55 protein-coding genes and 2 pseudogenes (2 of these 57 only partly in view) are annotated in these 56,176 nt (G+C 73.0%); 34 read left to right on the forward strand and 23 right to left on the reverse strand.

Annotated elements, in window-relative coordinates; all coding sequences use genetic code 11:
* Window positions 1-147, forward strand: partial view of an NAD-dependent epimerase/dehydratase family protein gene (locus tag OP18_RS16030; protein ID WP_033359705.1) — the end only. Its footprint begins 840 nt before the window's first position; 147 of the gene's 987 nt are visible here — the last part of the coding sequence; its start codon lies beyond the left edge, outside the window; the stop codon is at window positions 145-147.
* A gap of 322 nt (window positions 148-469) precedes the next feature.
* On the opposite strand, the gene OP18_RS16035 is transcribed toward OP18_RS16030, so the two are convergent.
* Complete coding sequence (locus OP18_RS16035) at window positions 470-1,414, reverse strand: class I SAM-dependent methyltransferase (protein WP_033359706.1); 945 nt, start codon at window positions 1,412-1,414, stop codon at window positions 470-472.
* Between the two features lie 95 nt (window positions 1,415-1,509).
* Here OP18_RS16035 and OP18_RS16040 point away from each other — a divergent pair, with 95 nt between their 5' ends.
* Window positions 1,510-2,511, forward strand: coding sequence for a LacI family DNA-binding transcriptional regulator (locus tag OP18_RS16040; protein ID WP_033359707.1), 1,002 nt, complete (start codon window positions 1,510-1,512; stop codon window positions 2,509-2,511).
* 71 nt (window positions 2,512-2,582) lie between these two features.
* Window positions 2,583-3,503 carry an NHL repeat-containing protein gene (locus OP18_RS16045; RefSeq protein WP_033359789.1) on the forward strand — a complete coding sequence of 307 codons (921 nt, stop codon included), beginning with the start codon at window positions 2,583-2,585 and terminating at the stop codon, window positions 3,501-3,503.
* Here the strand turns inward: OP18_RS16045 and OP18_RS16050 are convergent.
* The gene (locus tag OP18_RS16050) at window positions 3,500-4,450 is read right to left on the reverse strand and encodes a helix-turn-helix transcriptional regulator (protein ID WP_033359708.1); all 951 of its coding nucleotides are present in this window, start codon (window positions 4,448-4,450) and stop codon (window positions 3,500-3,502) included. The two genes, OP18_RS16045 and OP18_RS16050, sit on opposite strands and share 4 nt — an antisense overlap.
* Before the next feature lie 63 nt (window positions 4,451-4,513).
* Between OP18_RS16050 and OP18_RS16055 the strand changes: the two genes are divergently transcribed.
* The 5 genes from OP18_RS16055 (at window position 4,514) to OP18_RS52570 (ending at window position 8,081) form a co-directional block, all read left to right on the forward strand.
* Complete coding sequence (locus OP18_RS16055; protein ID WP_033359790.1) at window positions 4,514-4,921, forward strand: VOC family protein; 408 nt, start codon at window positions 4,514-4,516, stop codon at window positions 4,919-4,921.
* Complete coding sequence (locus tag OP18_RS16060; protein ID WP_211273566.1) at window positions 4,921-5,466, forward strand: YdeI/OmpD-associated family protein; 546 nt, start codon at window positions 4,921-4,923, stop codon at window positions 5,464-5,466. The genes OP18_RS16055 and OP18_RS16060 overlap by 1 nt, the downstream gene beginning before the upstream one ends.
* A 40-nt stretch (window positions 5,467-5,506) precedes the next feature.
* A complete protein-coding gene (locus OP18_RS16065) occupies window positions 5,507-6,421 on the forward strand; it encodes an LLM class flavin-dependent oxidoreductase (RefSeq protein ID WP_033359710.1) in 915 nt (304 codons plus the stop codon).
* A 23-nt stretch (window positions 6,422-6,444) separates the two neighbouring features.
* On the forward strand, window positions 6,445-6,930 hold the full coding sequence (locus OP18_RS16070; protein ID WP_052386825.1) for an aminoacyl-tRNA deacylase: 486 nt from the start codon (window positions 6,445-6,447) through the stop codon (window positions 6,928-6,930).
* Between the two features lie 392 nt (window positions 6,931-7,322).
* The gene (locus OP18_RS52570) at window positions 7,323-8,081 is read left to right on the forward strand and encodes a C40 family peptidase (protein WP_052386810.1); all 759 of its coding nucleotides are present in this window, start codon (window positions 7,323-7,325) and stop codon (window positions 8,079-8,081) included.
* Window positions 8,082-8,185: 104 nt separating this feature from the next.
* Here the strand turns inward: OP18_RS52570 and OP18_RS16080 are convergent, their stop codons facing one another.
* A complete protein-coding gene (locus OP18_RS16080) occupies window positions 8,186-8,620 on the reverse strand; it encodes a cupin domain-containing protein (protein WP_033359712.1) in 435 nt (144 codons plus the stop codon).
* Between the two features lie 166 nt (window positions 8,621-8,786).
* Here OP18_RS16080 and OP18_RS16085 point away from each other — a divergent pair, with 166 nt between their 5' ends.
* Together OP18_RS16085 and OP18_RS16090 are read left to right on the forward strand one after the other, a co-directional pair.
* Window positions 8,787-9,221: a WapI family immunity protein gene (locus OP18_RS16085; protein WP_033359713.1), complete on the forward strand. Its 435-nt coding sequence runs from the start codon at window positions 8,787-8,789 to the stop codon at window positions 9,219-9,221.
* A gap of 44 nt (window positions 9,222-9,265) precedes the next feature.
* The gene (locus OP18_RS16090) at window positions 9,266-10,459 is read left to right on the forward strand and encodes a hypothetical protein (protein WP_033359714.1); all 1,194 of its coding nucleotides are present in this window, start codon (window positions 9,266-9,268) and stop codon (window positions 10,457-10,459) included.
* Between the two features lie 18 nt (window positions 10,460-10,477).
* Here OP18_RS16090 and OP18_RS16095 read toward each other — a convergent pair whose 3' ends face one another.
* The 3 genes from OP18_RS16095 to OP18_RS16105 form a co-directional block, all read right to left on the reverse strand.
* Window positions 10,478-10,843, reverse strand: a complete 366-nt coding sequence (locus OP18_RS16095) for a VOC family protein (RefSeq protein ID WP_033359715.1) — start codon at window positions 10,841-10,843, stop codon at window positions 10,478-10,480.
* 54 nt (window positions 10,844-10,897) lie between these two features.
* Window positions 10,898-11,512, reverse strand: a complete 615-nt coding sequence (locus OP18_RS16100) for a trimeric intracellular cation channel family protein (RefSeq protein ID WP_033359716.1) — start codon at window positions 11,510-11,512, stop codon at window positions 10,898-10,900.
* 89 nt (window positions 11,513-11,601) lie between these two features.
* The gene (locus OP18_RS16105; RefSeq protein WP_033359717.1) at window positions 11,602-12,093 is read right to left on the reverse strand and encodes a hypothetical protein; all 492 of its coding nucleotides are present in this window, start codon (window positions 12,091-12,093) and stop codon (window positions 11,602-11,604) included.
* Between the two features lie 204 nt (window positions 12,094-12,297).
* On the opposite strand from OP18_RS16105, the gene OP18_RS16110 reads away from it, so the two are divergent.
* A complete protein-coding gene (locus OP18_RS16110) occupies window positions 12,298-12,507 on the forward strand; it encodes a hypothetical protein (RefSeq protein ID WP_033359718.1) in 210 nt (69 codons plus the stop codon).
* 598 nt (window positions 12,508-13,105) lie between these two features.
* On the opposite strand, the gene OP18_RS16115 is transcribed toward OP18_RS16110, so the two are convergent.
* The 5 genes from OP18_RS16115 to OP18_RS16135 form a co-directional block, all read right to left on the reverse strand.
* Complete coding sequence (locus tag OP18_RS16115; protein ID WP_033359719.1) at window positions 13,106-13,750, reverse strand: GNAT family N-acetyltransferase; 645 nt, start codon at window positions 13,748-13,750, stop codon at window positions 13,106-13,108.
* A gap of 8 nt (window positions 13,751-13,758) precedes the next feature.
* Window positions 13,759-14,160 carry a DoxX family protein gene (locus OP18_RS16120; RefSeq protein WP_245635393.1) on the reverse strand — a complete coding sequence of 134 codons (402 nt, stop codon included), beginning with the start codon at window positions 14,158-14,160 and terminating at the stop codon, window positions 13,759-13,761.
* Between the two features lie 200 nt (window positions 14,161-14,360).
* Window positions 14,361-15,365, reverse strand: coding sequence for an NADP-dependent oxidoreductase (locus OP18_RS16125; protein WP_033359720.1), 1,005 nt, complete (start codon window positions 15,363-15,365; stop codon window positions 14,361-14,363).
* 85 nt (window positions 15,366-15,450) lie between these two features.
* Window positions 15,451-15,867, reverse strand: a complete 417-nt coding sequence (locus OP18_RS16130; RefSeq protein WP_033359721.1) for an organic hydroperoxide resistance protein — start codon at window positions 15,865-15,867, stop codon at window positions 15,451-15,453.
* Window positions 15,845-16,330 (reverse strand): MarR family winged helix-turn-helix transcriptional regulator, encoded by a 486-nt coding sequence (locus tag OP18_RS16135; RefSeq protein WP_033359722.1) that lies wholly within the window; start codon window positions 16,328-16,330, stop codon window positions 15,845-15,847. Before OP18_RS16135 ends, OP18_RS16130 begins: the two co-directional genes overlap by 23 nt.
* Window positions 16,331-16,521: 191 nt before the next feature.
* Here OP18_RS16135 and OP18_RS52575 point away from each other — a divergent pair, with 191 nt between their 5' ends.
* Window positions 16,522-18,639 (forward strand): ThuA domain-containing protein, encoded by a 2,118-nt coding sequence (locus OP18_RS52575; RefSeq protein WP_052386811.1) that lies wholly within the window; start codon window positions 16,522-16,524, stop codon window positions 18,637-18,639.
* A 112-nt stretch (window positions 18,640-18,751) separates the two neighbouring features.
* The gene (locus OP18_RS16145) at window positions 18,752-19,336 is read left to right on the forward strand and encodes a DUF998 domain-containing protein (RefSeq protein WP_033359723.1); all 585 of its coding nucleotides are present in this window, start codon (window positions 18,752-18,754) and stop codon (window positions 19,334-19,336) included.
* Here the strand turns inward: OP18_RS16145 and OP18_RS16150 are convergent.
* Genes OP18_RS16150 through OP18_RS16170 form a run of 5 tightly spaced genes read right to left on the reverse strand, consistent with a single transcriptional unit; the run spans window position 19,320 to window position 23,594 of the window.
* A complete protein-coding gene (locus OP18_RS16150; RefSeq protein WP_033359724.1) occupies window positions 19,320-20,909 on the reverse strand; it encodes a GMC family oxidoreductase in 1,590 nt (529 codons plus the stop codon). The genes OP18_RS16145 and OP18_RS16150 overlap by 17 nt on opposite strands.
* Before the next feature lie 57 nt (window positions 20,910-20,966).
* Window positions 20,967-21,773: a hypothetical protein gene (locus OP18_RS57210; RefSeq protein WP_033359725.1), complete on the reverse strand. Its 807-nt coding sequence runs from the start codon at window positions 21,771-21,773 to the stop codon at window positions 20,967-20,969.
* On the reverse strand, window positions 21,770-22,300 hold the full coding sequence (locus OP18_RS16160) for a SigE family RNA polymerase sigma factor (protein WP_033359726.1): 531 nt from the start codon (window positions 22,298-22,300) through the stop codon (window positions 21,770-21,772). The genes OP18_RS57210 and OP18_RS16160 overlap by 4 nt, the downstream gene beginning before the upstream one ends.
* 8 nt (window positions 22,301-22,308) lie before the next feature.
* Window positions 22,309-23,202 carry an RNA polymerase sigma factor SigJ gene (gene sigJ, locus OP18_RS16165; RefSeq protein WP_245635394.1) on the reverse strand — a complete coding sequence of 298 codons (894 nt, stop codon included), beginning with the start codon at window positions 23,200-23,202 and terminating at the stop codon, window positions 22,309-22,311.
* Window positions 23,157-23,594, reverse strand: coding sequence for a carboxymuconolactone decarboxylase family protein (locus OP18_RS16170; RefSeq protein WP_245635395.1), 438 nt, complete (start codon window positions 23,592-23,594; stop codon window positions 23,157-23,159). Before OP18_RS16170 ends, sigJ begins: the two co-directional genes overlap by 46 nt.
* Window positions 23,595-23,691: 97 nt before the next feature.
* Here OP18_RS16170 and OP18_RS16175 point away from each other — a divergent pair, with 97 nt between their 5' ends.
* On the forward strand, window positions 23,692-24,180 hold the full coding sequence (locus OP18_RS16175; RefSeq protein ID WP_033359729.1) for a hypothetical protein: 489 nt from the start codon (window positions 23,692-23,694) through the stop codon (window positions 24,178-24,180).
* Between the two features lie 21 nt (window positions 24,181-24,201).
* Here OP18_RS16175 and OP18_RS57215 read toward each other — a convergent pair whose 3' ends face one another.
* Window positions 24,202-25,746, reverse strand: a complete 1,545-nt coding sequence (locus tag OP18_RS57215) for a hypothetical protein (RefSeq protein WP_156089554.1) — start codon at window positions 25,744-25,746, stop codon at window positions 24,202-24,204.
* A gap of 139 nt (window positions 25,747-25,885) precedes the next feature.
* Here OP18_RS57215 and OP18_RS16185 point away from each other — a divergent pair, with 139 nt between their 5' ends.
* The 3 genes from OP18_RS16185 (at window position 25,886) to OP18_RS16195 (ending at window position 28,918) form a co-directional block, all read left to right on the forward strand.
* Complete coding sequence (locus OP18_RS16185) at window positions 25,886-26,422, forward strand: hypothetical protein (RefSeq protein ID WP_033359731.1); 537 nt, start codon at window positions 25,886-25,888, stop codon at window positions 26,420-26,422.
* A 194-nt stretch (window positions 26,423-26,616) separates the two neighbouring features.
* Window positions 26,617-27,657, forward strand: a complete 1,041-nt coding sequence (locus OP18_RS16190) for a hypothetical protein (RefSeq protein ID WP_156089555.1) — start codon at window positions 26,617-26,619, stop codon at window positions 27,655-27,657.
* A gap of 70 nt (window positions 27,658-27,727) precedes the next feature.
* Window positions 27,728-28,918 carry an MFS transporter gene (locus tag OP18_RS16195; RefSeq protein WP_052386812.1) on the forward strand — a complete coding sequence of 397 codons (1,191 nt, stop codon included), beginning with the start codon at window positions 27,728-27,730 and terminating at the stop codon, window positions 28,916-28,918.
* Here OP18_RS16195 and hrpA read toward each other — a convergent pair.
* Window positions 28,888-32,922: an ATP-dependent RNA helicase HrpA gene (gene hrpA, locus OP18_RS16200; protein ID WP_081970805.1), complete on the reverse strand. Its 4,035-nt coding sequence runs from the start codon at window positions 32,920-32,922 to the stop codon at window positions 28,888-28,890. The two genes, OP18_RS16195 and hrpA, sit on opposite strands and share 31 nt — an antisense overlap.
* Before the next feature lie 128 nt (window positions 32,923-33,050).
* Between hrpA and OP18_RS16205 the strand changes: the two genes are divergently transcribed.
* Entirely contained in the window at window positions 33,051-33,731 is a 681-nt protein-coding gene (locus OP18_RS16205; RefSeq protein ID WP_052386813.1) for a pentapeptide repeat-containing protein, read from the forward strand.
* 16 nt (window positions 33,732-33,747) lie between these two features.
* On the opposite strand, the gene OP18_RS16210 is transcribed toward OP18_RS16205, so the two are convergent.
* Window positions 33,748-34,629: a hypothetical protein gene (locus OP18_RS16210; protein WP_033359733.1), complete on the reverse strand. Its 882-nt coding sequence runs from the start codon at window positions 34,627-34,629 to the stop codon at window positions 33,748-33,750.
* Window positions 34,630-34,746: 117 nt separating this feature from the next.
* Between OP18_RS16210 and OP18_RS16215 the strand changes: the two genes are divergently transcribed.
* The gene (locus OP18_RS16215) at window positions 34,747-35,274 is read left to right on the forward strand and encodes a DUF302 domain-containing protein (protein WP_052386815.1); all 528 of its coding nucleotides are present in this window, start codon (window positions 34,747-34,749) and stop codon (window positions 35,272-35,274) included.
* Window positions 35,275-35,285: 11 nt separating this feature from the next.
* Here OP18_RS16215 and OP18_RS16220 read toward each other — a convergent pair whose 3' ends face one another.
* Window positions 35,286-35,993 carry a uracil-DNA glycosylase gene (locus OP18_RS16220; protein ID WP_033359734.1) on the reverse strand — a complete coding sequence of 236 codons (708 nt, stop codon included), beginning with the start codon at window positions 35,991-35,993 and terminating at the stop codon, window positions 35,286-35,288.
* A gap of 63 nt (window positions 35,994-36,056) precedes the next feature.
* On the opposite strand from OP18_RS16220, the gene hmpA reads away from it, so the two are divergent.
* Both hmpA and OP18_RS16230 read left to right on the forward strand, forming a co-directional pair.
* Window positions 36,057-37,292 carry an NO-inducible flavohemoprotein gene (hmpA, locus tag OP18_RS16225; RefSeq protein ID WP_033359798.1) on the forward strand — a complete coding sequence of 412 codons (1,236 nt, stop codon included), beginning with the start codon at window positions 36,057-36,059 and terminating at the stop codon, window positions 37,290-37,292.
* 64 nt (window positions 37,293-37,356) lie between these two features.
* Window positions 37,357-37,542, forward strand: a complete 186-nt coding sequence (locus OP18_RS16230) for a hypothetical protein (RefSeq protein WP_033359735.1) — start codon at window positions 37,357-37,359, stop codon at window positions 37,540-37,542.
* 12 nt (window positions 37,543-37,554) lie between these two features.
* Here OP18_RS16230 and OP18_RS16235 read toward each other — a convergent pair whose 3' ends face one another.
* The 3 genes from OP18_RS16235 to OP18_RS16245 all read right to left on the reverse strand — a co-directional run bounded on the left by OP18_RS16235 (window position 37,555) and on the right by OP18_RS16245 (window position 39,405).
* Window positions 37,555-38,148, reverse strand: coding sequence for an MBL fold metallo-hydrolase (locus OP18_RS16235; RefSeq protein ID WP_033359736.1), 594 nt, complete (start codon window positions 38,146-38,148; stop codon window positions 37,555-37,557).
* 85 nt (window positions 38,149-38,233) lie between these two features.
* Window positions 38,234-38,935, reverse strand: coding sequence for a maleylpyruvate isomerase family mycothiol-dependent enzyme (locus OP18_RS16240; RefSeq protein ID WP_033359737.1), 702 nt, complete (start codon window positions 38,933-38,935; stop codon window positions 38,234-38,236).
* A gap of 35 nt (window positions 38,936-38,970) precedes the next feature.
* Complete coding sequence (locus OP18_RS16245) at window positions 38,971-39,405, reverse strand: hypothetical protein (RefSeq protein WP_156089556.1); 435 nt, start codon at window positions 39,403-39,405, stop codon at window positions 38,971-38,973.
* Window positions 39,406-39,495: 90 nt separating this feature from the next.
* Between OP18_RS16245 and rsgA the strand changes: the two genes are divergently transcribed.
* The 13 genes and pseudogenes from rsgA to secG form a co-directional block, all read left to right on the forward strand.
* Window positions 39,496-40,521 (forward strand): ribosome small subunit-dependent GTPase A, encoded by a 1,026-nt coding sequence (gene rsgA / locus OP18_RS16250; protein WP_033359799.1) that lies wholly within the window; start codon window positions 39,496-39,498, stop codon window positions 40,519-40,521.
* Between the two features lie 149 nt (window positions 40,522-40,670).
* Window positions 40,671-43,628 (forward strand): annotated as a pseudogene (uvrA, locus tag OP18_RS16255) (excinuclease ABC subunit UvrA); the annotation flags it as partial.
* Window positions 43,629-44,168: 540 nt separating this feature from the next.
* Window positions 44,169-44,678 (forward strand): Rieske (2Fe-2S) protein, encoded by a 510-nt coding sequence (locus tag OP18_RS16260; protein WP_052386816.1) that lies wholly within the window; start codon window positions 44,169-44,171, stop codon window positions 44,676-44,678.
* Window positions 44,679-44,800: 122 nt separating this feature from the next.
* Window positions 44,801-45,232, forward strand: coding sequence for a Rieske (2Fe-2S) protein (locus OP18_RS16265; protein ID WP_033359739.1), 432 nt, complete (start codon window positions 44,801-44,803; stop codon window positions 45,230-45,232).
* A 97-nt stretch (window positions 45,233-45,329) separates the two neighbouring features.
* Window positions 45,330-47,285: pseudogene (uvrC, locus tag OP18_RS16270) on the forward strand (excinuclease ABC subunit UvrC); the annotation flags it as partial.
* A 470-nt stretch (window positions 47,286-47,755) separates the two neighbouring features.
* Window positions 47,756-48,652 carry an RNase adapter RapZ gene (gene rapZ / locus OP18_RS16275; RefSeq protein ID WP_211273567.1) on the forward strand — a complete coding sequence of 299 codons (897 nt, stop codon included), beginning with the start codon at window positions 47,756-47,758 and terminating at the stop codon, window positions 48,650-48,652.
* Window positions 48,649-49,833: a gluconeogenesis factor YvcK family protein gene (locus OP18_RS16280; RefSeq protein WP_081970808.1), complete on the forward strand. Its 1,185-nt coding sequence runs from the start codon at window positions 48,649-48,651 to the stop codon at window positions 49,831-49,833. The genes rapZ and OP18_RS16280 overlap by 4 nt, the downstream gene beginning before the upstream one ends.
* Entirely contained in the window at window positions 49,824-50,804 is a 981-nt protein-coding gene (whiA, locus tag OP18_RS16285; protein WP_033359740.1) for a DNA-binding protein WhiA, read from the forward strand. The genes OP18_RS16280 and whiA overlap by 10 nt, the downstream gene beginning before the upstream one ends.
* 265 nt (window positions 50,805-51,069) lie before the next feature.
* On the forward strand, window positions 51,070-52,074 hold the full coding sequence (gene gap, locus OP18_RS16290; protein WP_033359741.1) for a type I glyceraldehyde-3-phosphate dehydrogenase: 1,005 nt from the start codon (window positions 51,070-51,072) through the stop codon (window positions 52,072-52,074).
* Window positions 52,071-53,258: a phosphoglycerate kinase gene (locus OP18_RS16295; RefSeq protein WP_033359742.1), complete on the forward strand. Its 1,188-nt coding sequence runs from the start codon at window positions 52,071-52,073 to the stop codon at window positions 53,256-53,258. The genes gap and OP18_RS16295 overlap by 4 nt, the downstream gene beginning before the upstream one ends.
* 3 nt (window positions 53,259-53,261) lie before the next feature.
* A complete protein-coding gene (gene tpiA, locus OP18_RS16300; protein WP_033359743.1) occupies window positions 53,262-54,044 on the forward strand; it encodes a triose-phosphate isomerase in 783 nt (260 codons plus the stop codon).
* 236 nt (window positions 54,045-54,280) lie between these two features.
* Window positions 54,281-55,984 carry an ABC transporter substrate-binding protein gene (locus OP18_RS16305; protein WP_081970809.1) on the forward strand — a complete coding sequence of 568 codons (1,704 nt, stop codon included), beginning with the start codon at window positions 54,281-54,283 and terminating at the stop codon, window positions 55,982-55,984.
* Between the two features lie 61 nt (window positions 55,985-56,045).
* Window positions 56,046-56,176 carry the 5' portion of a preprotein translocase subunit SecG gene (secG, locus tag OP18_RS16310; protein WP_033359745.1) on the forward strand. The gene runs 127 nt beyond the window's last position, so the window shows 131 of its 258 coding nt (coding positions 1-131); it begins with the start codon at window positions 56,046-56,048; its stop codon lies off the right edge, out of view.

The following is a 56,176-nucleotide window of genomic DNA, read 5'->3' on the forward strand; positions in this document are numbered from 1 at the left end:
TTCGCGGCGGGCCTGGCGCCGAGACCGTTGCGGCAGACGGTGCGGGAGACGTACGAGCACGCGCTGCGGCATCCGCTGGCACCGCCGCCGGCCCGGCTCGCCGCGGACGAGGAGGCCCGCATCCTGGCGGAGTGGCACGCCCGCTGACCCGTCGTGGGCGGCGCCGGGCGGATGGCCGGCCGACACGGAGCCGAACCGTCGACCGCAGCCGCACGACCCGACCTCTGCCCAGCGCGACCTGGCCCGTGCCCGCCGCGGCCCCGCCCTGCCGGCCGCGACCCGATCTCTGCCCCAGCGCGACCCGATCCTTGGTCGCCGCGACCTGAACCCTGCCGGCCGCGACCTGGTCTCCGGCCGGCACGACCCGACCCCTGCTCGCCGCGACCTGAACCCCGCCCCGCCGCGGCACGGCCCACCGGCAACCCGCCGAGCGCGACCCGGATCCCGCCCACCGCGGTACGTGGGCGGTTCAGGTGGCGGTGCCGCGGACCGCGAGGGCCCGGGTGAGCAGCGGGATCGAGCCGTCGGCGGTCTGCGGCAGGCGGGCGCGCAGCAGCTCGCGCAGCGCGTCGCGGTGGTCCGCGGGCAGGCTCGCGACGTACGTGGGGGCGGGGCCGGTGCCGCCGAGGAAGGGGGACCAGTAGTCGTCGAAGCCGGCGAAGACCGCGGTCGTGTCGATCGCCCGGGCCGTCACCTCGGACAGGCCCGCGCCGGACCACAGGTCGCTCAGCGCGCCGGTGCTGCAGATGGAGTGTCGGCGGCCCTCGTCGAGGGCGGCGGCGGCCGGGTCGAGGCTGGTCGCGGCGTCCCAGAAGTGGCGCATCATGGTCATGCCGTCGGCGTAGTCCCAGACGTACGCGGCGACGACCCCACCCGGCGCGACGACCCTGGCGAACTCGGCCACGGCCGCCGTGGGGCCCGGCACGAAGTTGAGGGCGAGGCCGCTGACGACCGCGTCGACGGCCCCGTCGGCCACCGGCAACGCCCGCGCGTCCCCGGCGACGAACCACACGGCCGGCCCGCCGCCGACCGCTGCCGCGGAACCCGGGGTGGGAGACCCTGCCGAACCGGCGACGGTCGGCGTGCCGGAGCCCGTGGCGGGCGGGGCGTCGGGGCCGGCGGCGGTCGGCGTGCCGGAGCCCGCGTCGGGGCTGGTGGCGGGGGGAGTGGCGGCGGCGAGGCGGGACCTCGCCGTGGTCAGGAACGGCTGCGCCGGGTCGACGCCGGTGACCTGGGCCGGGGCGGCGGTGGCCAGGACGGTGCCGGTGAGGGCGCCGGTGCCGCAGCCGGCGTCGAGCCAGCGCCGGCCCGGCGGCACCCGCAGCCACGGCACGAACCGGGCCGCGACCGGGCGGCTCCAGCGGCCGACGTACGCCTCGTAGGCATCGCCCCTGGCCCACAGCTCCCGCGTCATGCCGTCACCGTAGGCCGCCGCGGCAAGCGCCGCCGGCGGAACCGGCGGACCGGCACGGAACCTTGGGCGGCGGCGGATGCTGCCATAATCGCCCGATGGGTAGCCGGCCGAGCCTCGCACAGGTGGCGGCGCTGTCGGGAGTGTCGGTCAAGACGGCGTCGCGGGCGTTGAGCGGCGAAGGGTATGTCGCCGTGGAGACGAAGGCGCGGGTGCAGAGCGCCGCCGACGAGCTGGGGTACCGGCTGAACCGGACGGCCCGGGAGCTGCGCCGGGGCGGGAACACCTCGACGCTGGTCGGGCTGCTCAGCGGGGACCTGGCGAACCCGTTCTACTCGCGGCTGGCCAGCGGGCTGGAGCGGGAGCTGCGGATGCACGGGCTGCAGCTCATCACCGCCAGCACCGACGAGAACCCGGAGTGGGAGGGGCGGCTCACCGACTCGCTGCTGGAGCGCAGGGTCCGCGGGCTGGTCGTCGCCTCGACGATGGCGGAGCACGGGCATCTGGCGGCGGAGCGGCGGCACGGCAGCCCGTTCGTGTTCGTGGACCGGCCGCCGGTGAACCTGACCGCCGACGCGGTGCTGCTGGACAACCGGGGCGGGGCCAAGCGGGCGGCCGAGCACCTACTGGAGCGCGGGCACCGGCGGATCGGCATCGTCGGGGACCTGTCGCGGTTGAGCACCCACCAGGACCGGGTCGAGGGGTTCGCCGAGGCGATGGAGGCGGCCGGGATCGCGGACTGGCGCGAGTACCTGCTGGAGGACGCGCACGACGTCGACAAGGCCGAGCGGGCGGTGCTGGCGCTGCTGGCCCGGGACCCGGCGCCGACGGCGGTGTTCACCACCAACAACCGGATCACGACCGGCGCGCTGCGGGCGCTGCGGCAGGGCGGCGGCGGGCGGGACACGGCGCTGATCGGGTTCGACGAGCTGGACCTCGGTGACGTGCTCGGGGTGACCGTCATCGCGCACGACCCGGAGGAGATGGGCCGGCACGCGGCGCGGCTGCTGCTGTCCCGGCTCGACGGCGACGAAGGGCCGGCCCGCAGGGTCGTGCTGCCGACCCGCCTGGTCGAACGGTCCACCACCGCCCCGCGGTAAGGGGCCAAGGTCAATCGATGTCCGACGATAGGATGGTCGGGTCCGATGAGATCTTGAACGGGGAGGACCTCATGCACAGACGCGCACTGCTCGCCGGCGCCGCCGGCGTCGCCGCCGCGATCGCGCTCCCGGGCGGCACCGCGGCGGCCGCCGCCCGCGGCACGGCGTTCCCGGAGGTGATCGGCCTGCCCGACGGGTGGCAGCCGGAGGGGATCGCCACCGGGAGGGGCACGACGTTCTACGTGGGCTCGCTGGCCGACGGCGCGATCTACCGGGGCAGCCTCGCGACCGGCAAGGGCGCGACATTCGTCGCCGGTGCCGCCGGGAGGCAGGCGCTCGGCCTCGAGTACGACACCCATGGCCGGCTCTGGGCCGCCACCGGCACCGGCGGGGCCGTGTACGACGGCGCCACCGGCCGGCTCCTCGCCGACTACGCGTTCGGCGGCTCGTTCGTCAACGACGTCGTGGTGACCAGGCAGGGGGCGTACTTCACCGACTCGTACCAGCCGTCGCTGCACTACGTGCCGCTCGACCACGCGGGGCGGCTGCCGGCGCCGCCGGCGGTGCGCACGATCGCGCTGCCCGGCGGGCTCGGCGACGCCGACGCGTTCAACAACGGCATCGAGGCCACGGCGGACGGGCGGCTGCTGGTCGTGCAGATGCTCGCCGGCCGGTTGTTCGCGTTCGACCCCCGGCACGGCACGGCCACGCAGGTCGACCTGGGCGGGGCCAGCGTGCTGCAGGGCGACGGGCTGCTGCGGCGCGGCCCGCACCTGTACGTGGTGCGCAACTTCTTCAACCTCATCGCCAAGTTCCGGCTGGCACCGGACCTGCGCACGGCGCGCCTGGTCGAGGAGATCACGCACCCGCGGTTCGACATCCCGGCGACGGTCGCGGCGTTCGGCGGTGCGCTGTACGCGGTCAACGGCCGCTTCGACCTGCCCGCGCCCGGGCCGGCCGACACGTACACGGTGGTCAGGGTCCCGGCCTAGGGCACGGCCTGGATCACGGCGGCCTGGTACCGCGCCGCGAGGTCGCGCAGCAGGTCGCGCAGCTCGGGCGGGTCCAGCACCGTGAACCCGAACCCGATCGACCCCAGGAACCCGGCCAGGTCCATGAGCTTGTCGGCGCCGGTCTCCAGCTCGCAGGTGGCGTCGCCGGTCGGGGTGAGCAGCCCGGCCGTCGACGCCAGCCGCGCCGTCACCTCGGCGATCGGCGCGTGCAGCCGGATCCGGGCCGGGAAGCGCCAGGCCGTGGAGGCGACGCCGCGCAGCACGTGGGCGACGGCGTCGCCGCCGGGCGGCTCGCGCGGCGCGAAGCGCGGGCCGGTCGGGGGGTGCAGCACCACGAGGTCGGCGCGGAACGTGCGCCAGTCGGCCCGGTCGACGTCCCAGGCGAGCAGGTACCACCGCCGCCCCGTGTAGACGAGGCGGTGCGGCTCGGCCCGGCGCCGGCGGTCCTTGTAGTCGAAGCTGATCCGCTCATGGTCCCGGGTCGCCGCGGCCAGCGCGGTCAGCAGCGACGCCTCGACGGTCGGGCCCCCGCCGGCTGCGGAGACGGTCGCCGAGCGCAGCGCGTCGACGCGGCGGCGCAGCCGGGGCGGCAGGGTCTGCTCCAGCTTGATCAGCGCCCGCAGCGCCGGGTCCTCCAGGCCGCTGACCGACCCGGCGGCCGCCGCGCGCAGCCCCACCGCGACCGCGACCGCCTCCTCGTCGTCCAGCAGCAGCGGCGGTGTCGCGGCGCCGGCGCCCAGGCGGTAGCCGCCGGTCCTGCCCGTGCTGGAGTCGATGTGGTACCCGAGGCTGCGCAGCCGCTCGATGTCGTTGCGCACGGTCCGGGTGGTGACGGCGAGCCGGTCGGCGAGGTCGGCGCCGGACCAGTCGCGGCGGCTCTGCAGCAGCGACAGCAGCCGCAGCAGCCGCGCCGAGGTCTCCAACATCCACTGAAGTCTGCCAGACATTGCGGAACCTACCTTTCCGCAATGGCCGGTAGCGTCGTCGCCATGCCCACCACGTTTCGCGGATTCGCGACCCTGAGCCTCTTCGCCGCCGACCACGACGCCGCCAAGCGCTGGTACGCGGACCTGTTCGGCGTCGAGGCGTACTTCGAGCGGCCCGGCTACGCCGAGTTCCGCATCGGCGACCACCAGGACGAGGTCGGCATCGTCGACAGCCGGTACGCCCCGTACGACACGACGACCGCACCGGCCGGCGCGCTCATGTACTGGCACGTCGACGACCTCGAAGGCACCCTGGAGCGGCTCACGTCGATGGGGGCGACGCCGCTGCAGCCGGTCACCGAGCGCGGGCACGGCTTCGTGACGGCGGCGGTGACCGACCCGTTCGGCAACGTCGTCGGCGTCATGCACAACCCGCACTTCCTCGACGTCGTCGGCGCGGCGGGCGCCTGATGGCGCCGGTCCTGTTCGCCGACGCGGCGGCGTTCGAGGCGTGGCTCGGCGAGCACCACGCCACCGCCGCCGAGGTGTGGATCCGCGTCGGCCGGAAGGGCAGCGGCGTGGCGAGCCTGTCGGTGGGGGAGGCGCTCGACGTGGCGCTGTGCTTCGGCTGGATCGACGGGCAGCGCAAGGGCCTGGACGAGCGGCATTTCCTGCAGCGGTACGTGCCGCGCCGCCCCCGCAGCTCGTGGTCCCAGGTGAACGTGGCGAAGGTCGAGGCGCTGACCGCGGCCGGCCGGATGCGCCCCGCGGGGCTGGCCGAGGTGGCGAAGGCGCAGACGGACGGGCGGTGGGCGGCGGCGTACCCGTCGCAGCGCACCGCGACCGTCCCGCCCGACCTCGCCGCGGCGCTGGCCGCCGACCACCGGGCGCGGGCGGCGTTCGAGGCGCTGCCCGGCACCGAGCGGTACCTGATCATCCTGCGGCTGCTGAAGCTGCGCACCGAGGCCGGCCGGGCCGCCCGGGTGCGGGCGGTCGTCGAGCGGCTCGGCGGGTGACCGGGCCCCGCCGGCGTCGGGCGGCTGGCAGCATGGCGGGATGACGACTCTGGGTGCCGTGTTCGTGCCGCAGCTGCCGCCGGAGCGGCTGCGCGCCGTGGTCCGCGCCGCCGACGACAGCGGGCTGGAGGAGCTGTGGCTGTGGGAGGACTGCTTCCTCGAAGGCGGGGTGGCGACCGCGACGGCGGCCCTGGCCTGGTCGCAGCGGCTGCGTGTCGGGGTGGGGCTGCTGCCCGTCCCGCTGCGCAACGTGGCGCTGACCGGGATGGAGCTGGCGACGCTGCACCGGCTGTTCCCGGGCCGCGCGCTCGTCGGGGTCGGGCACGGGGTGCAGGACTGGATGGGGCAGGTCGGCGCGCGGGCGGAGTCGCCGCTGACGCTGCTGCGGGAGTACGTGACCGCCCTGCGGGCGCTGCTCGCCGGTGAGCGGCTCAGCGTCCAGGGCCGGTACGTGCGGCTCGACGGCGTCGCCCTCGACTGGCCGCCGACCGAGGCCTCGGTCGGCAGCCAGGCAGGCGACCAGGCAGGGCCGCTGAACACGGGGGTGCTGGTCGGCGCGACCGGCCCGAAGACGCTGCGGCTGGCCGGCGAGGTCGCCGACGGCACGATCCTGACCGGCGGCACCGACGTCGACGGGGTCCGGGCGGCCCGCCGGCTCATCGACGAGGGCCGGCAGGCCGCCGGGCGCGACGAGCCGCACCCCGTCGTGGTGTACCTGCACGCCGCCACCGGCCCGGACGCCGTGGAGCGGATGGCGGCGGAGCGGGTGCGCTGGGGGTACCGCGACGGGCAGGACGTGTCGGTCGCCGGGGACGCCCACGCGGTCGCCGACGCGGTCAACCGCTGGGCGGACGCGGGCGCGGACACCGTGGTCCTGCAACCGACGCCCGACGACCCGGACCCCGAGGGGTTCCTGCGGTTCGTGGCGGAGCGGGTTCGCCCACTGGTCGGCTGAGGCGTGCCGGTACCGTGGCGAAGATGTCCCCTGATCCAGCACCTGGCGGCAACCCGGCGGTCGCGGCGGCCGAGGCGAGCGGGATCGCCTTCCGGGTCGTCGAGCACGGGCCGGTCCGCAGCCTCGCCGAGGCCGCCGCGGCGCGGGGCGTGGCGGTCCCCGACGTCGTCAAGACGATCGTGGTGCGGGTCGGCGACGGGGACTACCGGTTCGTGCTCGTGCCCGGCGACCGGGTGATCTCCTGGCCGAAGTTGCGCGCCCTGCTCGGCGTCAACCGGCTGTCGATGCCGGACGCGGCGACCGCCCGCGACGCGACCGGCTACGAGCGCGGCACGATCACGCCGTTCGGCGCCACGACGGCGTGGCCGGTGATCGCCGACGAACGGATCCTCGGCCGCGAGATCACGCTCGGCGGTGGCCGGCACGGCGTGGCGCTCGCGGTCGACGCCGGTGCCGCCGTGCAGACCCTGCGGGCGACCGTGGCGGACGTGTCGGATCCCGAGCGCTGATCGACGCGCGCTGTTGCCGTTGGTACCGGCGGCAACCGTCCCCGCCAATGGCAATTCGCGCAAAAAGCCCGACTTCTCGGGAAATTGTGGAAATGTGGCACTCGCAACGATCATTGCCCGGGTTTCCGGCACCCGTGCGCCGGCGGTTTCCGCCACCGGAGCGCGCGACCTGGCCCGTGGCGGCGCACGACGGTGTGCGCCCCGCGGCCGGGTCACCGGAAAGCGCAGGTGGGCCCCGGGCCTAGCGGGGAGTCGCACTGTCCACACATCCGTTACGCCGCCACCCGGCGGCCCGCCGCTGCGCCTTCGCGGCGAAGCGCCCCGACCGCGGACCGCGTCCGCGGGCCGGCCTGCGAACCCAGCTGCGCACCGGCCTCGGCACCGTGCTCTGCGTGGTCCTCGGCACGGTCGCCGGCAGCGCCCCGGCGCTCGCCGCCCACGAGGACCCGGACGCCGGCACCATCTCCGTCAGCACCGCGGCGCCGCCCGCGGGGGTCCGCTCACTCGTGTACTACCAGCCGCCCGCGCCCGACGCGCTCGCCGAGGTCCGTGACATCCGCGCCGCGAGCCGCAACGCCGCCCGGGAGCGGCGGGCCGCGGTGACCGACCCGGCCGGCCGGCCGGAGGCGACCGGGACGGTGGCCGCCGCGGTCTCCAGCAGCCCGCAGCGGGTCCGGAAGGGGCGCACGGGCACCCCGCGCACGAGTCCCGGCCGCCAGCGGCCCGCCCGCGCCGCGACGGTCCGCAGCGTGCCCCGCCGCCCGGCGGCACGCGCCACGGCACCGCGGGGCACGGCACCGTGGACCGGCCCGCCCGCGGACGCCGGGGGAGGGGTGGTCGGGTTCGCGCTCGCCCAGGTCGGCAAGGGGTACGGCTTCGGCTCCGTCGGACCCGACCGGTTCGACTGCTCCGGGCTGGTGGCCGCCGCGTACCGGCGGGCCGGGATCACGCTGCCGCACCAGACGGGCGCCCTGGCCCGGGTCGGCCGGCCGGTCGGCCGGGGTGAGCTGCGCCCCGGCGACCTGGTGTTCCCGTCGACCGGCCACGTCGGCATCTACATCGGCGGCGGCCGGATGGTGCACGCCTCCACCGAGCGGGACGGGGTGAAGATCTCGCCGGTCTACGCCTTCCGCTTCGCCCGGCGGGTCTGAGCACCGCGGAAGTCCACATCGGACGGCCTGTGCCGTCCGATGTGGACCGTCCGGCCTCAAGGGTCAGGGGTCAGCGGCCAGGGGTCAGCGGTCAGGGTCAGGGGTCACGGCTCCAGGCGGAAGTCGGCGAAGTCGAACCCCGGCGCCACCACGCAGCTGACCAGGACCGGCTCGTCACCGACCGGCGTCGCGGCCTGCCACACGCCGGCCGGGACCAGCACCTGGGGGCGCTGCCCCGCGGCGACGTCGCCGCCCAGGAGCGTGGCCGGGCCGTCGCCGGGACGCTCCCCGGAGCCGCCGAGGCGCAGCGCGAGCGGGCCGCCCGAGTGCCAGAACCACAGCTCGTCGGAGCGCACCACGTGCCACGCCGACTCCTCGCCCGGGTGCAGCAGGAAGTAGATCGCGGTGGCCGCGCTGCGCGGACCGTCGTAGCCGTCCGGGAAGAACGTCACCGGCGAGCGCCACGTCTCCCGGAACCAGCCGCCCTCCGGGTGCGGCGCCAGGTCGAGCAACTCCGCCAGCCGTGGTCGCGTCGTCATCCCGCCACCGTAGCGACCGCCGCCGGGCAGGCATCGTCCGGCCGAACGTCCGGTGCGCTCGGGCGGCGCGCTTGCGATGCTGGCTGGGTCGGCCGCCGCGGTGGCGGCGACGGGCACAGCGAGGTCGAGGTCGTGGAACTGGTGGCACTGTGAAGCAGGAAGCGCTGTGAGGCTGGAGGCACCGGGCGGCGTCACCGTCGAGCTGCGCGTCGTGGACCGGACGAGTACCCACCCGGACGGCCCCGGCGGGCTGCTCGTCATCGAGGGCGTCGTCGACGCCGGCGACGGCCGGGCATGGACGTTCCGTGACGCGTGCCTCACGGCCGCGGAGGCGGCGACGCTCGGCGGTTGGCTGCTCAAGGCCGCCAAGGGGCGGCTGGAGCTGCCGGACCGGCTGTCGTTCGCGGCGCCGAGCCTGACGTTCACCCTCGAGGAGCACGACCACCTGCAGCCCCGGGTCACCGTCGGGTTCTCCCTGGCGGCGGCGCCGCCGTGGCTCGGCGCGGAGCGCCACCGCACCTACGACTACCCGGTGACTTTGGACCTCGACCCGGAGACCCTCGAGGCCGCCGCCGTCGACTGGGAGCGCGAGCTGCGCTGACGGCACCGTCTCCGCGGCCCGTCCGGCGGTCGTAGGATCGCCGGATGCGACGACGCACCCCGGCAGCGGCACTGGCAGCGGCACTGACGACCGTCGTTCTCACGCTCGCCGGGTGCGGCGGGTCACCGGCGAAGCCGCAGCCCGCGGCGGCCGCCGGGAGCGCCGCGCCGTCGCCGGGTTCGCCGCCGGCGCCGTCGACACCCGGCAGCACGCCGCCGGGCAGCTCGGCGCCGGCCGCGCCCGCGCAGGTCAACGGCAACCCGGGCGGGCGGGCGAGCGTACCGGCGGAGGCGCGGGCCGTCGACACGTCGAAGCCCACCAGGGTCGTCGGCACCGGCACGCCCGGCAGCTGCACGTCGGAGGCCGTGGTGTCGGCGGTCGGCGCGGGCGGGATCATCACCTTCAACTGCGGGCCGGACCTGGTGACGATCACCATGAAGGCCACCGCGAAGGTCAAGAACGTGCAGGGCGCGAAGATCGTGCTCGACGGCGGCGGCAAGGTGACGCTCAGCGGCGAGGGCCGGCGGCGCATCCTGTACATGAACACGTGCGACAAGAACCAGGGCTGGACCACGTCGCACTGCCAGGACCAGGACCACCCGTCGCTGACGGTGCAGAACCTCGCGTTCGCCGACGGCAACTCGACCGGCGACACCACGGAGGGTGGCGGCGGCGGCGCGATCTTCGTGCGCGGCGGCCGGTTCAAGGTCGTCAACTCGCGGTTCGTGCGCAACCGCTGCGACCAGACCGGCCCCGACCTCGGCGGCGCCGCGATCCGGGTGCTGAGCCAGTATCACAACCAGCCGGTGTACGTGGTGGGCAGCACCTTCGGCGGCGCCTCCGGCCAGGGCGGGGTGTGCGCCAACGGCGGCGCGCTGAGCAGCATCGGGGTGTCGTGGGTGGTGCTCAACAGTGTGCTGTCGTACAACTCGGCGGTCGGCAAGGGTGCCAACCCCGCCCGGGGCGGCACCCCGGGCGGTGGCAGCGGCGGCGCCATCTACTGCGACGGCAACCTGTTCACCGTGCGGCTCGCCGGCACGCTCGTCGAGCAGAACAAGGCGAACGAGGGCGGCGGCGCCGTGTTCTTCGTCAGCAACGACCGCACCGGCACGATGTCGATCGAGAGCTCGACGCTGCGGAAGAACCCGAGCGCCGGGTTCGAGACGCCCGGCTTCCCCGGCATCTACTTCCTCGGCGCCCGGCCCCCGTCGGTGTCCTCGTCGACGCTGACCCGCTGAGCCGGCGTACAGGACGAGCTATGAACGCAGGCAGGCGCAGAACGGGTGACCGGCCGGGTCGAGCAGGACGAGGTACCGGTCGGGCGCGGGCTGGAAGTCGGGGCGGGTCGCGCCGAGCTTGAGCGCGCGGGCCTCGGCGTCGGTGAGGTCGTCGACGTAGAAGTCGAGGTGGAACTGCTTCGGCACCGGCCCCTCGGGCCAGGTCGGCGGGGTGTGACCGGGGATCTGCCCGAAGCCGATCGACGAGGTGCCGTCGCTGATCATCGCGTACTCGGCCTGGGAGTGGGTCACCTCCCAGCCGAGGACCTCGCTGTAGAAGGTGGCGAGCACGGGCGGCTCGGCGCAGTCGATGTTGACCATGATGAGCGTGGCGAATCCAGACATGCCCTCATCCTGCCGCCGGTTCCTGCCATCTCGTGTCAGGATTCCCGGACGGGTTCACCGCCCGGAGGCCGTGGGCGCCGACCAGTTGCGGCGCAGCGCGACCATCCGCAGCACGAAGACGAGCACCGCGGCGAGGGCGATGCTCACCGGGCGCTGCGCGTGCAGCGCGTCCAGCGCCGCCACCGAGGCGCAGCCGAGCAGGCCCGCCACGGCGTAGATCTCGCGCCGCAGCACCGTGGGGATCTCGCCGGTCAGCAGGTCCCGGATCAGCCCGCCGCCGATCCCGGTGATCATGCCGATGATGCAGGCGCCGACCGGCGGGATGCCGGCGTCGAGCGCCTTCAGCGTGCCGGTGACCGTGAACAGCCCGAGGCCCGCGGCGTCCAGCACCAGGACCGTCCAGTACAGCCGGCTCACCGCCGGGTGCAGCCAGAACGTCGCCGCGGAGGTCACCACCGCGACGGCCGCGTACCGCCAGTCGACGAACGCGAACGGCTGCACGTTGACGAACACGTCACGCATGATGCCGCCGCCGAGCGCCGCCATGAACCCGACGAACACCACCCCGAACAGGTCCAGCTTCTTCGCGACACCGGCGGTCGCGCCCGAGGCGGCGAACACGGCGATGCCGACGAGGTCGACGACGAGCAGCAGGCTGAGCTCATGCACGGGGGTGCTCCAGCGGAACGAGGCGCGACACGACGCAACGGGCGCGGCGCCTTCCGGCACCACGCCCGTTCTGTATACGGCAAGCGGACTCAGATGTTGTTGATGATCGCCATGCTCGTCTCGTGCTGCATCGCCATCATGTCGGAGACGGCGGCCGCGTCGTAGTAGCCGCCGGAGCTCGCGCCCGCGTCGGCGGTCTCCGTGTCGGTCTCGGCGGGGCCGGAGACGTTGCCCTCCGCGGTGGCCATGCCGCCGCTCACGTCACCGTCGAGGTTGCCGCCCGAGCCGTCGTAGTCGGCCGTGTCGTACTGGGCGATGTCACCGTCGAGGTTGCCACCGGAGCCGTCGTAGTCGGCGGTGTCCTGGGCGGTCAGGTCGGTGTACTCGTCGGTCAGGGCGTTGTACGACTGCTCGTAGACGCCGTTGCCGTCCTCGTCGAGGGCGGCGAAGTCGGCCTGGCCGTCGCCGTCGAGGTCACCGACGATGACGTTCGCGCCGTCCTCGGTCGTGTAGATCACGGCCTGGTCCTCGACGCCGTCGCCGTCGAGGTCGGCGCTGAACGGGGTGTAGTCGTCGCTCATTATGGGTTGCTCCTTCAGGTGCTCGGTTCAGGTGGATCAGGGAACGAGAGGAACCGTACGAGCAGGCCGGTGCCGTTGACTCCCCCTTTGCTGCCAACCGGACAGCGAGGAAGATCACCAGGCGGGTTTGCGTCAGCCGGGGTCCGGGGTATCCAACCGTCGATTCGAAGAAGCCGAGTTCGTTGGATAGATGGAGGCAGTCCCGTGGGCAGAGGAACCGGTATCGGCGGGGTCATCCTCGTCATCTGGCTGATCATCGGCGTCATCGCGGCCGGTCAGCGCGGCTACTTCGACAGCGAGGACACCAACTGCGCGAAGACCGGCACGATCCTCGTGACGATCGTCGCCGGCCCCCTGAACTACCTGGGCGTCAACCCCAAGATCAATTGCGACCTGCCGGAGCCCTCGAAGTAGGCCGCGAGCACGCTCCCGGAAGCCGGCGCCACCGTCATGGCGCCGGCTTCAGCCGTCTCGCGGCGTTCTGCCGGTTCGCTTTCCTCCAGCGCCCCGCGGTACCTTTCGCGCTGGGCGAAGGCCTGCCGGCGTCGGGCCTGAACGCCCGGAAAGCTCGGCCAATGCCGGTAGGCTACGGAGCGTGCTCGGCCCGAAGATCGATTAGGACGGTTCGAGTACCGTCGTGATAGGACGTGCGCCGCCGACGCGGTCAGGGGTATGTGTCCGGTCGGAGAGATGTGCCAGGGCCGCCCGTGGGGGCCGGTTTCCTCGGTCCGGGGCGGCACTGCCCGACGTGGGGCGGGTTCTTCCGGCGGGTCCGCTCGGCGCTCGTCACCGGCCGGGCGTGCCGCCTGGGGTCGCCCGGCCCGCGTTGCCCCCTGAGTGCGCTGCTCGGGGTCACGGTCCCGGTTGACACCAGCTGAGCGTGCCGCTCGAGTTACCGTCCCGGCTGCCACTGGCTGAGCGTGCCGCTCGGGATCACTGTCCCGGCTGCCACCGGCCGAGCGTGCCGCCCGGGTCAGCCGCCCGGGTCGGCCGCCCGGGTCGGCCGCCCGGGTCACTCGTCCCGGTGGCCGGCGGCGGGGCGGCGCAGGCGGTACAGGACGTGCTCGACCAGGGGGTGGTCCGGCTCGAGGTTGGGGTGGCGGAAGTCGTCGGCCGGGTCGCGGGTCATGCCGATGCGGCGCATCACCGCCTGCGAGGGCTCGTTGGTGCGCGTGGTGATGGACACGATCTCGTCCATGCCAGCGCCGCCGTCAGCGGCGGGGCGGAACGCGAAGTCCCGCGCCGCCGTCGCCGCCTCCGTCGCGTACCCGTGGCCCCAGGCGTGTCGGGGCAGCCGCCACCCGATCTCCAGCGCCGGCGTGAAGTGCGCTGGGAACCGCTGCCACACCAGGCCGACGAACCCGATGAAGCCGGTCCCGTCGGGCCTGGTCAAGCCGGCCTCGTCGCGCCCGAGGCCGGCGGTCTCGTCGGGCCCGGTGAGGTCCTTGCCGTCGGGCTGGACGACTTCGACGGCCCACAGGCCGTAGCCGTGCTCGTCGAACGCCGCCTCGATCCGGTCGATCATCAGGTAGCTCTCGGCGCGGCTCAGTGGGCGTGGGAAGAAGCGCATGACGTCGGGGTCCGCGTTGAGCGCCGCGAACGGCGCCCGGTCCTCGTCCTGCCAGCGTCGCAGCACCAGCCGGTCAGTTCGCAGCATCCCCACATTCAACCCTGGCCGCGGGCCTCCCGGGCGACCCGCAACGCCCACACGATGAGCGGGACCTGCAGTGGCAGGCGGGCGTAGGCGACCGCGCGGCGCGCCGGGGGTGCGTGCCGCCAGTCGATCGCCATCTGCACGTTGGCGGGGAAGACCGCCGCGAAGAACCCGGCGGTGGCCAGCCCTGCCGCCCGGCGCGTGCGCGGGTGGGCCAGGCCCGCCGCGAGCGCGAGCTCCACGACCCCGCTCACGGCCGTGTACGTGCGTGGCGACCCGGGCAGCACCCGCGGCACGATCCGGTCGTACGGCGCCGGGTTGACCAGGTGTGAGATGCCGGCCGCCGCCAGCAGGCCCGCCAGCCCCAGCGGCCCCGCCAGCAGGCCCGCCAGCCCCAGCGGCCCCGCTGGCACGCGCGCCGGCCCGAGCGGGCGGGCCAGCGGACCCGCCAGCCCCAGCGAACCGGCCGGCGGACCCGCCAGCCGCGCCGGGCCGGCCGGCGAACCGGCCGGCGAACCGGCCGGCGAACCGGCCGGCGAACCGGCCGGCGAACCGGCCGGCGGACCCGCCGGCGGACCCGCCGGCCCGGCTGCCCGGCGCCGCCAGGAAACCGTCACGTGAGCCGGACGATCATCTTGCCCAGGTTCTCGCCGCGCAGCATGCCCAGGAACGCGTCGACGGCGTGGTCGATGCCGTCCACGAACGTCTCCGCGACCTGCACCCGGCCCTCGCGCAGCCAGCCGGCCATCTCCTCGACGAACGCCTCCCGGCGGTCCCAGTGGTCCAGGACCAGGAAGCCCTGCATGGTGATCCGCTTGCTGATGAGCAGCGTCAGGTTGCGGATGCCGGCCGCGTCCGGGTTGTTGTACTGCGAGATCGCGCCGCAGATGGCGACCCGCCCGTGCAGGTTCATCCGGAACAGCGCCGCCTCCAGCTGCTCGCCGCCGACGTTGTCGAAGAACACGTCGATGCCGTCGGGCGTCAGCTGCTTGAGCTGGGTGCGGATCGAGCCGTCCTTGTAGTTGAACGCCGCGTCGAAGCCGAGGTCGTCGACGAGATACCGCACCTTCTCCGCCGACCCGGCGGAGCCGATGACGAGCCGCGCGCCGCGCAGCCGGGCGATCTGCCCGACGAGCGTGCCGACGGCACCGGCGGCGCCGGAGACGAAGACGGTCTCGTCGGGGCGCATCTTCGCGACGTCGAGGAGGCCGGCGTACGCCGTGAGCCCCGGCATGCCGAGGACCCCGAGATACGCCGACGCGGGCGCGACCGTGGTGTCCACGACCCGCGTGTGCCGGGCGTCCAGCAGCGCGTACTCCCGCCAGCCGAGGCCGTGCAGGACGCTGTCGCCGACCGCGACGTCGGGGCTCTCGGACGCGACGACGGTGCCGACCGCGCCGCCCTCCAGCGGCGCGTCGAGCTGGAACGGCGGCACGTAGGAGGGCACGTCGTTCATCCGTCCGCGCATCGCCGGGTCGACCGACATGACCTCGTTGCGCACCAGGATCTGCCCCGGGCCGGGCGCCGGCAGCTCCTCGGTGACGAGCCGGAAGTCCTCCGGCGTGGGGAACCCGGTCGGCCGGGCGGCGAGCTGCCAGACCTTGCCGCTGGTGGTCATGCCGTCACCTCCGCTGCGCTGCGGCGCCGGCCTGACCGAAGATCTGCGCCCATGATGACCTGCTCCTCGCTCCGCTGCGGGCCGGTCACGCGACCTCCAGCCGCACGTCGATGTTGCCGCGGGTCGCGTTGGAGTACGGGCACACCTGGTGCGCCGCGTCGACGAGCTGCCGGGCGGTGGCCGCGTCGACCCCGGGCAGGGTGACGGTCAGCGTGACGTCGAGGCCGAAGCCGCCGCTGCCGTTCGGCCCGATGCCGACCCGGGCGTTGACCTCGCTGCCCTCGACGGACGCCTTGGCGCGGCGGGCGACGACCCGCAGGGCGCTGTGGAAGCAGGCCGCGTAACCGGCCGCGAACAGCTGCTCGGGGTTGGTCGCCCCGCCGGCGCCGCCCATCTCCTTCGGCACCGCGACGTCGACGTCGATGATGCCGTCGGAGCTGGTGACGTGGCCGTCGCGGCCGTCACCGGTGGCGGTGACGTCAGCGGTGTACAGGACTGCCATCAGAGGTGTCTCCTCGCGGATCGCTGGGTTCGGTCAGTTCGGTGAGGGCCGTGGTGAGGCGCACCAGGGTCTCCCGGAGCGCGTCGAGCTCGCCGATGCCGAGGCCGCCGTCGCAGACGAGCCGGGCGGGCACGGCGCGGGCGCGGTCCCGCAGGGCGCTGCCCGCGTCGGTGAGCCGGATGGTGACGGACCGCTCGTCGTCGGTGCGCCGGGCCCGGGCCACGAGGCCGGCCGCCTCGAGGCGCTTGAGCAGCGGCGACAGCGTGCTGGAGTCGAGCCGCAGCGCGGCGCCGATCTCCTTGACGGTCCGCCGGTCGTGCTCCCACAGCACGAGTAGGACCAGGTACTGCGGGTACGTGATGCCGAGCTCGTCGAGCAGTGGACGGTAGCGCGCGGTGACGGCCCGCGAGGCCGTGTACAGCGCGAAACACACCTGCTGGTCGAGTGCCAGGACATCCCTCACGCCCTGAAACGTAGCACACGATTCAGTCGTGCACGATCTAACCACCGTTCAGGTGTCAGGCATTGACACTTTTGATGGTTCGCGGCAAAGTTCTGGCAACAGCAGCGGAAGGTGCGTTCGGCGCGCTCCTCCTCCCCCCGTGACCGCGAGGCCCCGCACAGGCCGCGGTCCAGTCGGAAGGAGCACGTCACGTGCGTAGACCCGGTTGGAACCTGATCGCCGCGACCGCGGTCGCGGCGGTCCTCGCCGCGGCCGGCGCGGCCACCGTCGCGGCCGCCCCCGCGGCCGCCGCCCCCGCCTACAAGGTCCTCGTGTTCTCCAAGACGGCCGGCTTCCGGCACAGCTCGATCCCCAACGGCATCGCCGCCGTGCAGGCCCTCGGCGCCGCCAACAACTTCGCCGTCGACGCGACGGAGGACGCGGCCGCGTTCACGACCGCGAACCTGACCCAGTACAAGGCCGTCATCTGGCTGTCGACGACGGGTGACGTGCTCGACGCCACCCAGCAGGCCGCCTTCGAGTCCTACATCCGCGCCGGCGGCGGCTACGTCGGCGTGCACGCCGCGGCCGACACCGAGTACTCCTGGCCCTGGTACGGCAACCTGGTCGGCGCCTGGTTCAGCTCCCACCCCGCGCAGCAGCAGGCGACGATCCGGGTGGAGGACCGCGCGCACCCCGCCACCGCGCACCTGGCGCAGACCTGGACCCGCACCGACGAGTGGTACAACTACCAGACCAACCCGCGCGGCACCGCCAAGGTCCTGATGAGCCTGGACGAGGGCAGCTACAGCGGCGGGTCGATGGCCGGCGACCACCCGATCTCCTGGTGCAAGCAGTTCGACGGCGGCCGCTCCTGGTACACCGGGCTCGGCCACACCGAGGCGTCCTACACCGAGGCCGCCTTCACCCGCCATCTCCTCGGCGGCATCACCTGGGCCGCGGGCCAGGCGCAGGCCGACTGCCGCCCGGAGACCGGCTACCAGGCGCTGTTCGACGGTAGCCAGGCCAGCCTCGACCAGTGGCGGCAGGCCGGCCCCGGCGGGTTCACCCTCGCCGACGGCACGCTCACCTCGTTCGGCGGCATGGGCCTGCTCTGGTACCCGGTGCGCCAGTTCGCCGACTACTCGCTGAAGCTCGACTGGCAGATGCCCGGCGACGACAACGGCGGCGTCTTCATCGGCTTCCCCGACCCCAACGGCGACCCGTGGGGGCCGGTCAACGCCGGCCACGAGATCCAGATCGACGCCACCGACGCCGACCCGACCCGCACCACCGGCAGCGTCTACAGCTTCAAGGCGCCCGACGCCGCCCTGCGCGCCGCCGCGCTCAACCCGCCCGGGCAGTGGAACACCTACGAGGTCGGCGTCCACGGCCAGCGGGTCGAGATCTGGCTCAACGGCGTGAAGATCAACGACTACACCAGCACCAGGGCGATCCAGTCCGGCTACATCGGGGTGCAGAACGACGGCGCCGGCGCCGACATCCTGTACCGCAACATCCGCATCCGCACCGATGGCGCCACCGACCTCGCCCGCGGCAGGACCGCGTCGGCGTCGTCCGTCGAACCCAACAGCACCCTTGTGGCGGCGAACGCGGTCGACGGCAACCCGGCCACCCGCTGGGGCAGCGTCCACGCCGACCCGCAGTGGCTGCAGGTCGACCTCGGCGCCGCGTACAACCTCAACCGGGTGCGGGTCAACTGGGAGGCCGCGTACGCCCGCTCGTACCAGATCCAGACCTCACCGGACGGGAGCACCTGGACGAACGTGTACGGCACGACCACCGGCGACGGCGGCGTCGACGACGTCACCCTGACCGGCACCGGCAGGTACGTGCGGATCAACCAGACCCAGCGCGGCACGCAGTGGGGCTACTCGATCTGGGACCTCAACGTGTACGGCACCCCGGCCGGCACCGGGCCGCAGTCGCTGTGCCGCAACTGCCCGGTGACCGTGTCGTCGGTCGAGCCGGGCAGCCCGCACACCGGGGCGAACGCCGTGGACGGCAACGCCGGCACCCGCTGGGGCAGCGCCTACGCCGACCCGCAGTGGATCCGGCTCGACCTCGGCGCCACCAGGTCGATCAGCCGGGTGCGGCTGAACTGGGAGACCGCGTACGGCCGCGCCTACCAGGTCCAGACATCGCCGGACGGCACCACCTGGACCAACGTCTACACCACGACGACCGGCGACGGCGGCACCGACGACCTCACCGTCACCGGCTCCGGCCGCTACCTGCGGGTCTACGGCACGCAGCGCGGCACGCAGTGGGGCTACTCGCTGTGGGAGATCGAGGTCTGGGGCGCCTGACCGGCATACTCCAGGCATGCGTCCGGCACGACGGCAGAGTCCGGCACGACGGCAGAGTCCGGCACGACGGCAGAGTCCGGCACGACGGCAGAGTCCGGCACGACGGCACACGGTGCGGTGGTTCGCGGTGGTCTCCGCGGCCACCGCACCGGTCCTGCTCATCGGCGGCTGGACCGTCGCCGCCGCCCTGCAGCCCGCGGGCTTCGACCCGCTGCGCGACACGATCAGCGCCCTCGCCGGCCACGGCGCCGCGCACCGCTGGGTGATGACCGTCGCGCTGCTCGGCGTCGGCGTCTGCCACTGCGTCACCGCCGCCGCCCTGCGCCCGCTCGCGACCCCGGCCAGGGTCATGCTCGCCGCCGGCGGCGCCGCCACGGTCCTCGTCGCCGCGTTCCCGCTGCCGCGCACCGGCTCGTCCGGGGCGCATCAGCTGGTGGCGACGCTCGCCTTCGCCTGTCTCGCGGTGTGGCCGGCGCTCAGCCGCGTCCCGGGCGGGTCGCCCCAGCCGGTCCCGCCGGCGCTGATGCGGGCCGGGGCGGCTGGACTGGTCATCCTCGTCGGGCTCTTCTGCGCAGCGCTCGCCGCCGGTGTACTGGTAGGGCTCGCGGAACGCCTCGCCGCCGGCGCCCAGTCGCTCTGGCCTTTGACAACGGTCATCGTCCTTCGCCGGGGAGCCGCGGTCAGCGGCCCGAGATGATCAGCTCGGCCGCCTTCTCCGCGACCATGTAGACCGGCGCCATCGTGTGCCCCCGGTTGATCACCGGCAGCACCGAGGCGTCCACGACCCGCAGCCCGGTCAGCCCGCGCACCCGCAGCGACGGGTCGACCACCGCGTCGTCGCCGGTGCCCATCCGGCAGGTGCCGACCGGGTGGTAGAGCGTCTCGCAGTTGCGCCGGATCAGGTCGGTGAGCCCGTCGTCGTCGAGGACCCCGGTGTAGGGCGCCATCGGCGCACCGACGAACGGCGCGAGGGCGGGGGAGCGGGCCAGGCGTTCGGCGACCCGTACCCCCCAGATCAGCCGGCGCAGGTCGGCCTCGTCGCTGAGGTAGCCCGGCTCGATCACCGGCGGGGTCGCGGCCGTCGGCCCGGCGATCCCGACCGTGCCGCGGCTGCGCGGCTGCAGCAGCACCACGCCGATGGTCAGCCCGTGCCCGGGCGGCGGCACCATCCCGTGCTCGACGAACGGCACCGGCGCGAAGATCAGCTCGACCTCCGGCGGCGTGCCGCGGTCCGGGGCGATGAACGCGACCGCCTCGGCGACGTTCGACGACAGCATCCCGGTCCGGCCGAGCAGGTAGCGCGCGACGCTGCCGAGCGACTCCGCGGCGAACATCGTGATCGGCCGCGGGCACGTCACGATGACGCCCGTGGACAGGTGGTCCTGCAGGTTCGCCCCGACGCCGGGCAGCTCGTGGACCGGCTCGACCCCGCCGGCCCGCACCACGGCCGGGTCGCCGATGCCGGACAGCTGCAGCAGCTGCGGCGTGTTCACCGCGCCCGCGCACAGCAGCACCTCCCGCCGCGCCGCGACCTGCCTGACGACCCCGTGTCCGTCCTTGTACGCGACGCCGACGGCCCGCCGCTGCGCGAGCCGCACGCGGTCGACGGTCGCACCGGTCCGCACGGTCAGGTTGGGCCGCTTGCGCACCGGTCGCAGGTACGCGTCGGCGGCGCTGAACCGCGCCCCGCGGTGCTGGGTGACGGGCGTCGGCGAGCAGCCGCTGTTGTCGGGCCCGTTGAGGTCCGCGGTGGCCGGGATCCCCTCCGCGACGCACGCCTCCAGGAACGCGGCGGTGATCGGGCTCGGGCTGCGCAGCTCCCTGATCCACAGTGGGCCGCCGGTGCCATAGGAGCCGGTGCCGGCCGCCGCGACCCGGCGCTCGACGCGCTGGAAGTAGGGCAGCACGTCGGCATACGACCAGCCTTCGACGCCCCACCCGTCGTAGTCGGCGGCGCAGCCGCGGATCCACATCTGCGCGTTGATCGACGTGGACCCGCCGAGCGTCCTGCCGCGCGGCCAGAACAGCTCCCGGTCGGCGAGCCGCGGCTGTTTGACAGTGCGGTAGTTCCAGTCGTACGGCGTGGCGAACAACTTGCTGAACGCCGCCGGGATCCGGATCTCCCTGGCGTTGTCGGGGCCACCGGCCTCCAGCAGCAGCACCGTCGTGCCCGGGTCCGCGGAGAGCCGGTTGGCCAGCACGCAGCCGGCCGGTCCGGCACCCACGATCACGTAGTCGAACGCGGCGTTGTCAAGGTCGTCAGCAGGCATGGCGGGCCTCCTTGGCCATCGACCATACGCCGACTTCCCGCCCCGCGGGAGTGCCGGTCAGCCGGTGCCGACGCCCCCGTCGGCGTGCACGGCCACGACCTTGCCGGACGCGTCCCGGGCGGTCAGGTCACGGACCCGCGCCTGCTGCCACGGCGTGCCGGGCGCCTCCGGGACCCGCAGCCACCACACGTGCACCGCCGGGTGCGGCGGCCACGCGGCGACCTTCGCGGTCCGCGCCGTGCCGTCGACCGTCAGCGTCACCGTCGTGACGTCACCGACGACGTACCCGGTGAGGAACCGGTCCGCGCCGCCGCCGAACTCCCAGCCCGCGTGGAACCCGGGACCGCCCGGCACCGGCCCGGTCACGTCCGGGTCGTTGGTGACGCCGAGCAGGGCCAGCTTCCCGTCCGTCCCGCGCTGCCCGACCGCCTGCACGAACCGGTTGTCCTGCACCCCGAACCACAGCGTCAGGACCCCGCCGGCGACCGCCTCGCCCGTGTCGATCGTGGCCGGCGGCTCGATGACGGCCGCCGGGTCACCGCCGGGCGCCGGGACCGACTCGGCGGATGCCGACCCGGCCGGCGACCCGGCCGGCGAACCGGCCTGAGAGGCGGCGACGGACGGCTGGGTCGCCACCGGGGCGCCGTCCGCGGACCCGCCGGCGTCCCGGCCCGGCAGCGCGCCGGCCGCGACGGCGGTGCCGCCCGCGACGGCGAGGACCACCGCCGCCGACGTGACCCCGAGCCGGGTCCGGCGCCGCCGCGCACCCCGCCGGCGCAGCTCCTCGAACGTAACCCCGAGTCGGTCCGGCGCGGCGATCGCGGCGTCGGTGAGCCGCTCGCCGAGCTCCAGCTCTGCGTTCATGCGTGTTCTCCCTGGACGGTACGGACGAAACGGCGCTCCTCCGACAGGGCCGGGCTGGCCCGCAGCTTGGCGAGGGCCCGCGAGCAGACGGACTTGACCGTGCCGACGCTGACGCCGAGGGTCTGCGCCGTCTGCTGCTCGGACAGGTCGACGTAGTAGCGCAGCACGATCGCGGCGCGCTCCCGCCGGGTCAGCGACTGCAGCGCCGCCACGAGCGCGGCCCGGTCCTCGACCGCGCCGTGCCCGCCGTCATGCCCGCCGTCGTGCCCCGCGCCCTCGCCGGTCAGGTCGGCGCGCGGCTGCTCCCGCCACGGGCGCCGGCGCAGCCAGTCGGTGTGCAGGTTGACCATCACCCGCCGGGCGTAGCTGAGCGCGTCGTCGTGCCGGACCCGGTGCCACGCGCCGTACGTGCGGATCAGCGCGGTCTGCGCGAGGTCCTGTGCCTGCTCGGCGTGGCCGGTCAGCAGCCAGCCGAGCCGCAGCAACGGCTGGGTCGCCGCGGCGGCGAACTCGTCGAAGTCGCGCATACCCTCTACTACGAGCCGGGCGCGCCGAAGGTTGACAGCTTCGCCGGGTTCGCGACCCGGAACACGTCGTGGATGCGCCCGTCGACCACGGCGACGCACATCGCGTACCGGTAGAGGCCGTCCACGAGCAGCCCGTACTCCCCGTTGACCCCGGTCGGCACGATGGTGACCACCGCCGCGTGCCGCCGCATGACCGCGGTGAAGAACCGGATCACCTTCGCCCGGCCGCGGATCGGGTTGGGGCCGGTGCGCACCTTGCCGCCGCCGTCGTTCCAGGCGACGACGTCCTCGTGCAGCAGCCGCTCCAGGCGCTCGACGTCGCCGTCGCGGGCCGCGGCGACGAACCCGTCGAGCAGCCGCGCGTGCTGCGCCGGGTCGGTGCTGAACCTGACCCGCCCGGCGAGCGCCGCCCCCGCCCGGCGGTGCAGCTGCCGGCAGTCCTCCTCGCCACGGTCCAGGATCGCGGCGATCTCCGCGTACGGCAGGTCGAACGCGGTCCGCAGCACGTACACGGCGCGCTGCGGCGGCGTCAGGCGCTCCATCAGGTGCAGGACCGCGACCGACAGGTCCGAGGTGTCGATCACGTCGTGCACCGCGTCGCCCGTGTGCACCGGCTCGGGCAGCCAGGTGCCGGGGTACTCCTCCCGCCGGGCCTGCCGGGCGCGCAGCGCGTCCACGGCGAGCCGCGCCACCACCCTGGTCAGGTAGCGGCGCGGCTCGGTGACCTCCGACCGGTCGGCGCGGGTCCACCGCAGGTACGCCTCCTGCAGCACGTCCTCGGCGTCGTGCACGGTGCCGACGAGCCGGTACGCCAGGCCGAGGAGCATCCGGCGGTGCGCCAGGAACTCCCCGGTCATCAGGTCGTCGGCTGTTTCCTCGTCGGCACGGCGAGACGGTTCCACACGTTGATCGTCGCAATGACCATCAGCAGGTCCGCAACCCCCTTCGTGCCGTAGTGCTCGACGGCGGTGTCCCACACCTCGTCGGGGACCCCGTGCTCACCCAGCCGGGTGACGTGGTCGGTGAGGTCGAGCGCGGCGCGTTCCTTCTCGTCGAAGAACGGCGCCTCCCGCCACACCGAGACACCGAAGAGCTTCCGGCTGTCCTCGCCGTCGGCGAGCGCCTCGGTCGTGTGCAGGTCGACACAGAAGGCGCACCCGTTGAGGATCGACGCCCGCAGCTTGAGCAGGTGCAGCAGGGCCGGGTCGACGTGCGCCCGGACGTACTTCTCCAGGCCGAGGACCGCCTGGTACGCCTCCGGGTTGATCTCGTTGAACGACATTCGCTGGGTCATGCAGTGACGACGGGACGGGCCTGGCGGAACGTGACACTTCCGGGCCGCCGGTGCTGTGGCGTGGGACACCCCCGGCACGGGACTAAGGTTCGACGGTGTGGACACCACCCGCACCCCGTCCGGCTGGCGGCACCTGCCGCCGCCCGCCAGGGCGATCGCGACCGCCGCCTCGGCCGCCGTGGAGGCGGCCCAGGGCCGCGACAAGGAGGCCTACGACACCGCCGTCGAGCAGCTCGCCGCCCTCGACGCCGAGCAGGTCGGCCTGGTCCTCGGCGCCGTCGTGCGCACCCTGCTGGAGGACCGGCACCCCGACGGCCTCGACGGTGACGACGTGCGCGCCGCCCTCGAGCACGCGGTCCGCTCCGCCGCCGAGTGGCAGGACGTCGACCCGCAGGTGATGGTGGTGCTGCTGGTCGGCGCTCTCGGCGTGCAGGACGACGGCGACGACGAGGGCCGCCCGTCGCCGCAGGCCCTGGCGCGGCACGCCCCGCTGCTGCTCGTGGACCTGCTGCAGGCGCGGCCGTTCGCGCGGTACCTGCGGGCCGCGTTCACCGAGATCGAGCGGGCGCAGACCCAGGACGTGTGACACCCCGCGGCCCGGCGAGGGTCAGCGCGACAGCCGCAGGTGCAGCTGGAACGCGACCTCGCTGTGCCGGATCGCCGGCGGGCGCAGGGCGAGCAGCTGCCGTTCCAGGACGACCTGCAGCTCGCGGGGCGGGGCCTCGGGGCGGGCCATGATGCGCACCGCGACCGGGCGGGACGGGCCGAGGCGGAACTCGACCATGAGCTCCTCGGTGCCGTGCCGCACCCCGGTGAACGCCCGGTCGACGATGCCCCTGGCCCGGTCGATGAAGTCGCCGAGCTCGGCCGGGGTCGTGGCCCGGCGCACCTGCTCCTCCGCCGTGAGCAGCACGATCCGGCCGCGGTCGACGTGCCGCAGCGCCCGGCCGCCGGCGTCCGGCCCGGAGCGGTCCGCCTCCTCGGCCGGCGGCGGGCGGTAGATGGTGAGCTCGCCGGTGCGGTACCGCTCGGCGGCCGGGCCCGCCCCCGGCGCACCGTCCGGCGGCGGGGCCGCGGGCAGCGGCGCCGCCTGCGTGCCCGGGCCCGGCCGGACCGCCTGCACCGGCCGCGACGCCGGACCCCGCCGCGGCTCCAGCCGCAGCGCGAGGGTCCTGACCGCGCCGGCCGGCAGGCCGATCTCGATCGGGCGGCCGGCCTCGACCGCCTGCCGGAGCCGGGCGTACATGGCGCCGGTCAGCAGCACCGCGAAGCCGTCCTCGATCTGCCGAGCGGTCGGCTCCAGGGTGCCCCGGACGAGGAGCAGGAAGTTGCAGCCGATCCGGGTGGACCGCTCGCCGCCGGGCGCGACGATCGCGGCCGGGCCCTGCTGGCCGGGGGCCCACACGTACGTCTGCGGCACGTCGGCGAGGCCGGGCAGGAACGCGCACACGTCGGCGGCCTCGCGCAGCGCCTCCTCGAACGCCTCCAGCTCCTCGTCGGCACCGCCGATGTAGGAGGTCGCGTCGCCCGCGGTGATCGTCAGCTCGAGCCGGTCACCGACGTGCACGACCCGCAGGAACGGCAGGTTGTACGCGGGGGCCTTCGACAGCATCGTCGCGGCGCGGAACTCGGCGTCGTCGACGACCGGGGACCGGCCGGGGCGGAACCACCACGGGTGCGGGTAGTACCGCTCCTGCGCGCCGAGCAGCGACAGGACCCGCGCGTGCCCGAACCGCTGCACCACCGTCGTCTCGCCGGCCAGCAGCGGCAGCGCGACCAGCGGCGGCCGCTCGAACCGGACCGTCGACGGGATCTCCTCGGGGGCCGCGGCGTACACGAACCCGGTCACCCGGCCGTCGATGTCGATGCCGGGTGCGTTGAAGACGCTGACGTCGCCGGCCTCCACCAGCCGGCCCTCGGCGGCGAGCCGGTGCACGGTGCGGGCCATCGTCAGCGGGTACCCGGGCGCGGGGGTGCCGGTGCGGATGACGGCGAAGACCATCTCGCGCTGGCCGTGCCGCTCCAGCCCTTCGGTGGTGTACAGGAGTGCGGGCAGCATGCCGGAAGCCGTGCGGATGCCACCCTCGTCGATGGCGACCGACAGCTGCCGGGGGATGAGGACCTCCCGGCCGACGGGTAACGCGGAGCCCACGGGGCCGATCATCGCATCCACGCGCAACAGTTGACCTTGGAGGAACGCGGCGGCCGGTGCCGGCGGCACCCGCCGCGCCCGCCGGTCGCAGCCCACGGTGAGGGTGGCGCTGCGCCGCGTGGACGGCGACGATGGTGTGATGCGGATGACGTCGGAGCCGCCCGCCGAATACGTCGCATTCGTCTCCCGGCACCTGGAGCCGTTGCGCCGGGACTCCGTGCGCGTCGTCGGCGCCGAGGAGGACGCCGACTGCCTGTACGCCGACGTCCTCACCGACGTCGCGACCCGGTGGAGCTGGCTGGAGCTGCTGCGCACCCGGCTCGGGCACGAGGACGCCGCCGACGACTTCCTCGGCCGGGTGTTCGCCCGCCGCTCCGAGCGGTACTACCTGGCCGAGGACGGGCCCGCGGACGACCACGAGATCCAGGTGACCGCCTGGCGCCCGGACGAGCCGCCGCCGGCCCGCCGGGTGTACGTCAGCACCGCCGTGCGGCTCGCCCCGATGCTCGTGCCGAAGCGCAGGAGCAGCGCGTTCGTCGCCGGGCCGGCGTGCGAGGCGGCGATCGCGTGGTGGCACGCGTACGAGACGATCCGCCGCCGCCGGCTCGCGTACGTCGGGTTCGTGGCGCTCGCCCTGCTGATGGCCCTGGCGAACGTCACCGCGCCGCCGGCGTGACGCACGCCACCTTCCGGGCGGCCCGAGCGCGCCTGCGCCGCGCCGGCCGCCGTTGCGCCTGCTCCCGCCGCTCCCGCCGGAAACCCTGACGGTGCGGCCCGGGCGGGCCGCAGGGGTTGACACCGGCGCCCGGCACAGTCCGGTTGACGGATCCTGCTAGTGTCCGCCGGAGGCTGGTTGGGGGTGACATGAGCATGACGACACGCGTCGCGGGACGCTCGGCGCGGCACGACGCCGCACATCGCCGGGTCGCGGCGGCGGCGGCACTGGCGGTCGCCGTCGGTGCGGGCGTGTTCGGCGCGCTCGCCGCCGCCCGGCCCGCGCACGCCGCGACCGCCGAGGCCGACATCGAGGCGAAGGTCGGCGACGGCTCGGTCCAGGGCAAGGCCGGCGAGAAGACCTCCGTCGGCTTCCAGGTGGAGAACCACGGCAAGATCGACGTCGCGGTCGTCGTCACGATCAGGGTCCCCAGCAACGCGCAGATCGAGTCCGCCGGCTCGTGCGCCGTCGCGAGCAACCGCACCGTGGCCAGCTGCCAGGCGAACCTGAAGGCCGGCGCGAGCGCCAACGGCTCGATCCAGCTCGTCCTGCGCAGCGGCGGCGAGGGAGAGGGCAGCGTCGTCGCCCGGCTCGCCGCCAACCAGCGGGTCACCGACCCGAAGCCCGGCAACAACGACGCCAAGTTCAAGCTCCGGGTCACCGGTGCCAGCGCCACCGCGAGCCCGTCGAAGTCGACCCGCGCGTCACGCAGCGCCTCCGCCGAGCCGACCGGCACGTCCGACGAGGTCATCGCCCCGCCGGAGGCCGGCAACGGCGCGATCCCGCGCGAGGACCCGACCACGAAGCCGGTCAGCGACAGCGGTGGCCTCGGGTTCGGGTTCTGGATCGGCGTGATCGCCATCGTCGCCGCGCTCGGCCTCGTCGGCAGCCTGTTCTACTTCCGCCGCAAGGACCGGCTGGAGCCGGACACGGGCGTGTTCCAACGGCCCAACATCGGCCAGGACAACCCGACCTCCGTGATCACCCCGGGGGTGTACGGGTCCCCGGCGGCCCCCTCGTACCAGGGCGGACCCGGCGGCTCGAACGTCTACGGCGCGCCACCCGCCCCACCGGCGGGCTTCCCACCCGCCGCGTCGCCGGGCTTCCCTCCGGCCGCCCCGCCGCCGCCCGGCATGCCGCCGGCGCCCGGCGCGAACGATCAGACCGTGCTGATGCGCCGCCCCGACGACCTGTAACCGCACCGGATGGTGTGACCCCCGCCGCGCAGGGCACGATGGTGCGATGCCCGGCGAACGATCAATCTCGATGCGCGGCGCCGCACTCGGCACGGCGCTCGTCTTCACGGCCAGCGGCGCCGTGCTCGGCACCTGGGTGTCCCGGGTGCCGGCGATCGTCGCCCGGCACGACCTCACCCCCGGCGAGCTGGGGCGGGCGCTGCTCGGGCTCGGCATCGGGTCGCTGCTGTCCATGCCGCTCACCGGGCACGCCTGCCGGCGCACCGGCAGCCGCGCCTGGGTCGCGGGCATGGCGGTGCTCGCCGCGGCGGCGCTGACCTGCGTGGGCCTGGCCACCGGGCCGGTCATGCTCGCGGTCGCGCTGTTCGCGCTCGGCATGGTCTTCGGCTCGTGGGACGTGGCGATGAACGTCCAGGGCAGCGCCGTCGACCAGCGCGCCGGACGTGAGTGGATGCCCCGCTACCACGCCTGCTGGAGCCTCGGCTCGATCGCCGGCGCGGCCGCCGGTGCCCTCGCGGCCCGCGGCGGCGTCGGGATCGGCCCGCACCTCACCGCCGCGGCGTGGGTCGCCGCGGCCACCGCACTGGCGGGGACGCTGCGGTTCGTCGACGAACGGACCACCGCCGGGGGCGGACCGCCGGCCGCCGCCGCGACCGGCCGCCGCCGGTCCGTCGTGAGCCGGGCGCTGCTCCTCGTCGGCCTGGTCACGCTGTGCTCGACCGTCATCGAGGGCGCCGCCGACGACTGGCTGGCGCTGTACCTGCACACCGGGAAAGGGCTCTCCGAGGCGTCGGCGGCGCTCGGGTTCACGACGTTCGCGACCGCGATGACGGTCGTGCGGTTCGCCGGCACGCCGGTCACCGCGCGGATCGGGCGGGCCGGCGTCGTGCGGGCCGGCGGGGTGCTCGCCGTCGCCGGGGTGCTGGTCACCGTGCTGTCGCCGTGGACGCCGGCGGCGTTCGCCGGGGCACTGCTGTGGGGCGCCGGGGTGTGCCTGGTGTTCCCCGCCGGGGTGAGCGCCGCCGGCGAGACCGACCGGCCGGCCGAGTCCATCGCGCTGGTCACCAGCATCGGCTACGGGTCGATCCTGATCGGCCCGCCGCTCATCGGCGCCCTCGCCGACGCGGTCGGGATGGGCCGGGCGCTGCTCACGCTGGCGGCGCTGGCCGCGGTGATGGCCGCGCTGGCCCCGGTGGTCGGGCCGCCCCGTGCGCGCGCCGCCGGCGTGGATCAGTCCGGCAGCGCGTCCATCGCCCGGTAGATGCGCACGTCGGAGATCGGGTAGGCGGTGCCGAGCGCCTGGGCGAACAGCCCCACCCGCAGCTCCTCGATCATCCAGCGGATCTCGCGCAGCTGCGGGCTCATCGGCATGCTCGCCACCAGCTGGTCGTACTCGCGCTGGACCTCCTGCACGGTCAGCATCCGGTCGCGGTCGCGGGCGGTGTCCGTCGGCACCTTCTCCAGGCGCCGCTCGATGCCGCGCAGGTACCGCTCGATGTCCGGCAGGCGCTGCCAGCCGGTGTCGGTCACGAAGCCGCGGTACACCAGCCGGCCCAGCTGCCCGCGCATGTCGGCCAGGGCGGGCAGCAGCAGCGGGTTCTTCGTGCGGGCGAGGCGCTGCTCGACGTCGTAGGAGGCGGCGAGGATCCGCCGCACGTTGCCGACGACGTCGAGGGTCAGGTCGACCATGTCCGCGCGGACCTTGTCGCGCAGCTTCGCGAACGCCTCGCCGTCCCACACCGGCCCGCCGGCGTCGGCCATGAGCTGGTCGACGGCGCACGCGGCGCAGTCGTCGAGCAGGTCGACGGCGTTGCGGTGCGGGTTGCGGCTCAGCGCGAGCTTCGCCTCGTTGGACAGCCGGCCCTGCACGAACTTCGCCGCCGGGGGCAGCGTGAGCAGCAGCAGGCGGCGGGTGCCGACCCACATCTCGTGCGCCTGCCGGGCGGGCAGGTCGAACGCCTTCACCGCGACCGACGTGCCCTCGTCGACGATCGCCGGGTACACGGTGATCGTGTGCCCGGCCACGGTCCGTGACAGGCTGCGCGGCAACGTGCCGAAGTCCCAGGTGGTGCTGCCGGACGTGGTGACCTCGGTCGCCGCCTCGGCGACCGTCTCCTGGACCTTCGGCGCCAGCCGGTCCCGCAGCTCGGGCAGGCTCTTGCTCTCGGCGAGGACCGCGCCGGCGTCGTCGACGACCCGAAACGACATCTTCAGGTGCTCCGGCACCCGGGTCAGGTCCCACGCGTCGCGGGGCACCGTCACGCCGGTCAGCCGGCGCAGCTCCCGCTCCAGCGCGTCCAGCAGGTGCCCGTCGCGGACCGGCATGCCGGCGAGCGCGTCGCGGGCCGTGTCGGGCGCCGGGACGAAGTTGCGGCGCAGCGCCTTCGGCAGCGACTTGATGAGGGCCGTGACGAGCTCCTCACGCAGGCCCGGCACCTGCCAGCTGAAGTCGGCGTCGCGGACCCGGCCGAGCAGCGGCAGCCCGATGTGGACGGTCACCCCGTCGGCGTCGGTGCCGGGCTCGAACTGGTACGTCAGCGCGAACCGCTGCCCGTCCTGGTCCCACGCGTCCGGGTACTGGTCCTTCGCGACGCCGCCGGCCCGGTCGTTGACCAGCATCGCCGGGTCGAAGGTGAGCAGGTCGGGCTGCTCCCGGCGGGTCTGCTTCCACCAGCTGTCGAAGTGCCGGCCGGAGACGACGTCCTCGCCGATGCGCTTGTCGTAGAACTCGAACAGCGTCTCGTCGTCGACGAGGATGTCGCGGCGGCGGGCCCGGTGCTCGAGCTCCTCGACCTCCTCCAGCAGCCGCCGGTTCTCGGCGAAGAACGCGTGGTGGGTGTCCCAGTCGCCCTCGACCAGCGCGTGGCGGATGAACAGCTCCCGCGACAGCGCCGGGTCGATCCGGCCGTAGTTGACCTTGCGGGAGCTGACGATCGGCACGCCGTACAGCGTGACCTTCTCCATCGCCATCACCGCCGCCGGCTTCTTCTCCCAGTGCGGCTCGCTGTAGGTGCGTTTCACGAGGTGCTGGGCGAGCGGCTCGATCCACTCCGGCTCGATGCGGGCCGCGACCCGCGCCCACAGCCGGGTCGTCTCCACCAGCTCCGCCGCCATCACCCAGCGGGGCGTCTTGCGGAACAGCGCCGAGCCGGGGAACACCGCGAACTTGGCGCCCCGCGCGCCGAGGTACTCGCTCTTCTCCGGGTCCTTCAACCCGACGTGCGACAGCAGGCCGGCCAGCAGCGACACGTGGATGTTGTACGGCGCCGCCGGCTCCTCGTTCGGCACCACGTCCATGCCGCGCAGTACCGAACGCAGCTGGCTGTAGATGTCCTGCCACTCGCGGACCCGCAGGTAGTTGAGGAACTCGGCCCGGCACAGCTTCCGGAACTGGTTGCTGGACAGCTCCTTCTGCTTCTCCTGCAGGTAGTTCCACAGGTTGACGTAGCCGAGGAAGTCGGAGTCCTTGTCGGCGAACCGGGCGTGCTGCTGCTGCGCCTGCGCCTGCTTGTCGACCGGGCGCTCGCGCGGGTCCTGGATCGACAGCGCGGCGGTGATGACCATGACCTCGCGGACGCAGCCGTTGCGCTCGGCCTCCAGCACCATCCGGGCCAGGCGCGGGTCGACCGGCAGCTGCGACAGCCGCCGGCCGAGGGCGGTGAGCCGCTGCCCGCTCTCCAGCGCGCCGAGCTCCTCCAGCAGCTGCACGCCCGCGGTGACGTTGCGCCGGTCCGGCGGGTCGATGAACGGGAACGCGGCCAGGTCGCCGAGGCCGAGCGAGATCATCTGCAGGATGACGGACGCGAGGTTGGTCCGCAGGATCTCCGGGTCGGTGAACTCCGGCCGGCTGTCGAAGTCCTCCTCGCTGTACAGCCGGATGCACACACCGTCGGAGGTGCGGCCGCAGCGGCCCTTGCGCTGGTTCGCCGAGGCCTGGGACACCGGCTCGATCGGCAGGCGCTGCACCTTCAGGCGGTGGCTGTACCGGGAGATGCGCGCGGTGCCCGGGTCGATCACGTACTTGATGCCCGGCACCGTCAGCGACGTCTCCGCGACGTTCGTGGCGAGCACGACCCGGCGGCCCGGGTGCGGCTGGAACACCCGGTGCTGCTCGGCGAACGACAGCCGGGCGAACAGCGGCAGGATCTCGGTGTTGCGCAGGTCGAGCTTCGCGAGGGCGTCGGCGGTGTCGCGGATCTCCCGCTCGCCGCTGAGGAACACCAGGATGTCGCCGGGGCCCTCGGCCTGCAGCTCCTCGACGGCGTCGCAGATCGCGTCGGTCTGGTCCCGCTCCTCCTCGCCCTCGTCGGGCGCCTCGATCGGGCGGTAGCGGACCTCGACCGGGTACGTGCGGCCGGACACCTCGATGATCGGGGCGTCGCCGAAGTGCCGGGAGAACCGCTCCGGGTCGATGGTCGCCGAGGTGATGATCACCTTGAGGTCGGGCCGCCGGGGCAGCAGCTGCTTGAGGTACCCGAGCAGGAAGTCGATGTTGAGGCTGCGCTCGTGCGCCTCGTCGATGATGAGCGTGTCGTACTGCCGCAGGAGGCGGTCCTGCTGCATCTCGGCGAGCAGGATGCCGTCCGTCATGACCTTGACCATCGTCTGGTCGCCGGACTGGTCGGAGAAGCGGACCTTGAAACCGACGATCGCGCCGAGCTCGGTGCCCAGCTCCTCCGCGACGCGCTCCGCCACGGTCCGCGCCGCGATGCGCCGCGGCTGCGTGTGCCCGATCTGGCCGGTGACGCCGCGGCCCAGTTCGAGACAGATCTTCGGTAGCTGGGTCGTCTTGCCCGACCCCGTCTCACCGGCGACGATCACCACCTGGTGGTCGCGGATCGCGGCGAGGATGTCGTCCTTGCGCTGGCTGACCGGCAGCTGCTCCGGGTAGGTGACCGCCGGCATGCCCGCGCGGCGGGCCGCGACCCGCTGCTCGGCGCGCTCCACGTCGGCGCGGATCGCCTCGGCGATCGCCTGCGCGTGCGGGGACTTCTTCGCCCCGTCGATCCGCCGGCGCAGCCGGTGCTGGTCCTGCGGCATCAGCCCGCTCAGGCGGGCGCGCAGCTCGCGCAGGACGGCGAGGTCCGGGCCGTCGGGGCGCTCCTGGGCGGTGGCCTGCTCCCGGCGGGGTCGCCGGTTCGGCCCTTTTCCACTCCTCCGGCCGGCTGTGTCTCTGGCCGAGTCGGCTTTCGCTCGGTCGTCGGCGGGCCCGTCGCCCTCGCTGCGGGGCTCGGCCTGGCTGGAGGGCTGGGGCACGTCAGACATAACGCTCGCAAGGATAGGCACGCGTCGCCGTGATTGCCCGGTGATTTTCCGCTCCCCGCACCCGGCGGACGGCCACCGGCCGGGCGGCCGTTCGGCAGATGGTCACTGCTGCCACTACCGTCACAATCATGCCCTCCCCGAGCAGACCCGCCGAGCCCGCGAAGCCCCGGCCGCCGAAGGCGCTGGAGCTGGCGACCGTCGACGAGGACGATCTCCGCGACGAAGGCACCTTCACCGGGCTCGGCTTCTACGACCTGGAGCTGACCGGGCGGTCGGCCAAGGGCGCCGAGTTCCGCCAGTGCCGCTTCAACCGTACCGACCTGAGCGGCACGGCGTTCGTCAAGGTGTCGCTGACCGACTGCCTGGTCGAGCGCTCGAACTTCGCCAACCTGCACGGTGACCAGTCCACGCTGCTGCGGGTGGCGTTCCGGGACTCGCGGCTGACCTGCCTGCAGTGGCTCGACGGCGTCCTGCGCGACGTGACGCTGCGCGACTGCCGGATCGACCTGTCGGCGTTCCGCGCGACGAAGTTCGCCGCGGTCGCGTTCGAGGACTGCAACCTCGCCGGCGCCGACTTCACCGGCGCCGACCTGACCGGCGCCACCTTCACCCGCTGCGACCTGACCGGCGCCCAGTTCTCCGCCGCGACCATGACCGGCACCCGCCTGGACCAGTGCGACCTGTCCGGCGTCGCCGGCGTGACCAGCCTCGCCGGCGCCACCGTCAGCACCGCCGACCTGGTCACGCTGTCACACACCCTGGCCGCCGCCCTGGGCATCACGATCGCGGACACCCCCGGCGCTGCGTAGCCCGGCTACCGCCGGCTCAGTGGGCGAACTCGTGGCCGAGGTCGTGGATGGTCTCCGCGACGCTGGCTCGCTGGAGCCAGGTGACGAGCCGAACCTCATCGGTGCACCCGGCGATCAGGGCCCGGTATTCGTCGGGAACCGCGATGTTGCGAGCCTGGAGCACCAGCAGCACGGCCATGGCCTCGCCCTCGGCCTTTCCCTCGGTCTTTCCTTCATCGAAGTACCGGCGGGCGAAGTCGCTCTGGTATCGGTAGCTCGTGGTGGTCATCAGCGCCTCCAGGCGGTCCCGGGCTGCCGCCGGCAGCACGGTAAATACGAGGTCAGTGTACATCTTGGCGTGTTCATGATCGATGACGTCGAGGCCCGTGAGCAGGGCCTCGAAGATCGGCTGGGGGTCCGGCTCGCCGCCGTGTGCGAGGGCGGACAGGACCGCCAGCTCCGGGTTGCGCCGGGCCGTGTCGAGGTCGGTCACGACCGGTACCTGGTCCGGTCCGATGGTTACCGGCGTCACCACTGAGCCCGGCGGGCCGATCCTGATCGGCGCCGAGGACCAGCGGGCTACGGACCGTGCGGGGCACATGACGAGCAGCACGACGGGGCACTCCAGGCGTGCGTGCAGCGTCGCCACGTATACAGGCCAGCTGCGACGCTTGCGTACGTCGGCCCGGAGTTGGACCTCGACGACGACCGCCAGGACCGTCGCGCTCCCGCGACGCAGCGTGACCACCGCATCGGCCCGGTACTCGGTGGGAGACACGTTGGTGAAGTCGCCGGGAGACGCCCGGGCCTCGTCGAAGTCGGGCACCGTGACCTTCGAAGGGCCGTCCAGGAGCTCGGCGGCCAGCGTAGGTCTCTCCCGCACCATCTGGATGAGCATCTCGTGCAGCTGTGTCGGCATGGTGTCGCAGCCTATCGAGGAACCTCACGATCCGCTAATCGCGTGGTCACGCTGCGTATAGACTTCTGGACCGAAGTTGGCCGGGTTCGGGGTCGGCACGGCGGGTAGTGCCGGTCGGTGACCGGATCGCAGACCGCCGCGGTCGACTGGGCGGCCCGCCGGCTGGTCGTCGAGGCCGGGGACTCGTTCGACGACACCGTCGCCGCGTACGAGGCGGCCGTCCCGCCGTACCCGGCCGAGCGGATCGAGCGGCTCGCCGCCGAGGGCGCCGGCTGGACGGAGGTCCTCGACCTGACCGGCGACGCCGCCCCGCACGACTTCCTGATCTACTGGAAGATCGCCGCCGACGGCATCATGCGCCTCGCCGGAGACACCGCCCGGTGCGCCGCGTACCTCATGGGCAACCACACGATCGCCGAGCGCATGTACCGCCACGATCCAACCACGATGCTCTACGCCCCGCTGCGCACCGTCATCACGCAGTCACCGGGCGGGCCGGTGCTGTTCGCGACGGACCAGCCCAGCCTGCAGTTCGCCTCGCTCGGGGTGCCGGAGATCGCGGCGGTCGGCGTCGAGCTGGACCGGAAGCTGGCGGCCCTGCTCGACGCGCTGCGCCTGCCGGTGCCCGCCGGTCTGACGGGGTGACCCGCTCGGCCTCAGTGCCGCGGCATCGCCGGTGACCAGCGCACCGGCAGGGTCCCGGCGGCGGTGAGGGCGGCGTTGATCCGGCTGAACGGCCGGCTGCCGAGGAACCCGGTCGGGTTCATCGGGCTGGGGTGCCCCGCCCGCAGCACGACGTGCCGGTCGTTGGTCACCAGCGGCGCCTTCGCCTTCGCCGCCGCGCCCCACAGCACGAACACCACCCGCTCCGCCTTCGCGTTCAGCGCCCGGATCGTGGCGTCGGTGATGTTCTCCCAGCCGCGCCCCTTGTGCGAGTTCGGCGTGCCGGCCCGGACCGTGAGCACCGCGTTGAGCAGCATGACCCCCTGCCGGCACCACGGGGTCAGGTCACCCGACGGCGGCGGGTCGACCCCCAGGTCGTCGCGCATCTCGCGGTACACGTTGACCAGCGACGGCGGCACCGCGACCCCCTGCGGCACGCTGAAGCTCAGCCCGTGCGCCTGCCCCGCCTTGATGTACGGGTCCTGCCCGAGGATCAGCACCCGCGTGCTCGCCAGCGGCGACAACCGGTACGCGGCGTAGATGTCCTGCTTGCGCGGGTACACCGTGGCCGTCCTGTACTCCTCGACCACGAACGACGACAGCGCCGCGACGACCGCGGGGTCGACGAACGGCGTGACCGCCTCCCGCCAGTCGTCGGGCATGAAGTCCAGGAGGTACACCGGCTTCGTCGATGCGGTCATGGCCGCAATCTATCGTCCCTCCCGGCCGCGCATAGCCCCCGCCGACGGGGGTAGCGACGCGTGGTGACCGGTTCAGCGCTCAGCCCACGCACGGTCCGCACGGTCAAGGCGACCGCGCCGGTCCTGAGGGAGCGTGGGCTGGAGATCACCAGGCGGATGTACGAGATCCTGTTCCAGGACGAGGAGATCAAGAGCCTGTTCAACCAGTCCCACCACGGACGGTCGGGCAGCCAGCCGCGCTCGCTGGCCGGGGCGATCCACGCGTACGCCGACAACATCGACCACCTCGACGAGTGCCGGCCGATGATCGAGCGGATCGCGCAGAAGCACACCAGCCTCCACATCCGGCCCGAGCAGTACCCCGCGGTCGGTCGGGCGTTGATCGGCGCGCTGCGGGACGTGCTTGACCAGGCCGCCACCGACGAGGTGATCGAGGCGTGGACGCAGGCGTACGACTTCCTCGCCGACGTCCTGACGCGCCGGGAGCGCGACATCTACGACCGGAACACCCGTACCCCCGGCGGCTGGGTGGGGTGGCGCGACTTCACCGTCGACCGGGTCGTCCCGGAGAGCCAGATCATCAAGTCCTTCTACCTGCGCCCGAGCGACGCCGGCCCGGTGATGGCGTTCCGGCCGGGCCAGTACCTGACGGTCCGGCTCGGCGTCCCCGGCCAGGAGCCGGTCGTGCGCAACTACACCGTCTCGTGCGCACCCGGCCGCGACCACTACCGCATCACGGTGAAGCGGGAGGACCCCGGCGAGGACGCGCCGTACGCGCCACCCGGCGTCGCGTCGAGCTACCTGCACGAGGAGGTCGGCCCCGGCGACGTGATCCAGGTCAGCGCGCCGGCCGGCGACTTCTTCCTCGACGAGACCTCCCGCCGGCCCTTGGTCCTGCTCAGCGGCGGCGTCGGCCTCACGCCGATGGTCTGCGTGCTGGAGCACCTGGTCGAGCGCGGTACACCACCCGAGACCTGGTTCGTGCACGCCGCGCTCGGCGGCCGCCAGCACGCCATGCGCCAGCACGTCCGCGACCTCGCCGCCACCGGGCCGATCCACCCCGTCGTGTTCTACGAGCACCCGGCGCCCGAGGACGTCCGCGGCCGCGACTACGACCTGCCCGGCAGGGTCACGATGGACTGGCTCAAGAGCGCCGTCCCGGTCGCCGACGCCGACTTCTACTTCTGCGGCCCGCGCGGCTTCATGCGCATGCTCGCCATCGGCCTGCGCGCCCTGGACGTGCCCGACGAGCGCATCCACTTCGAGTTCTTCGGCCCGGCGGAGGCCCTGTACGCCTGAACACCGCGGCGGTCCCGTCGTCGCGATCGGGCACGTCCGCACGCCCGCCGACGAGGTCGATCTGGTGCCGGAGCGCGACGACGGCGACGTCATCGCGCGGGTGGACGGTCATTCCCTGCGCGGCAGCCGGGCGTTGCGGGCAAGGCTGGGCACCCGGCTGCTCACCGCCGTCGTGCTGTATACGGGCGCGTTCACGTACGTCCATGATGACGGGACCCTCGTCATGCCGCTCGACACACTCTGGCGGTAGCGACGTCCCGCCTCACCAGCCTCTGGCGCGCCACTCGGGGAGGGATGGGCGCTCGGCGCCGAGGGTGGAGTCCTTGCCGTGGCCCGGGTGGAACTGCGTCTCGTCCGGGTAACGGTCGAAGATCTTCGTCGACACGTCGTTGATCAGGGACTCGAAGTTGGCCTTATCGCCCCAGGTGTTGCCCACCCCGCCGGGGAACAGGGCGTCCCCGGTCCAGAGGTGGCCGTCGTGGTACAGGGCGATCGACCCCGGTGTGTGCCCGACCAGGTGGATCACGGTCAGCTGGCAGTCGCCCAGGGGAAGGGTGTCGCCGTCGGCGATGGTGCCCGTGACGACGGGGATCTGCGGGGCGTCGGCGGCGTGGGCCAGTGACGCCGCGCCCGTGGCCGCCACCACCTCCTCCAGCGCCATCCAGTGGTCCTGGTGCCGGTGCGTGGTGACCACGGTCGAGATGCCGCCGGGGGAGGAGTCGATCAGCTGGAGCAGCCGCTCGGCGTCGTTGGCGGCGTCGATCAGCAGGCCCTCGCCGGTGCCCGTGCACCGGAGCAGATAGGCGTTGTTGTCCATCGGCCCGACGGACAGCTTCGTGAACGTGATGTCGCTCATGCCGTCACCTCCGCTTCGCTTCGGCGCCGGCCTGAGCCGAGGCCGCGCCGATGATTCGCGGCTCCCGCGCTGCGCTGCGGGCCGCTCATTTCCACTCCTCCAGGCTGGGCAGCTCGCCCGTCGAGCTGGTGAGACCGGTGCCCGGGCCTCGGCCGGTGAGCCAGGCGGCGAGCACGTGCGCCGGGCCGGTCACGGTCGGGGCGTCGGCGACGGTCAGCAGCCTGGTGCCGTTGTCCGACACGAGGGTCGCCACGCGCGGAGTGGCCGGGTCGTGCAGGATGCGCAGCGTGAAGGACTCGGGCCAGTCGGCGGGGCCGTAGCCGGCGTCCAGGTCGACGTGGTGCAGCTCGACCTCGCAGATACGGGCCCAGACGACGCGGGCGGCCGGCACCGGCGGCGAGGGCTCGCCGCGGGTGGTGCCCCACTGCACCAGTGTCGTCCAGCCCTCGGCGGGCATCGTGTCGATCGACTCGCGCAGCAGGTCACAGGCGGTGACCAGGTCGGCGAGCTGCTCCTCGTGCGGGCGGGAGGCGCCGGCGGCGATGCCCGCCTCGCGGGCCTCGGGGCTCGCGTACGCCGGGGTCCGCACCCCCGTCCGAGCCCAGCTCAGCAGGTTGCGGTACGCGTCGGCGTTGCGGGCGAGGTGGGTCACGACGTGCCCGCGGGTCCAGCCCTCGCACCGCGACGGTGCGACGAGGCCGTTGCCGTCGAGGGTGCGGACCGTGTCGAGCAGGCGGGCGGTGGCGCGGTCGAGCTCCGCGCTCAGCACGAGCGGATCAGCCGTCACCGCTAAACCCTACCGCCGCCCACCGACAAAAACCGTCAGCGCTGCCGGACCCCGACGGCCGGGGGCAGGTCGCCGACCGCCCAGTGCAGTTCGTCCTCCCAGTCGGCGACGCTGAGGTCGACGTGCTCGAAGCTCAGCCGCGCCCCGATGGGTTTGCCCAGGTAGCCGGCGTACAGGTCGTGCACGACCACGAGCCGCTGGCCGACCGCCGCGGCCGCCGGGTCCGCGGCGGCGGCGCTGCGGACCTCGAGCCTGCCGTAGATGCCCATGTCGGCATCGGTGCCGCGGTCCTCCACGATGACGTCGAGGATCTCGTCCTCGGCGCCCACGTGGAAGCCGTACGACACGCCGCCGAACGTCAGCCAGAAGCGCATGAGCGAGTCGTCCTGCCCGGGTGAGACGTGCCACTGGACGTCGGCCCGGTCCAGGCGCATTCCGACGGCGCTGGCCAGCACATGCGAGGGAAGCACGCACCCGACGATAACCCCGATATTCGGTTTCGCGGTGTGGACGCGCTACCTACCGTGGATTTGTCGAACACGGGTTCGTAAAGGATGTTCATGACTATTGACCTGTCAGCCCTGGGCTGGGACGACGCCTACGCCGCGCTGTACTCCGGCCGGTTCGACCAGCCTGGCCAGCGCCCGGCGCGGGTCAGCCGGGTCGACCGGGGTGTCTGCACGGCGCTCGCGTCCGACGGTCCGCTGCGCGCGAGCCTGTCGGGCGGCCTGCTGGCGCGCGGCGCCGCCGACCCCGAGTCGCTGCCGTGCGCGGGGGACTGGCTCGTCGTGCGCACGTGGCCGGACGGCCGGCTCACCGCCGAGGCGGTGCTGCCCAGGCGCACCGCGATCGTGCGGGCCGTCGCCGGTGAGGAGTCCTTCGGCCAGGTCCTGGCCGCCAACGTGGACGCCGTCGCCGTCGTCGAGCCGGTCGACCCGTCGCCGGACCTCGGCCGGATCGAGCGGCTCCTGGCGCTCGCCTGGGAGTCGGGGGCGCGGCCGGTGCTGGTCCTGACCAAATGTGACCTGGCGGCCGACCCGGAGGCCCTGGCCGGGCAGATGCCGGACGGCGTGGCGGTCCATGCCGTCAGCGCTCGCACCGGGATGGGTCTCGAGGCGTTGCGGCCGCTCGTGGCGTACGGGCGCACACTGGGCCTGCTCGGGCAGTCCGGTGCCGGCAAGTCCAGCCTGGTCAACGCCCTCGCCGGGGCGCAGGTCATGCAGACGCAGGCGTTGCGCGCCGACGGCCGGGGCCGGCACACCACCACATATCGGGCATTGATTCCGATGCCGGGCGGCGGGGCGGTCCTCGACACGCCCGGAGTGCGGCTCGTCGGCATGTTCGACACGGTCGCCGGGCTCGACCGGGCCTTCGCGGACGTGACGCACCTCGCGACGCTGTGCCGCTTCGACGACTGCCGGCACGGCGAGGAGCCCGGCTGCGCGGTCCGCGACGCGGTCGAGGACGGCGAGCTCAGCCCCCGCAGGTTCGCGAGTTGGCAGAAACTGCAGAAAGAGCAGAAGCTTGCATCGGTACGGCGGCTGAAACGCGAGAGCCGCGACCGGCGACGGCTGGCACGCCCGTAGCGGAGGTTCCCCCGTTCGGGCGCGGAAAATTGTCATACCCCCTGGCTAGAGTTGTCGGCTGGCACCGAGACGGTGCCCGAACCGGACAAAATCGCTGCTGCCGGACTCTTTGCCGCTGCTGGCGGACATATTCACTGCCAAGGGGAAGCATGTCGGATCGTCTGATCATCCGTGGCGCTCGGGAGCACAACCTCCGCGACGTCAGTCTCGACCTGCCACGCGACGCGATGATCGTCTTCACCGGGCTGTCCGGCTCGGGCAAGTCGAGCCTCGCGTTCGACACGATCTTCGCCGAGGGGCAGCGGCGCTATGTCGAGTCGCTGTCGTCGTACGCGAGACAGTTCCTCGGCCAGATGGACAAGCCCGACGTGGACTTCATCGAGGGCCTGTCGCCGGCGGTCTCCATCGACCAGAAGTCGACCTCGCGCAACCCGCGCTCGACGGTCGGCACGATCACCGAGGTCTACGACTACCTGCGACTGCTGTATGCGCGCATCGGCGAGCCGCACTGCCCCGTCTGCGGCGAGCTGATCACGCGCCAGACGCCGCAGCAGATCGTCGACCGGGTCCTGGCGATGGAGGAGGGCACCCGCTTCCAGGTCCTCGCCCCGGTCGTGCGCGGGCGCAAGGGCGAATACCTTGACCTGTTCCAGGAGCTGCAGTCCAAGGGCTATGCCCGGGCCCGCATCGACGGCGTGGTGCACCCCCTCACCGAGCCGCCGAAGCTCAAGAAGCAGGAGAAGCACACCATCGAGGTGGTCGTCGACCGGCTCTCGGTGAAGGCCTCCTCCAAGCAGCGGCTCACCGACTCCGTCGAGACCGCGCTCAAGCTCGCCGCCGGCATCGTCATCCTCGAGTTCGTCGACCTGCCCGAGGGCGACGAGCACCGCGAGCGGCTCTTCTCCGAGCACCTCGCCTGCCCCAACGAGCACCCGCTGTCGATCGAGGACCTCGAGCCGCGGTCGTTCTCGTTCAACGCGCCGTATGGCGCCTGCCCCGACTGCACCGGCATCGGCACCAAGAAGGAGGTCGACCCGGAGCTGATCGTGCCCGACCCCGAGCAGACGCTGCGCGGCGGTGCGATCGCGCCCTGGGCCACCGGCCACACCCTGGAGTATTTCCTGCGCCTGCTGGAGGCCCTCGGCGCGGAGGAGGGCTTCAACCTGGACACCCCGTGGCGGGCGCTGTCCTCGCGCGCGCAGAAGTCGATCATGTATGGGTCGGACGACCAGGTCCACGTGCGCTACCGCAACAAGTACGGGCGCGAACGTTCCTACTACACCGGCTTCGAGGGCGTGGTGCAGTGGATCGAGCGCCGGCACGCCGACACGGAGAGCGACTGGTCCCGCGACAAGTACGAGGGCTACATGCGCGACGTGCCGTGCGGCACCTGCGGCGGCAGCCGGCTCAAGCCGGAGATCCTCGCGGTCACCATCGCCGGGCACAGCATCGCCGACATCTGCAACCTGTCCGTCGGTGACTGCGCCGAGCTGCTGGGCGCGATGACCCTCACCGACCGGCAGAAGCTCATCGCCGAGCGGGTCCTCAAGGAGATCAACGCCCGGCTGCGGTTCCTCGTCGACGTCGGCCTCGACTACCTGTCCCTCGACCGCGCCTCGGGCACCCTGTCCGGCGGCGAGGCGCAGCGCATCCGGCTCGCCACCCAGATCGGCTCCGGCCTCGTCGGCGTGCTCTACGTGCTCGACGAGCCCAGCATCGGCCTGCACCAGCGCGACAACCACCGGTTGATCGAGACCCTGACCAGGCTCAAGCGCCTCGGCAACACGCTGATCGTCGTCGAGCACGACGAGGACACGATCCGCACCGCCGACTGGATCGTCGACATCGGCCCCGGCGCCGGCGAGCACGGCGGCCGGGTCGTGCACAGCGGGCCCTACGAGGAGCTGGTGACCGCCGAGGAGTCGGTGACCGGCGCCTATCTCGCCGGGCGGCGCAGCATCCCGACGCCGCAGATCCGCCGCCCCCGGACGCCGGGCCGCGAGCTGGTCGTCGTCGGCGCCCGCGAGCACAACCTGCAGAACCTGACCGTCCCGTTCCCGCTCGGGCAGTTCGTCGCGGTGACCGGCGTGTCCGGCTCCGGCAAGTCGACCCTGGTCAACGACATCCTGCACGCGGTGCTCGCCAACGTCGTCAACGGCGCCCGCCTGGTGCCCGGGCGGCACACCCGCATCTCCGGGCTCGAGCAGGTGGACAAGGTCGTCGGCGTCGACCAGTCGCCGATCGGCCGCACCCCGCGGTCCAACCCCGCGACCTACACCGGCGTGTTCGACAACGTCCGGAAGCTGTTCGCCGAGACCACCGAGGCCAAGGTCCGCGGCTACGGCCCGGGTCGCTTCTCGTTCAACGTCAAGGGCGGCCGCTGCGAGGCGTGCGCCGGCGACGGCACGATCAAGATCGAGATGAACTTCCTGCCCGACGTGTACGTGCCCTGCGAGGTCTGCAAGGGTGCCCGGTACAACCGCGAGACCCTCGAGGTGCACTACAAGGGCCGCACGATCGCGGAGATCCTCGACATGCCGATCGAGGAGGCCGCGGGCTTCTTCGAGGCGATCCCGGCGATCCACCGGCACCTCAAGACGCTCAACGACGTCGGCCTGGGCTACGTGCGCCTCGGCCAGCCCGCCCCGACGCTGTCCGGCGGTGAGGCGCAGCGGGTCAAGCTGGCCTCGGAGCTGCAGAAGCGGTCCACCGGCCGCACCGTGTACGTGCTGGACGAGCCCACCACGGGGCTGCACTTCGAAGACATCCGCAAGCTGCTGATCGTGCTGCAGAGCCTGGTCGACAAGGGCAACACCGTCATCGTCATCGAGCACAACCTCGACGTCATCAAGTCCGCCGACTGGATCATCGACATGGGTCCGGAGGGCGGTCACAAGGGCGGCACGGTCGTCGCCGTCGGCACGCCGGAGGAGGTCGCGGACATCGCCGAGAGCCACACCGGCCAGTTCCTGCGGCCCGTCCTGGGGCTCAAGGGCAGCGCCGACGACGACACGCCGCGCGACACCACGGCCCGCGACCGGGCGGCCAAGGCCAACGGCGCCGGCGCGGGCACCGCCCGCCCCTCGTCGACCCGCAGGTCGACGGCGCCGCGGACCCGCTCGGCGGCCACCACGGTCGAGCCCGACGACCTGCCGGACGCCGACGAGCCGGCGCCGGCGCGCCGTCCCGCCAAGACCGCGGCGGCGAAGGCGGCGAAGGCGGCTCCGGCCAAGAGCGCGGCGGCCCGGGCCACGGCGGCGAAGGGTGCCGCCGGGGCGAAGGCCATCCCGGCGGCGGCGCCCGCGAAGCGCGCACCCGCGAAGAAGGCGGCGGCGAAGGGCTGACCTCCGGCGGCCGCACCGTCCGCGTCGGCTGCCGGGTGCGGACGGTGGTCGGCGGCCGCCCGCCGGGTGCCGTCCGGCGCGGCGGCCGGTGGGTGCCTGTCACGCGGTCGGCCTGCTCGGGTCGGCCGGTCTGCTCGGGTCGGCCGGTCTGCGCCCGCTGCGTGTGCTGCGCCGCCGGTCGCGCCCGCGCCGGGCTGGTCGTGCCTGCGCGGGGCGGCCGGTGGTCGCCGTGGGACCTTGGGGCGGTGAAGATCCCGCGCTGCTACGGTGGCCGCTGGCGAGGCCTGACCCCAGGAGGAAGACGTGCCAGTCGAGGACGTGTTCAACCCCTGCTCCGCCCGGCGGGCGCTGCTGCTGGGCGCCGGTGCCCTCGGTGTGGCGGTGCTGGCCGGCTGTGGCGACGACGAGCAGCCCCCGGCAGCCGCCGGCAGTCAGCCGGCGCCGTCGGCCCCGCCGAGCACGGCGGGCAACCCGTTCGACAACACCGCCCCCGCGGCGGGACCCAGCGACGCCGCCCCGCCGGCGGGTGCGCTCGTCGCGGTCAAGGAGGTCCCCGTGGGCGGCGGGGTGATCGCCAAGGACACCATCCTTGTGGTGCAGGCCAAGGCGGGGACGTTCAAGGCGTACCAGGCCGGCTGCCCGCACCAGGGTGTCCTGGTGGACCCTCCGTCGCCCGGCGCGACGACGATCATGTGCCCGGGCCACAACTCCCAGTTCAAGATCGCCGACGGGAGCCTGGCACGCGGTCCGGCGACGCGCGGGTTGAGCGCCGTGCCCGTAAAAGTGCAGGCGGGTTACGTGGTGGAGGCCTGAGCCCCTGCCGAAGGTCACGTGGAGGTAACGGATTATCAGAGTTTGTTGAGCATTGAACCGTACGCTCCATGATCTATGTATTTCCTGGCGTAGCCAGCAGGCCAACGACCTTGGAGGAGCCTATGAGTGACACGACTCGCCGTGCGGTGCTCGCCGGCGCGGCCGGTATCACGGCCGCGACGGTGCTCGCCGCCTGTGGAGACGACAGCGACGACAGCGGCGACAGCGGTTCGACCGGCAGCAACAGCACCGGCGGTGCCGCCGCGGGCGTCCTGGCGACCAAGGCCGACATCCCCGTCGGCGGCGGCAAGATCTTCAAGGACGGCGGCGGTGTTGTCGTCACTCAGCCCGAAGCCGGTCAGTTCAAGGCGTTCAGCTCGATCTGCACGCACCAGTCGTGCGTCGTCTCCGACGTCGCCGCCGGCGGGATCAACTGCAAGTGCCACGGCAGCGTGTTCTCCGCCGCCGACGGCTCGGTGAAGAACGGGCCGGCCACCAAGCCGCTGGCCGAGAAGGCGCTGAAGATCGACGGGGACAACATCTCCCTGGCGTAGTGCCCGGTGCCGGCACGGCACCGCAGACCGGGACGGGGACGGCCGAGAGGGGGCGGCCGGCCCCGTTTCTGTCGTACCCCCCGGATACGCTCGAAGCGTGCCAGATCCGTCCACGTATCGACCGGCGCCGGGGACCATTCCCGACACGCCGGGGGTCTACCGGTTCCGCGATCCGTCGGGCCGCGTCATCTACGTGGGCAAGGCGAAAAGCCTCCGGCAGCGGCTCAACTCCTACTTCGCCGACGTGTGGACGCTGCACGCCCGCACGCAGCAGATGGTCACCACGGCCGCGAAGGTCGACTGGGTCACCGTCGGCACCGAGGTCGAGGCGCTGCAGCTCGAATACAACTGGATCAAGGAGTATGACCCGCGGTTCAACGTCCGTTACCGCGACGACAAGAGCTACCCGTATCTGGCGGTGACGCTCGACGAGGCATATCCGCGCCTGCAGGTGATGCGCGGCGCCAAGCGCAAGGGCGTGCGCTACTTCGGCCCCTATGCGCACGCCTGGGCGATCCGCGAGACCCTCGACCTGCTGCTGCGGGTGTTCCCCGCGCGGACCTGCTCGTCCGGCGTGTTCAAGCGGGCCGGCCAGATCGGCCGCCCCTGCCTGCTGGGCTATATCGGCAAGTGCTCCGCGCCGTGCGTCGACCGGGTCAGCGAGGAGGAGCACCGCCGCATCGTCGAGGACTTCTGCGACTTCATGGCCGGCAAGACCGACACCATGGTCAAGCGGCTGGAGCGGGAGATGTATGCGGCGTCCGACGAGCTCGACTTCGAGCGCGCCGCCCGCATCCGCGACGACCTCGGCGCGCTGCGCCGGGCGGTGGAGAAGCAGGCGGTCGTCCTCGGCGACGGCACCGACGCCGACGTGGTCGCGTTCGCCGACGACCCCCTGGAGGCGGCGGTCCAGGTGTTCCACGTGCGGGGCGGCCGGGTCCGCGGCCAGCGCGGCTGGGTCGTGGAGAAGACCGAGGACCTCAGCGCCGGCGACCTCGTCCACCACTTCTGCAGCCAGATCTACGGCGCGGAGGCCGGCACCGACCCCGCCGACCTGCCCAAGGAGCTGCTCGTCCCCGAGCTGCCCGCCGACGTCGACGCGCTCGCCGACTGGCTGAGCAAGCTGCGCGGCAGCCGGGTGGCGATCCGCGTGCCGCAGCGCGGCGACAAGAAGACCCTCGCCGAGACCGTCGCCCGCAACGCCGAGCAGGCCCTCCAGCAGCACAAGCTGCGCCGCGCCGGCGACCTCAGCACCCGCAGCAAGGCCCTGGAGGAGATCGCCGAGGCGCTCGGCATGCAGACCGCGCCGCTGCGCATCGAGTGCTATGACGTCTCCCAGATCCAGGGCACCGACGTCGTGGCCAGCATGGTCGTCTTCGAGGACGGCCTGTCCCGCAAGAGTGAATACCGTCGCTTCGCGGTCAACGGCGCCACCGACGACGTGTCCGCGCTGTCGGAGGTGCTGCGCCGCCGGTTCGCCCGCTATCTCGACGCGAAGGTCGAGATCGACGAGCTCGCCACCGGCGATCCGGCCGACGACATCGACCCGTCCCGCCCCGGCATCGACCCCACCACCGGCCGGCCCCGCAAGTTCGCGTACCCGCCCCAGCTCGTCATCGTCGACGGCGGCCAGCCCCAGGTCAACGCCGCCGCCCAGGTCCTGCTCGACCTCGGCATCGACGACATCACCATCTGCGGCCTCGCCAAGCGCCTGGAAGAGGTGTGGCTGCCCGACGACGAGTTCCCGGTGATCCTGCCCCGCGCCTCCGAGGGCCTCTATCTGCTGCAGCGCGCCCGCGACGAGGCCCACCGGTTCGCCATCACGTACCACCGCCAGAAGCGCTCCAAGCGCATGACCGCCTCCACGCTGGACAACGTGCCGGGCCTCGGCGAGATCCGCCGCAAGGCGCTGCTGCGCCACTTCGGCTCGCTCAAGCGGCTGAAGGCGGCGACCGTCGAGGAGATCGCCGAGGTCCCGGGCATCGGCCGCCGCACCGCCGACGCGATCCTGACCGCCCTCAACGGCCCGCCCGCCACGCCGCCGCCCTCCGCGTCGGCGCCCGCACCGGCGACCGCATCGACCTCGGCGTCGGGGCCCGCATCGGCGCCCGCCACGCCGCCGGCCGCGGAGGCTCCGATCGCCCCGGCTCCCGGCGAAGTGTCGCAGGCAGAGGCGCCGCAGGCCGGGATGCTTGTCGAGACTTCATCGGCTACGGCGTCGCTCGGTGCCGCAACTCCGGTGACTGAGGTGCCGGAGGCCGCGGACCACGACGACCACGAAGACCCGGCATCGTCCGAGCGGGTCGCCGAGCATGTGTTCAAGGTGCCGTCGGCGCGCAAGGAGGACCTCTACGACGCTTCGGCCGCAGTGATCGAGTTGCTGACCGAGGATGCCGGGGACAGCGAGCCGCTGCCGGGTCGCGGCGAGCCCGGCGGTGCCTGAGGCGGGTGCGAGCGACCCGGAAAAGGTACAAACCGACCGAGCGGCCGGGGTGAGGGGCGGCACGACATAAACTCGTCGGCGTGGTGAGCGAAGAAGCGCCGGCAGCGCCCGACCGCACGGAGACCGACCTGGTCATCGTGACGGGGGTGTCCGGTGGTGGGCGTAGCACGGTCGCCCGGGCGCTGGAGAACGTCGGGTATTACGTCGTGGACAACCTGCCGCAGGCGTTGTTGCTCGACATGGCGGAGCTGGCATTCGCGGCGAGGGGCGCGGCGCGGCGGACGGCGATGGTGCTCGACGTGCGCAGTCACGCGTTCTCCACCGACCTGCCCGGCGCGGTGAAGTCGTTGCGGGAGCGCGGGTTCAACCCGCGGATGGTGTTCGTCGACGCCGACGACGAGGTGCTGATCCGGCGGTTCGAGAGCGTGCGCCGCTCGCACCCGCTGCAGGGCGGCGGCCGGCTCTCCGACGGCATCGCCGCGGAGCGCAAGCTGCTGCAGGAGGCCCGTGAGCAGGCCGACGTGCTCATCGACACCAGCCACCTCAACGTCAACCAGCTCCGCGGGCGCATCGAGGAGATGTTCGGCGAGGAGGACACGACCCAGATCAGGGTCACGGTGCTGTCGTTCGGGTTCAAGTACGGCCTGCCGCCCGACGCCGACTTCGTCCTCGACGCGAGGTTCCTGCCGAACCCGTACTGGGTGCCCGAGCTGCGGGAGCACACCGGCCGGGAGACCGACGTCAGCCGGTACGTGCTGGGTCAGCGCGGCGCGGTGACGTTCGTGGAGACGTACGCCCGGCTGATCAACGCCACGGCGCCCGGGTTCGAGCGGGAGGGCAAGCGGTACCTGACGATCGCGGTGGGCTGCACCGGTGGCAAGCACCGCAGCGTCGCGATCGCCGAGGAGCTGGCCCGGCGGCTCCGGGAGATGCGGCTCGCCGCCGCGCCGCAGCACCGCGATCTGGGGCGCGAATGAGCGTTGCGCGGCGCCGCGAGAACGGCGCGGCAAACGACCACGGCACGGTTACCGGCGCCAGCGCGGCCGCCCTCCACAGCGGACCCAACGGCACCGGCGCGCCGGACGGCAGCAAAGCCCCGGCCGGCGGCAAAGCCCCGGACGGCCGCAAAGCCCTCGACGGCGGCAATGCGCCGGACGGGAGCAGTGCGCCGCGGAGCGACCGTGCCCGGCGTCCCGTGCGGGTCGTCGCGTTCGGTGGGGGGCACGGGCTCTCCGCCTCCCTGCGCGCCCTGCGTCTCATCCACCGCGACACGCCCCTCGACATCACCGCCGTGGTCACCGTCGCCGACGACGGCGGCTCCAGCGGCCGGCTGCGCGCCACCCGCGACATCCTGCCGCCCGGCGACCTGCGCCAGGCCCTCGCCGCGCTCGCCGACGAGGAGGCGATCGCCGAGGTGTTCCAGCACCGGTTCACCGGCAGCGACGACCTCGCCGGGCATCCGGTCGGCAACCTCGTGCTGTGCGCGCTGATGGAGCTGGCCGGCGACCCGGTCGCCGCGCTGGACCAGGCGGCGGAGATGCTGCGCTGCGACGGCCGGGTGCTGCCCATGTCGCGGCAGCCGCTGCACATCGAGGCGGACCTGTCCGAGGGTGGCGAGTCCGTCACGGTGCGCGGTCAGCACGCCGTCGCGGTCACGTCGAAGACGATCGACCGGGTGCGGCTGGTGCCGGTGGCGCCCGAGGCCTGCGCCGAGGCGGTGCGGGCGACCCGGGACGCGGACTGGCTGCTGTTCGGGCCGGGGTCGTGGTTCACCAGCGTGATCCCGCACCTGCTGGTGCCGGAACTGGCCGCAGCGATCTCCATGACTGCGGCGAAGCGCCTGGTCACGCTGAATCTCGCGGCCGACAGCGAAACGGCTGGATTGACCCTGCCGGAACACCTGGCCGCCCTGCGTCGTTACCTACCCGGGTTACACGTCGATGTAGTTCTTGCGGACGGGAAAGCCGTAGGCGACCCCGAACCGGTCCATCGTGCGGCAGAATCGCTGGGTGCCCGTCTGGTGCTCGCGCCGGTGGCCGTCGCGGACGGGGCACCGCTGCACGACCCGCACGCGCTGGCCACAGCCCTGGAACCACTGCTGAGCAGCACCACCGACAGTTCGATTGAGCCCCGCGAGGTGACGACAGAATGGCGATGACCGCTGCGGTCAAGGACGAGCTGAGCAGGGTGGACGTAGCCAAACCCTGCTGCCGGCGCGCCGAGATGGCCGCGCTGCTCCGCTTCGCTGGCGGGTTGCACATCGTCTCCGGCCGGGTGGTCGTCGAGGCCGAGCTGGACACCAACGCGGCGGCCCGCCGGCTGCGCCGTGAGGTCTCCGAGGTGTACGGGTACCAGAGCGAGATCCACGTGCTCGCCTCCGGAGGGCTGCGCAAGGCCAGCCACTTCATCGTGCGGGTGGTCAAGGACGGCGAGGCGCTCGCCCGGCAGACCGGCCTGCTCGACGTGCGCGGCCGGCCCGTGCGCGGGCTCCCGCCGCACGTCGTGTCGGCCAACATGTGCTGCGCCGTCGCGGCGTGGCGCGGCGCGTTCCTGGCGCACGGCTCGCTGACCGAGCCGGGCCGCAGCTGCGCGCTGGAGATCACCTGCCCCGGCCCCGAGGCCGCGCTGGCCCTCGTCGGCGCCGCCCGGCGCATCGGCATCACCGCCAAGGCCCGCGAGGTGCGCGGCGTCGACCGGGTCGTGGTCAAGGACGGCGACGCGATCGCCGCGCTGCTCACCCGCATCGGCGCCCACCAGAGCGTCCTCACCTGGGAGGAGCGCCGGGTGCGCCGCGAGGTCCGGGCCACCGCCAACCGGCTCGCCAACTTCGACGACGCCAACCTGCGCCGCTCCGCCCGCGCCGCGGTCGCCGCCGCCGCCCGGGTCGCCCGCGCGATGGAGATCCTCGCCGACAACGCCCCCGAGCACCTGTTCAGCGCCGGTACGCTGCGGCTGGAGCACCGGCAGGCGTCGCTGGAGGAGCTCGGCGCCCTCGCCGACCCGCCGCTCACCAAGGACGCGATCGCCGGGCGTATAAGGCGTCTGCTCGCCCTGGCCGACAAGCGCGCCCGCGACCTCGGCATCCCCGACACGGAGTCCGCCGTCACCCCGGAGATGCTGGTCAGCTGACGTCCCGGCGGAGCACCTGGGGCCCCTGGGGCGGGTGGGGACAGCGAAACGACGCTGTGTGCTCAGACACCCCCGCGCGAGTTCGATGCCGTCCAGGCGATAGGGTTTTCCTGTTCGGCGACGAAGCCGTCCGTACGCCGCTCACGCGGCCGCTCCCCGCTCATGGGCCTCACCGATCAGGCCCCCGACCGGGCGAGCCATGATCACTCACGGGCGACCGGCATGGGCAACGGCCGGCCGCGACGAGGCGAGGAGATGTGTCGAAGTGACCATCCGGGTTGGCATCAACGGCTTCGGCCGCATCGGCCGCAACTTCTTCCGTGCGGCGCTGGCCAAGGGCGCTGACATCGAGGTTGTGGGCGTCAATGACCTCACCGACAACGCGACGCTGGCGCACCTGCTCAAGTACGACAGCATCCTGGGCCGCCTGCCCTACGAGGTGAAGGCGACCTCTGACGAGATCACGGTCAACGGCAAGACCTTCAAGGCGCTCGCCGAGCGCGACCCGTCGAAGCTGCCGTGGGGCGACCTGGGCGCCGACGTCGTCATCGAGTCGACCGGCATCTTCACCGACGCGGAGAAGGCCAAGGTCCACGTCGGCGCGGGCGCCAAGAAGGTCATCATCTCGGCGCCGGCCAAGGGCGAGGACTTCACCGTCGTCCTGGGCGTCAACGAGGACAAGTACGACGCGGCGAACCACACGATCATCTCCAACGCGTCGTGCACCACGAACTGCCTCGCGCCGATGGCCAAGGTCATCAACGACACGTTCGGCATCGAGCGTGGCCTCATGACCACGATCCACGCGTACACGCAGGACCAGAACCTGCAGGACGGCCCGCACAAGGACCTGCGTCGCGCCCGGGCCGCCGCGCTCAACATCGTGCCGACCTCGACCGGTGCGGCCAAGGCCATCGGCCTGGTGCTGCCGGAGCTCAAGGGCAAGCTCGACGGCTACGCGCTGCGCGTGCCGATCCCGACCGGCTCGGCCACCGACCTCACCGTCACCGTCGGCCGCGAGACCACGGTCGACGAGGTCAACGCCGCGGTCAAGGCCGCCGCCGAGGGCCCGCTCAAGGGCATCCTGACCTACACCGAGGACCCGATCGTCTCCAGCGACATCGTGACCGACCCGGCGTCGTGCATCTTCGACGCGGGCCTCACCAAGGTCATCGGCAACCAGGTGAAGGTCGTCGGCTGGTACGACAACGAGTGGGGCTACAGCAACCGCCTCGTCGACCTCGTCACGCTGGTCGGCACCGGCCTGTGAAGACGCTCGACGACCTCCTGAGCGAGGGCGTCGCGGGTCGGCGCGTGCTGCTGCGCGCCGACCTGAACGTCCCGCTCGACGGGGAGAAGATCACCGACGACGGGCGCATCCGGGCGGTCCTGCCGACGCTCAACGCGTTGCGTGAGGCCGGCGCGCGGGTGACCGTCGTGTCGCACCTGGGCCGCCCCAAGGGCGAGCCCGACCCGAAGTACACGCTGCGGCCGGTCGCCGGCCGGCTCGGCGAGCTGCTGGGCAAGCCGGTCGCGTTCGCCACCGACACGGTGGGGGAGTCGGCCCAGGCGGCCGTCTCCGGCCTCGGCGACGGCGACGTGGCCCTGCTGGAGAACCTGCGCTTCAACAAGGGTGAGACCAGCAAGGACGAGGCCGAGCGGGGCGCGTTCGCCGCGCAGCTGGCCGCGTTCGCCGACGTCTACGTCGATGACGCGTTCGGTGCGGTGCACCGCAAGCACGCCAGCGTCTTCGACGTCGCGGCGCTGCTCCCGCGGTACACCGGCGGCCTGGTCCAGCGCGAGCTGGACGTGCTGTCCAAGCTCACCGGCGACCCCGAGCGGCCGTATGTCGTGATCCTCGGCGGCTCGAAGGTCTCCGACAAGCTCGCCGTGATCGAGGCGCTGCTGCCGAAGGTCGACAGGCTGCTCATCGGTGGCGGCATGTGCTTCACCTTCCTCAAGGCGCAGGGCCACGAGGTCGGCAAGAGCCTGCTGCAGGACGAGATGGTCGCCACCTGCGCCGACCTGCTCGCCCGGGGCGGCGACAAGATCGTGCTGCCGGTCGACGTGGTGACCGCGGACAAGTTCGCCGCCGACGCGAAGACCCAGGTCGTCGCGGCCGGCGCGATCCCCGCCGACGAGCTGGGCCTGGACATCGGCCCGGAGTCGGTGGCGCTGTTCGCGCAGGCCGTCGAGTCGGCGAAGACCGTGTTCTGGAACGGGCCGATGGGCGTGTTCGAGCTGGCGCCGTTCGCGGCCGGCACGCGTGGTGTCGCCGAGGCGATCACCAAGATCGACGGTTTCAGCGTGGTCGGCGGCGGCGACTCGGCCGCGGCCGTGCGCGCGCTCGGCATCCCCGAGGACGGGTTCAGCCACATCTCGACCGGTGGTGGCGCGTCCCTGGAGTACCTCGAGGGCAAGGCGCTGCCCGGCATCACGGCACTGGAGGGCTGAGCGATGGCGGAGGCAACCGGACGCAGGCCGCTCATGGCCGGCAACTGGAAGATGAACCTCAACCACCTCGAGGCCATCGCCCTGGTGCAGAAGCTGGCGTTCAGCCTGAACGAGCAGCAGCTCAACGACGTTGAGGTGGTCGTGCTGCCGCCGTTCGTCGACATCCGCAGCGTGCAGACGCTGGTCGACGGCGACAAGCTGCTCATCGGCTACGGCGCGCAGGACCTGTCGCAGCACTCCTCCGGCGCGTACACGGGTGAGATCTCCGGCGCGATGCTGGCGAAGCTCGGCTGCCAGTACGTCGTCGTCGGGCACTCGGAGCGCCGCCAGTACCACGGCGAGGACGACGCGCTCGTCAACGCCAAGGTGAAGGCGGCCCTGGCCAACGGCATCGCCCCGATCCTGTGCGTCGGGGAGGGCCTGGCGGTCCGGGAGGCCGGCGAGCACGTGGGCTACACGCTCGCGCAGCTCGACGCCGCGCTGGAGAAGATCAAGACCGACGAGGTCGAGAAGATCGTCGTGGCGTACGAGCCGGTGTGGGCCATCGGGACCGGCAAGGTCGCGACCCCGCAGGACGCGCAGGAGGTCATCGGCGCGATCCGGACCCGCCTCGCGGAGAAGTACACGGGCGGCACCGCCGACCGTGTGCGCATCCTGTACGGCGGCTCGGTCAAGCACGACAACGTCGCCTCGATCATCGAGCAGTCCGACATCGACGGTGCGCTCGTCGGCGGCGCCAGCATCGACGCGGAGGGCTTCGTCCGCATCTGCCGCCTCGGCAAGTAACTGCTTCAAGACACAGCGTCGCGCGGTCCGGTTCCGGGCCGCGCGACGCTGTTTTGTATCCCACCCCAGGTTCCGCCCGCCATGAACGCCGCCTAAAGTGGCCTGGTCCGCAGCCCCGACACCGGGTTGCGGGCGCGCCCACGCACCAGCGAGGGCACGCACCCGCGCAGGTCGCGGGGCAACCAGCCAGGGCCGCCCGCCACGAACGGGCCGACCATGACGAGTGGGGAACGAGCATGCTCGCACAGCGTTTCGTTGCGTCGTTGGCCGGCCTGACGCTGCTCGCGACGGCGGCGGCCTGCAGCGACGCCGGCGCCGAGAACCAGCCGCAGCCGCCGCGGACCGGCGGGACGCTCCGCGTCGTCGTGAGCGCCAAGCCGGCCCACCTGGACCCGCAGCGCATCGCCACCGCGACCGAGGCCAACGTCAGCCGCCTCACCACCCGGACGCTCACCACGTTCCGCTCCGAGCCCGGCGCCGCCGCCAGCGAGATCGTCGGTGACCTGGCCACCGACGCCGGCCGGCCCAGCGAGGGCAACCGGGTCTGGGACTTCCAGCTCAAGGACGACATCCGCTGGGAGGACGGCTCCCCGATCACCTGCGCCGACGTCAAGTACGGCGTGGAGCGCAGCTTCTCCAGCCTGTTCTCGGTCGCCCAGCCGTACGCGAAGACGTACCTCGCCGGCACCGACAACTACGCGGGCCCGTTCGTGGGCGGCAACAACAACGGCAAGGGCCTGCAGTCGGTGCAGTGCGTCGACAACCGCAACATCAAGTTCACGCTGTCCCAGCCGGTCGGCGACTTCGGCTACACGGCGGCCATGTCCGTGTTCGCGCCGGTGCTCGCCAAGCAGGACACCAAGGGCGAGTACGACAAGAAGCCGTTCTCCAACGGGCCGTACAAGCTGCAGGAGAACACCGACCAGCAGCTCGTCTACGTCCGCAACCAGTACTGGGACCGCAAGACCGACAGCGTGCGCAAGGCGTACCCCGACAAGATCGTGATCGAGGCGAACGGCGACCTGCCGACCGTCACCTCGAACCTGCTGCAGAGCGAGGGCGACTGGGCCGACGCGATCGACCTGGACAAGAACGTCGCGCCGAACTTCGTCCAGCAGGTCGTGAACGACCCCGCCCTGTCCTCGCGGGCCGTGCAGGGCAGCTACGGCGGCATCCGGTACCTGTCGCTGAACACCAAGCGGATTCCCGAGCTGGACTGCCGGCGGGCCCTGGTCTTCGCCTTCAACAAGCGTAAGTTTCGCGCCGCGGCCGGCGGCTCCGTGTTCGGCGACTACGCCAACACGATGATCGCCCCGCAGCTGAAGGCCCACAAGGACTTCGACCTGTACGACAGCACCGCCAACGTCGAGGGCAAGCCGGACGTGGCGATGAAGCTGATGGACGACCAGCGCACCAAGGGCAAGCCCTGCGCCACGACGCTGACCCTGGCGATCCCGGAGCAGAAGGACATCCGGCGCCTGGCCACGACGATGGTCGAGACGTACCAGCAGATCGGCATCCAGATCAAGGTCAACGGCATCGATCCGGAGACGTACTTCGACGTCATCGGCAACCCGGCCAACACCAACGACCTGCTCTGGGCCGGCTGGATCCCCGACTGGGCCAACGGCTCGGCCGTCATCCCGCCGCTGTTCGACGGCCGCCTGATCCCGACCAAGGCCAACGCGACCAACAACCAGAACTACGCCCTGCTCAACGACCCCGAGATCAACAACGACATCACCGCGGCGCTCGAGGAGTCGGTGCCGGAGCGGCAGTACCTGCTCTGGGGCGAGCTCGACGAGAAGATCGCGAGCAAGGCCGTCGCCATCCCGATCATCTACATGAAGGCCCTGCGGATGTCCGGCACGAAGGTCCGGGGCGGGTTCATCCATCCGCAGTTCGGCCAGCCCGACCTGTGTGCCCTGGGGCTGGCCTAGTCCAGTAAGCTGGCGTCTGTTTTGCGATAGCTACTCCGCCCACCGAGAGGACGACCGCGCCATGACGGCGTTCGCCTACACCCTGATCGTGCTGCTCCTCATCACGAGCGTGCTGCTCACCATGCTCGTGCTGCTGCACCGCGGCAAGGGCGGTGGCCTGTCGAGCATGTTCGGCGGCGGCGTCTCGTCCAG

This window comes from Dactylosporangium aurantiacum (genome assembly GCF_000716715.1).
Lineage (GTDB): Bacteria > Actinomycetota > Actinomycetes > Mycobacteriales > Micromonosporaceae > Dactylosporangium > Dactylosporangium aurantiacum.

Coding starts and splice junctions, on each gene's coding strand:
- OP18_RS16035 (WP_033359706.1), bottom strand. CDS start 1,414: ATGACGCGGGAGCTGTGGGCCAGGGGCGATGCCTACGAGGCGTACGTC.
- OP18_RS16040 (WP_033359707.1), top strand. CDS start 1,510: ATGGGTAGCCGGCCGAGCCTCGCACAGGTGGCGGCGCTGTCGGGAGTG.
- OP18_RS16045 (WP_033359789.1), top strand. CDS start 2,583: ATGCACAGACGCGCACTGCTCGCCGGCGCCGCCGGCGTCGCCGCCGCG.
- OP18_RS16050 (WP_033359708.1), bottom strand. CDS start 4,450: ATGTTGGAGACCTCGGCGCGGCTGCTGCGGCTGCTGTCGCTGCTGCAG.
- OP18_RS16055 (WP_033359790.1), top strand. CDS start 4,514: ATGCCCACCACGTTTCGCGGATTCGCGACCCTGAGCCTCTTCGCCGCC.
- OP18_RS16060 (WP_211273566.1), top strand. CDS start 4,921: ATGGCGCCGGTCCTGTTCGCCGACGCGGCGGCGTTCGAGGCGTGGCTC.
- OP18_RS16065 (WP_033359710.1), top strand. CDS start 5,507: ATGACGACTCTGGGTGCCGTGTTCGTGCCGCAGCTGCCGCCGGAGCGG.
- OP18_RS16070 (WP_052386825.1), top strand. CDS start 6,445: ATGTCCCCTGATCCAGCACCTGGCGGCAACCCGGCGGTCGCGGCGGCC.
- OP18_RS16080 (WP_033359712.1), bottom strand. CDS start 8,620: ATGACGACGCGACCACGGCTGGCGGAGTTGCTCGACCTGGCGCCGCAC.
- OP18_RS16090 (WP_033359714.1), top strand. CDS start 9,266: ATGCGACGACGCACCCCGGCAGCGGCACTGGCAGCGGCACTGACGACC.
- OP18_RS16095 (WP_033359715.1), bottom strand. CDS start 10,843: ATGTCTGGATTCGCCACGCTCATCATGGTCAACATCGACTGCGCCGAG.
- OP18_RS16105 (WP_033359717.1), bottom strand. CDS start 12,093: ATGAGCGACGACTACACCCCGTTCAGCGCCGACCTCGACGGCGACGGC.
- OP18_RS16115 (WP_033359719.1), bottom strand. CDS start 13,750: ATGCTGCGAACTGACCGGCTGGTGCTGCGACGCTGGCAGGACGAGGAC.
- OP18_RS16125 (WP_033359720.1), bottom strand. CDS start 15,365: ATGACCACCAGCGGCAAGGTCTGGCAGCTCGCCGCCCGGCCGACCGGG.
- OP18_RS16130 (WP_033359721.1), bottom strand. CDS start 15,867: ATGGCAGTCCTGTACACCGCTGACGTCACCGCCACCGGTGACGGCCGC.
- OP18_RS16150 (WP_033359724.1), bottom strand. CDS start 20,909: ATGCCTGCTGACGACCTTGACAACGCCGCGTTCGACTACGTGATCGTG.
- OP18_RS57210 (WP_033359725.1), bottom strand. CDS start 21,773: ATGAACGCAGAGCTGGAGCTCGGCGAGCGGCTCACCGACGCCGCGATC.
- OP18_RS16160 (WP_033359726.1), bottom strand. CDS start 22,300: ATGCGCGACTTCGACGAGTTCGCCGCCGCGGCGACCCAGCCGTTGCTG.
- OP18_RS16170 (WP_245635395.1), bottom strand. CDS start 23,594: ATGACCCAGCGAATGTCGTTCAACGAGATCAACCCGGAGGCGTACCAG.
- OP18_RS16185 (WP_033359731.1), top strand. CDS start 25,886: ATGCGGATGACGTCGGAGCCGCCCGCCGAATACGTCGCATTCGTCTCC.
- OP18_RS16190 (WP_156089555.1), top strand. CDS start 26,617: ATGACGACACGCGTCGCGGGACGCTCGGCGCGGCACGACGCCGCACAT.
- OP18_RS16195 (WP_052386812.1), top strand. CDS start 27,728: ATGCGCGGCGCCGCACTCGGCACGGCGCTCGTCTTCACGGCCAGCGGC.
- hrpA (WP_081970805.1), bottom strand. CDS start 32,922: ATGTCTGACGTGCCCCAGCCCTCCAGCCAGGCCGAGCCCCGCAGCGAG.
- OP18_RS16205 (WP_052386813.1), top strand. CDS start 33,051: ATGCCCTCCCCGAGCAGACCCGCCGAGCCCGCGAAGCCCCGGCCGCCG.
- OP18_RS16210 (WP_033359733.1), bottom strand. CDS start 34,629: ATGCCGACACAGCTGCACGAGATGCTCATCCAGATGGTGCGGGAGAGA.
- OP18_RS16220 (WP_033359734.1), bottom strand. CDS start 35,993: ATGACCGCATCGACGAAGCCGGTGTACCTCCTGGACTTCATGCCCGAC.
- OP18_RS16235 (WP_033359736.1), bottom strand. CDS start 38,148: ATGAGCGACATCACGTTCACGAAGCTGTCCGTCGGGCCGATGGACAAC.
- rsgA (WP_033359799.1), top strand. CDS start 39,496: ATGACTATTGACCTGTCAGCCCTGGGCTGGGACGACGCCTACGCCGCG.
- OP18_RS16265 (WP_033359739.1), top strand. CDS start 44,801: ATGAGTGACACGACTCGCCGTGCGGTGCTCGCCGGCGCGGCCGGTATC.
- OP18_RS16280 (WP_081970808.1), top strand. CDS start 48,649: ATGAGCGTTGCGCGGCGCCGCGAGAACGGCGCGGCAAACGACCACGGC.
- whiA (WP_033359740.1), top strand. CDS start 49,824: ATGGCGATGACCGCTGCGGTCAAGGACGAGCTGAGCAGGGTGGACGTA.
- tpiA (WP_033359743.1), top strand. CDS start 53,262: ATGGCGGAGGCAACCGGACGCAGGCCGCTCATGGCCGGCAACTGGAAG.
- OP18_RS16305 (WP_081970809.1), top strand. CDS start 54,281: ATGCTCGCACAGCGTTTCGTTGCGTCGTTGGCCGGCCTGACGCTGCTC.